Origin of the sequence: Bacillus sp. JH7 (assembly GCF_001563515.1) — a bacterium.
GTDB classification, from domain to species: domain Bacteria; phylum Bacillota; class Bacilli; order Bacillales; family Bacillaceae_G; genus Bacillus_A; species Bacillus_A cereus.
Genome location: NZ_LPUS01000001.1, coordinates 1,093,878 through 1,151,548, shown reverse-complemented (window position 1 = coordinate 1,151,548; position 57,671 = coordinate 1,093,878). Strand labels below are relative to the sequence as shown.

Here is a 57,671-nt window from a genome sequence, read left to right as displayed (position 1 = left end):
TGAAGGATTAAGCCTTGCCCAAGAACCATTTAATGTCCAATCATTTGTCGTTCCTGCAAAAGTTAATGGATCTGCCGAAGAAGGAACTCCTGCAAAACTTAAACTTGTATCTCTTGTTATTAATGCATTGTACTGATAAGCCGTCGCTGTTGTAATACCACGCATACCAACTGTATTCCCTGTGTGTGCCATAAATAAAGAGTCCGTTTTCGTATATGTTTGTACAAAAGCCAATAATTCCACTTCCCTTCCATATAAAATAAATATTTATTCGCTATTTCATTTAATGCGAACAAGGAAAAAAAGTTACATTTGTATACGTAACGCAAAGAATAATTTAGGCAAAAAAAAAGCCTTTGCCTATTCCTATCCATATAAATTTGAATAGGATGCAATGACGAATTTATTTTATACTAATATTTTCACATAGTATTGTTTCTGGATGATTAAAATAATACTGTTTGTAAATATTCTATTCCTTGACCGGATTGAAATTTATACAGAAAGGACGAATCTAATGGCAATAGCAACAATAGGAAGTCGTTTAACTTATACAATCGTTGTCCAAAATACCGGAACACTCCCTGCCCAAAACGTTACATTTACAGACCCTATACCTGCTGGCACCACTTTCGTTCCAAACAGTGTAACTGTTAATGGTACTCCAACAGCCGGCAATCCTTCAACTGGAATTCCTATTAATAATATTCCTGCTGGTGGCTCTGTTACAATTACTTTTCAAGTAGATGTAACAAGTATTCCTACCCCACCTGTCGCCAGTAACGTAGCATCATTTGGATACGAATTTCAACCTGCACCTAACGCACCCACTATCACACGTACAACAACAAGCAATATAGTTAATACAGATATTTTCACAGCTAATGTCGCATTAACAAAAGCAGTAGATAAAACAATTGCTACGATCGGTGATACGATTACGTATACAATTACTGCTACAAATGAGGCTCCATTAGCTGCTAATAATGTTATCATTACAGACACGCCTCCTGCCGGCACATCGTTCGTACCGGGTAGCGTTACAGTTAATGGTACTTCTACTACAGATAATCCTGCTACTGGAATAAATGTAGGAACGATTGCTGCAAACGGGAATGCTACAATTACGTTTCAAGTTCAAGTTAATACTCTCCCTACACCAAACCCTATTCCAAATAGTGCAACTTCAAGCTTTCAATATAATCCACCAAACCAACCACCAATTAACAGAAACTCTACAAGTAATATAGTTGAAACACAAATTAATGCTACTATTATTAATCCGACTAAAAATGCAAACCAACAAATTGTGAATATTGGTGACATCATTACGTATACGATTACTGTTCCAAATAACGGTAATATTTCAGGAACAAACGTTTCTATCACCGATCCTATCCCTACTGGCACTACTTTTATTCCAAACAGTGTTACAGTTAATGGAGCGGCACAAGCTGGCGTAACACCAACAAATATTCCGCTAGGTACGATTCCTGCTGGTCAAACTACAACTGTCACTTTTCAAGTTCAAGTCACTTCTCTTCCGGCCAATGGAACGATTACTAACGAAGCAAATATAACATTTACATCGCAACCGAATCCATCTGAACCCCCAACGACAACTACGACAACACCACCTCCAACAACTACTTCTGTACGAACTGCAATTGTAAATCCAACAAAAACTGCTAGTCCACAAATTGCTGATATTGGTGATATTATTACGTATACAATTACTGTACCGAATACAGGAAACATCGACGCGACGAACGTTATTGTAACTGATCCAATTCCAAGTGGCACTACATTTATTCCGAATAGCGTCACAATTAACGGTACTTCACAACCTGGCGTAAATCCTTCTGGTGGTATACAAATTGGAACAATCGCAGCTGGTAATACTGTCACTGTCACTTTCCAAGTTCAAGTTACCTCTCTCCCAGAGAATGGCTTAATCCGAAATATCGGAACCACAACATTTACGTATGAACCAGATCCAACAAAACCACCTATTACAACAACAAACCCTACACCACCTACTACTACTCCTGTTAATACCGCTATTACAAATCCTGTTAAAACGGCGGATAAAACTGCTGTTGATATCGGTGATGTTATTACGTATACGATTACATTTACTAATGATGGTACAATCCCTGCTACGAATGTAGTTTTTAACGATACAATTCCTGCTGGGACAACATTCATTCCGAATAGCGTAGTCTTAAATAATGCTCCCGTTCCAAATTCAAATCCAGCACTCGGAATTCCAGTTGGAACAATTAATCCTGGTGAAACGAAAACACTCTCATTCCAAGTTCTTGTTACACAAGTACCTGCTGACGGTCTTATTACAAACGAAGCTTCAACGACATATACGTATCAGCCAGATCCAACAAGGCCTCCTGTTACAACAACTGAACCGACAGCACCTACTACAGTCTCTGTTAATACCGCTACAGTTAACCCTACAAAATCTGCTAATCGTACTTTAGTTGATATTGGTGATGTTATTACGTATACAATTAGTTTACAAAATAACGGCACTGTTCCCTCAACAAATATTGTACTAACAGATCCAATTCCAAACGGTACAACATTTATTCCAAATAGCGTTACGATTGATGGTGTCTCACAACCTAACAGTAATCCTGAAAACGGTATATCAATCGGCACTTTAAATCCAAATCAAGCAAAAACAATTACATTCCAAGTCCAAGTTACAAGTGTGCCACCAAATGGGCTTATAGAAAATCAGGGTATTGTATCATTTAATCATATTGTTAATCCAAATGAACCTCCTGTTACAAAGACAACCCCAACTCCGAAAACAGAAACTCAAGTTGGGACTGTTGTTACTGCACCTACAAAATCTGCAGACAAACAAGTTGCTGATATAGGAGATACAATTACCTATACGGTCACTTTTACAAATAATGGGACAGTTCCAGCTACAAATATAGTCGTTACAGACCCTACACCTAACGGGACTATTTTCGTTCCAAATAGCGTTACGATTGATGGCGTTTCGAATCCTGGTTCCGATCCAGAACTCGGAATACAACTTGGTACTATTTCTGTGGGGGAAACAAAAACAATCACCTACCAAGTTGTCGTTACAAATTTACCACCTGACGGGATAATTAGAAACCAAGCATCCTTCACTTATCAATATCAACCGAATCCAAGTGAGCCTCCCGTTACAACAACTACTACGACACCAAGTGTGAACATCCCAATTAACAATCCAAATCCGACGACTACAAAATCTGCCAATCGACAAATTGCTGATATAGGAGATACGATTACTTTTACCGTAACATTTCAAAATAGAGGAACCGTCCCCGCTACAAATGTTATTGTGAAAGATACACTCCCATCTGGTGTTTCTTTCGTTCCAGGTAGCGTTGTTGTGAATGGAACATCACAGCTTGGAGAAAATCCCGAAATTGGTATACCAGTAGGCACTGTAAATCCTGGTCAAAGTATTACAGTTACGTTCCAAGGTGTAGTAAATAGCATCCCGCCCGGGGGAATCATTAGAAATCAAGCAAATATAACATTCACATATGAGCCAAATCCGAATGAACCTCCTGTTACGACAACTATTACAACTCCTGAAACAGAAACGGCAGTTAATACTGCAACACTAAATCCACAAAAAACAGCAGATCTTTCCTTTGTTGCATTAAATGATATCATTACCTATACGCTCTCATTTCAAAACACCGGTACTGTCCCTGCTACGAATATAACAGTAGTGGATTCTATCCCTGCTGGTACTATATTAGTTCCAGACAGTGTTACGATTAATGGTATTCCTCAACCAGGATCGAATCCAGCATCTGGAATTTTACTTGGAACTTTAGCACCATCCGAACGAGCGACCATTACTTTCCAAGTACGAGTAGTAAACATCCCTGCTAGTGGAGAAATACGCAATCAAGGAAGTGCAACATTTAATTATCAACCAGATCCAAACTTACCTCCAGTCACAAAAACAGAAACGACTCCCGAAACAACGACTCCTATTCAAACTGTAGTCATAAGCCCTACTAAAACCGCAAATCTTATGTTTGCAGAAATTGGTGATATCGTAACTTATACTGTCACTTTTACAAACCAAGGAACTATACCTGCTACAGGTGTAACAGTTACAGACTCTTTGCCACCTGGTACAACTTTTATTACTGATAGTGTTACAGTAAATACTATCCCTCAACCTGGTGTAAGCCCCCTTACAGGCGTTTCTGTCGGTACTGTTAACCCTGGGGAAACCGTCACAGTTACGTTCCAAGTACAAATAAATGCTATTCCACCTAACGGGAAAATAGAAAATACGGCAGTTGTAACCTATATTTCTCAACCTAATCCTAGTGAACCACCTATTACAACGACGGAAACAACTCCTACTGTTACTTTACCGGTTCATACCGCTAACCCGAATCCGCAAAAAACAGTAGACCGTGAGTTTGCAAGTATTGGTGATACGCTCACTTATACGATAACCCTTCAAAATACTGGAAACATCCCTGCAACCAATGTTATTATTACTGATTCTATCCCTACTGGAACTACATTTATCCTTGGTAGCGTTACGATTAATGGTATTCCACAACCTAATTTGAACCCTGAAACAGGAATCCCGATTGGCACATTAAACCCTAGACAAATAGTGACTGTTACTTTAGAAGTACAAGTAACTACTCTACCACCAAATGGAATTATCTCAAATGAAGCAAATGTCACTTACACATCTCAACCAGATCCTACTCTTCCGCCTATTACAACAACCACACCTACTCCAATTGCAGAAACAATTGTACAAAATGCAGAGTTAGAGTCAACTAAAACAGTAGATTTATCAGTTGCTAACATTGGAGATGCACTCACGTATACAATCACTCTTGAAAACATCGGAAATATTCCTATGACAAATGTATCTGTCATTGATCCACCACCAGTAGGTACACAATTTATTGTGGATTCCGTTACAGTAAATGGTATTTCACAACCAGGTATTGATCCAAGTATTGGAATATCTATCGTTACAATACAACCGAATCAAATAGTAACCATCACATTCCAAGTAACGATTACAAATATACCGCCTAACGGGGTTGTTACAAATGTTGGTTCAGTCAACTTTACATCTCAACCTAATCCAAATGAACCTCCTATTACAGAAACAGAGACAACACCACCAGTTAATACTGAAATCATTAATAGTATTATTAATCCATCGAAAACAGCTGATCGAAACAACGTTGATATAGGTGATATTATTACGTACACCGTTACCTTCCAAAACTTACAAACTGTACAACTGACAGACATCGTTTTTACAGACCCCATCCCAACAGGAACTACTTTCATTCCAAATAGCGTTACAATTAATAGTGTACCAACTAGTAATCTTGACCCAGCTCTTGGCATCCCTCTGGGCACATTAAACCCTAGTCAATCAGTTGTTTTAACATTCCAAGTTCGCGTTGTTTCCATACCACCTAACGGAATTATTGTAAATGAAGCTACTATCACCTACACATTCCAACCTAATCCTGGAGAACCACCAGTAACAGTAACTACTCCAACGCCCCCTACTACTACAAATGTCAACACAGCAACAACGAATCCTACAAAATCCGCTGATAAAGTATTTGCTTTATTAGGTGACACAATCACTTATACAATCTCCTTACAAAATACAGGAACTGTCCCTGCCACGAATGTACTTGTAACCGATCCTATTCCAGCTGGTACTACTTTCATTCCAAATAGTGTAATGATTAATGACGTGCCACAACCAGGTACCGTCCCTAGTTCTGGAATTCTTATCGGTACATTAGAACCTAACACCTCGGCCGTCGTAACTTTCCAAGTTCAAGTAACTTCGATACCGCCGACAGGTTTTATTGAAAATGAAGGGACCGTTTCATTCCAATATCAACCAGATCCTACTAGACCACCTGTATCTGTTACTACGCCTACACCTACTACAAAGACCCAAGTAAGTGAAGTTACCACTAATCCTAACAAACAAGCTAGCCCTCAAGTTATTAATCTTGGTGATACTGTCACATATACAATTACATTCCAAAATGTCGGGAATATTAATGCGACAGATGTTATTATTACAGACCCTAATCCTGCAGGTACTACTTTCATTCCGAATAGCGTTACGATTAATGGCGTCTCTTCGCCTGGAGAAAATCCAAATAATGGTGTCAATGTCGGAACTGTTACTCCAGGACAAATTATTACGTTAACTTATCAAGTTACTGTAACTGCACTCCCGCCAGACGGTATTATTAAAAACACAGCAACTGTCACTTACACATTCCAGCCAAACCCTAGCGAACCCCCTATTACCATTACAGATCCTACTCCAACTGTTGAAGTATCCGTTATTACACCTACACCTAACCCAAATAAACTAGCAGACAAACAAATTGTAGATATAAATGAAATCATAACGTATACCGTAACCTTCCAAAATCGTGGATCAGTCCCTGCAACTTCCGTTATCATTACCGATCCATTAGTAAATGGGCTAACATTTATTCCAGGTACCGTTATAATAAATGGTATTCTGGATCTTGGAGCAAATCCTGTAGCGGGTATACCTGTAGGTACAGTCAATCCGAACGATACAATTACGGTTCAATTCCAAGCAAGAGTAACAAGTGTACCACCTGGTGGTATCATTCGAAATCAAGCAACTGTTACTTTCACATATGAACCATTTCCTGGTGAACCTCCTATTACCATTACAGACCCTACTCCAATTAACACAACGAATGTAAAGACAGCTATATTAAATCCACAAAAAAGAGCTACGCCGGAAACAGTTACACTAGGTGATATTATTACGTATACGATTTCACTCCAAAATACAGGTACCATTCCTGCTAATAATATTGTTGTAACTGATACAATTCCTGTCGGTACTTCGTTCATTGAAGATAGTGTTACTATTAACAATGTGCAGCAACCAACCGCAAATCCGTCCACAGGCATCCCGATTTCAACACTTGCTCCTTCTGAATCCGCAACGATTTCTTTCCGTGTCCTAGTTACTTCAATTCCACCAAGCGGAGAAATTCAAAACCAAGGTAACGTTTCCTTCCAGTATCAACCTGATCCTACTAAGCCACCTGTATCCGTTACTACACCTACTCCTACTACAATTACCCCTGTAAACGTTGGGACTATCAATCCGATAAAAACCGCTGATAAATCCATCGTTTCAGTAGGTGATACGATTACATTTACTATCACATTCCAAAATGAAGGTACGATTCCTGTTACTGACATTTCTGTTACAGACTCACTTCCTGTCGGCACATCATTCATTCCAAATAGTGTCACAATTAATAACATTCCCGTTCCAAACACAAATCCATCCACAGGCATCCCAGTCGGAACTCTTAATCCAACAGAATCAGTAACTATTTCATTCCAAGTACAGGTTATTACACTTCCAGCTAATAGAATGATTACAAATATCGCTTCCATTACGTACACTTCTCAACCTGATCCGACTAGACCACCTATCACAACAACGACAACAACACCACCAATTACGATAGAAGTAAACCCTAATGAGCCAAACACATTTATTAAGACTGCGAATGTAAATCGTGTAGAACTCGGTGACTTCATCACATATACACTTACCTTTACTAACAATGGCGCTACTCCTGCAAATAATGTACTCATTACTGATTCACTGCCTCCCGAAGTTACTTTCTATCCGAATTCAGTAACAGTAAACGGAGTAATACGTCCTGGAACTAACCCAACTATCGGTATTATTATTGGAACTGTTAATCCAGGTGAATCCGTTGTTGTTCGGTTTATCGTTCAAGTAACAGCAGAACCACGAGACGGTCTCATTCGCAATACCGCTCGCATTCGCTATACACTACGACCTGACCCTACTAAACCACCAATTTCCGTTGACGAAACTTCAGACCCAAACATCATTACGTTTATCGGTCCATTCGTATCACCAAATTTAAATTGTTTTTTTGATGGCACACGGTTTATACGCCGAGGCTGGGACAGTGAGTGTTAGCACTATAAATAAAAAGACAGCGTCAAAAACGCTGTCTTTTTATTTGGTACATATACAGTTTTTAAGTTAGCTTCATATCTTTTTCATTATAAAAACCATCTTCTTTTTCCATTTCCTTCTGTAATTTCGTAAAGGAACGATACATTGCAATTCTCCATGACACAATCATCGCAAACGCAAGTAAGAAGAACATGCCACTAAGTTGTCCTAAATCAAGAGATTGACTTAAGTAGGTTTTAAATACAATCCGCACTACAAGTAATCCAATTAATATGAAAACAAAGGCTTTTGAACGCTTCAAATAAATCTCTTGTCCTCTAATTTCAAATTTAGATGTTTTAATAAGAAAAATAGAGAAAATCAAACCGACACCAATTGCTTCTAACATTTCTGCTGGAGTTAATCGAAATTCAGGAAAAACATACATCAATGCACCCGTACTCATAAAAAATGGTGGAAGTATAATTTTTTTCAATGTTGCAGGTTTCTTAGCTGCTTTTAAACGAATAAACATCGCACCGACAGCCATACAAACAGCAACGATACTTGATAAAAGAACTATGTTCATATTTTCTCATCCTTTTTTGTGGCTATATGCAAAATATACTTTCATTATATGCTTTTCCGTTAGTATTTCCAACATTTTCGCAGAATAATACTAAAAACCAGTAAAACCACCAAATAAACTTGAGAAATATACGATAATTTTCGTCATCCAGTTAAAGTATAGGAAGACACCCATAACAATCATAATATATCCTCCGACTTTCATGAAGGCCATACTATTTCTTTTAATCCAAGACATTTTCGTAATAAAGAATGACAGTACGAAAAACGGGATTGCAAATCCAAGTATGTAAGCAATCATATATATCATTGCTGATTCTGGATTTGTTGCTGCTAATCCAATTACAGACACTAGAATTGGTCCGGTACATGGCGTCCACCCTGCTGCAAAAGCTAATCCGATTAGTACTGATCCAAAATAGCCACTTGGACGATTTTTAAATGTAAATTTACGGTCTTGCATTAAAAATTTCGGCTTAAACACCCCGACAATAATTAAGCCGAACACGATGATAAATATACCACCCAACTGTCTGATTAAATCTTTATAGTCAGTAAAGATTCCTCCAATAAAACTTGTACCAAATCCAATTGCAATAAATATAATTGAAAATCCAAGTAAGAAAAACGCTGTATGTATCATACTTCTTTTGCGAAGCATTGCATTTTCTTCTTTCAATTCAGAAACCGACATACCTGTTATGTACGATAAAAATGCCGGATAAAGCGGTAAGCAACATGGGGAAATAAATGATAAGAACCCGGCGCCAAACGCTAAAAAAATACTAATATCTTGCATCATTCCACTCCTCTCCCTAAATATTGTAACAAAAACACATAAAAATACTATGAACAATTCGTGAAATCACTTTTACAACGTGGCAATAAGAAAAACCGCACTTCCTCACAGTTTCTAATAAAACGTTTTCATTTCCTTCTATTATATAGAAAAAACCCAAATGGATTATAAAACTCCTTTAATTGTTATTACCATAACAAAGGTAACATAGTTTCTCAAATAATTAGCACGTTACTAGTACGTCTATATACATATTGGTTTAAAAAATATTTTTTTCAAATGCTATCTCTATACAATGCAAAGTTTATTTTATAATACTTCTACTATTAAAAATTTCAAGATTATGCATAAATATCATACTTTTATTATTATTCTATAAAATGTCATACTTTTCTTTCATTTGACCCTTTATTTCTAATTTTGTATACTTCCCTCTAGTTATATATTTTCGATACGGAACAACTTCATATAGATGGGAGGAATTTTTCATGCTTCGTTATTCTCTTTTAGTTTTATTAGGAGCGTGTAGTTATGGAATTTTAGCTATTTTTGTTAAGCTTGCATATGCAGAAGGATTTTCACTTGGAGAGGTAATTGGCAGCCAATATTTGTTCGGTTGGATTATTTTGCTTGCTATTACACTTCTATTTTCTAGACATCGCGTTCCTTTAAAGCAAGCATTACTTTTATTCGTTGCAGGAACATCTGCAAGTTTTACCGGAATTTTTTATTATGCTTCATTAAAAACTGTACCAGCTTCTATTGCAATTATTCTTTTATTCCAATTCGTTTGGGTCGGAATTATCATTGAAGCAGTCGCAACAAAAACATTACCTTCAAGAGAAAAAGTTATTTCTGTTATTTTCTTACTTGTAGGGACATTTTTATCAAGTGGTTTACTTGAACAATCAGTAGGTGCTTTCGATACGACTGGGGTCATTTTAGGTTTATTATCTGCTGTTACATTCGCAACATACATTTTCGTAAGCGGAAAAGTTGCTGTTGAAGTACCTTCATTACCGCGCGGTGTTCTCTTAATGACTGGTGCTTTAACTTTAGTCATGATTGTATTCCCACCAACATTTATTTTTAATGGTGCCATTTCTCAAGGTCTTTGGAAATACGGTTTAGGATTAGGAACATTTAGTATCGTTATTCCATCTATTGCCTTTACAATCGGGATTCCAAAAATCGGTTCTGGCTTAGCGACTATTCTTGGTGCAGCGGAACTACCAGTTACAACAATTATGTCAGTATTCGTTTTAAAAGAGGCTGTACTATCTTCACAATGGTTCGGTGTATCACTTATATTAATTGGGATTGCAATCCCGCAAATTGCATACGCAATGCGTGGACGTTATCGTAAACATCATACGCATAAAAAAGTCGCAGCATAAAGTGAAACTTTAATTAGTTGAACCAATCGGGATTTTATGGGATAAACGAGAGAGGATTTTCATTTGAGAATCCTCTCTTTTATTGTTGTATACTTATGATAAATATTTTGCTGAAGAAAGAAGGCATACTACATGGTATCTATTTCAAATCAACTAAAAGAAAAACTTATTTCCATCCGTCGACATTTACATGAGTATCCAGAACTATCATATGAAGAGTTCGAAACAACAAAAGCAATAAAAAATTGGTTAGAAGAAAAAAACATTACTATCATTGATTCCAATTTAGAAACAGGAATTATCGCTGAAGTGTCTGGTAATAAAAACGGACCAATTGTAGCAGTTCGTGCTGATATTGATGCCCTTCCTATTCAAGAAGAAACACATTTGTCCTATGCATCTAAAGTACGAGGGAAAATGCATGCTTGTGGACACGATTTTCATACAGCTGCTATTTTAGGTACTGCTTTCTTATTAAAAGAAAGAGAATCTTCCCTAAATGGAACGGTTCGCTTCATATTCCAACCAGCTGAAGAAAGTAGTAATGGCGCTTGCAAAGTTATTGATGCTGGACATTTACGTAATGTGCAAGCGATTTTCGGCATGCATAATAAACCTGATTTACCAGTAGGTACAATTGGCATTAAAGATGGTCCACTGATGGCCGGAGTTGATCGATTTGAAATTGAAATTCACGGAGTTGGTACACACGCGGCTGTACCAGATGCTGGAGTAGATCCTATTGTCGCATCCTCTCAAATTGTGATGGCACTGCAAACAATTGTAAGCCGAAATATAAGTTCATCTCATAATGCAGTTGTTAGTGTTACAAATATTCATGCAGGAAATACGTGGAACGTGATTCCTGAAAAAGCTACGTTAGAAGGAACGATTCGCACATTCCAAGCTGAAACACGTGAAAAGATTCCAGCACTCATGGAGCGTATTATTAAAGGTGTATCTGATGCATTAGGTGTAAAAACGAAATTCTGTTTTTATTCAGGTCCTCCTGCTGTTCACAACGATAAAGCTCTTACAGACTTATCTACTCAAGTTGCCACAAAGATGAATCTTAATATCATCTCGCCTAGTCCGTCAATGGCTGGAGAAGATTTCTCATTTTACCAACAGGAAATACCAGGTTCATTCGTCTTTATGGGAACGAGCGGTACACATGAATGGCATCATCCTGCTTTTACAATTAATGAAGAGGCACTGCCTATAAGTGCAGAATACTTTGCTTTACTAGCCGAAAGAGCACTTAAACAATTCTCATAAAAAAAGCCGTTCAAAGTGCATCTCAGCACCCTGAACGGCTTTTCTTATTAAGTTAAATCACGTTTTAAAAACACAGTATATGAAATACATAAAAATACGAACAAATAAAGTAACAACATACATGATGCAAACGGGAATGTTACTCCATCAATAAAACTTCCATTCTTTGAAATACTATATAAATCTGTGTTTGCTGGCAATAAATATTTCGCCCAGTTATATCTAGTGGCTGCTAATAGCGCAATATTGCCTGATAAAGCAAGGAATAGTGAAATACCAATTGCACCTCCACTAGATCTTGTTAACACAGAAATCATAAATGCAAACGATGCGTACACAACCGTTGGTAACCACGATAAAACATAATATTTACTTGCTTCTACAAAAATGTTTTGTTTTATTATATTTCCATCTTGGAAAATAAACTCACTCCATGCAGGCTGTTGGAATTTATAAATAACAAGTCCACATAAAGCGGAGAAGATCATATTAAATATAAATAATAAAGCTGCAAATATAACAATTGCTAAAAATTTTGCTGTTAAAATTTTAAAGCGACTCGCTGGTCGTATCGTTAAAAATTTATATGTTCCCCAGCTATATTCATTCGCAAAAATTGTACTTGCATACACGAGGATAAATGGGAGCAAAATTGGAAATACGATAAAACCTGTATCTCTCATGAAAGAAAGTGGAGAACTGCTTGCCGGTGCTGTATCCGTATCTAAATGCTTCATCTTAAGCTGGTATTCTTTTACAAGCTCATCCCCTGATTTTTCTGCTAAAATAGCTTCTTTTTTCATGCCAAGCTTTTTCTCAATTTCTACAGTTCGTTCTGTATAATCTACTTTCCATCCTTTTGTTTCCGGTTCAAAATACTTTACCGTAACCCATCCTAATCCGATTATTAATACTGCAATAACTGCAAATGGAATAATCGTTCGCTTCCGCTTAAATATTTTATACAGTTCGTTATATACTAAATTAAACAATATCTTTTCCCCCTGTTAATTCTAAAAATTGCTCTTCTAACGTTTTTCTTTCTTCATATACACGATACACTTGAATATTTTTCTCAAGCAATGTACGAATAACATTTGGGATTTCTTCATCTTTTACATTAATAAGTAATTCATTATCTTTTACTAAAACATCATGCCCTAATATTTCTGCTGCTTTATTCGCATCATCTACACGTATACGGATCGTCTCCATCTCTTCGCTTTGGCTATGCTGAATATTTTGCGTAGCCACATATTCCCCGTGCTGAATAATGATAACTCTGTCACACATTAATTCAACTTCTGAAAGTAAGTGACTTGATACAAGTACAGCTTTTCCTTGTTCATGTGCAATTTTTTTTATGTACATTCTCATTTCATGTATTCCACTAGGGTCTAATCCATTTGTCGGTTCATCTAGTATCAACACGTCTGGATCGTGAATAAGTGCCTGAGCGATTCCTAAACGTTGTCTCATGCCGAGTGAATACGCTTTTACTTTGCGATCAATTACTTGTCCCATCCCTAACAATTTCACTACTTCATCGATGCGTTCTTCGGTCACATTACCATTCATTCGTCCGAAATATGTTAAATTTTCATAGCCGCTCAAAAAAGGATAAAATTCAGGTGTCTCAATTACCGCTCCAATTTTCGCAGCTGTTTTTTCGAATTGCTGTTTCACAGATTGACCATCAATCCATACTTCACCTTCTGTCATACGGATCATACCAACCATCATTCTCATTAAAGTCGTTTTTCCAGCACCGTTTGGTCCGAGTAAACCGACAACCTCGCCTTTTTTCACTTCAAAACTAATATTTTGTACAAGTGTCTTTGATCCGATTCGCTTCGTTAACCGATCGACTTTTACAATTGATTGTTCATTTGTCATTCTATACAACCTTTCCTTCCCATTCTTTGTCAGGTCTTTTCACTGTAACATGATTATTTTTATGTGTAAAATAGAAAAAAGCATGATTTCTCATGCCCTTTCTTTAAACCGCAACGAATTTTCATCTTTTAAATTTCGAACAAATCGATAACATTGCATCATCGATATTAAAACGACAGTCATCATAATTACACTAATAATTACAACTGCATATATTGTAATTGGCGCACTATTTATTCCTTGTATCCCTGCGATTTTCATAAAGATAACCGTGAATAATTTCAAAAATAGCATCCCATTAATTAATCCAAAAACAAACGCTGCTCCATAAATGAATAATTGCTCCTGACATAATACACATAGTACCTCTTTTCTTTTTATATTTTCTGCTACATAAGATATAAACTCCTCCCTCCTCACATGCAAAAGGGAGTACATCATTTTATATGTAGTAAAAATACATATGAAAATTAGTACAATAAAAAGTGTGTAAAAGTACATTTGAAATACAAATGCATTCCCTACTTTCAAAATAGCTCCTTCATTAAATTGTAACGATATCATAAAAAACAAAATCATAGTACTCATAGCAATCCACATAAATTGCTTCATCCTTTTGGTAGCAAATGTTATAATATTTTTTCTCGCTAACCGACATAAAGACATAAAATTCTTCCCCTACCTTATTACATACGCATTCTATACTACTAGTGTATAAAAATATGACATTTTAAACATCGCACTACAATCGGAATTTCTTCTAAGTCTTTAGTCCTAGAAAACGAAATGATAAAAAATCACATTTAGAATATAATTGTAAAAAGGAGGAGATTGCATGCGTATAAAATTACTATCAATCTTGTGTTTATTATTACTCACAAGTTGTAGCCAAATAAAAAACAATGAAGTTGCCATTGTTGAGCCATACAAATTAACAAAAGAGCAAGCTTCTATTTTACAAATGACTCCTTTTCAAGAAGGAAATAGCATGTTTTATAACGTTACTCTTAAAAATGATAAAGATGAAATAAATGCTACAATTGATTATTATAACAATGGTAAAAAAACAAAAGAAATTGCTAATATAGCTACCTCACATTTTTCAAAAAAGAAAGTAAAGCTTTCTTTTTCACCACCACATTTCCAATTCGATAAAGATATACAAGAAAAAAGGCAGTGGTATCTGAATATTGAAGGTGGTTCAACACTTGTTCCTGAAGAAGCGCCACCAAGCGTAAATAGCTCTGCAACTACTACAATCCAATCTATAAAAAATTTAAAATACAATCAAAAAACAACTTTAGCTGCTGTAATCCAAACCAGTAAAGAAACTGTAAGCGTTCCTACCATTGATGAAGAAACAGGTATTGATCTACTCTTAAAAGAAAATGAACACGTTTATCTATTTAGTATCGAGCTAAAAAAAGAACAATAAAGCGGAAATGCAACTTAAGTTGCATTTCCGCTTTATTGTTTAACAAGGTGTACTTTTATAAATCTGAATTAAATCCATTTTCTGTTACTACTATTATTCATCTTCTACTTCTATTCTTTTCTTCTCTCTTGCAATTTTTAAAAACTCTAGCAGCTCTGGATTACTATTCATTTTTTTGTAAGCCACTGACATTTCTGCAACGAAATTAGAATCATATAACTCTTTATATACAACTTCTGTTTTATATAACTTATTTGCCGACACGGGTATTACTGTAATTCCAATCCCTGCTGCTACAAGCCCCATAACTGTTTGGTACTCTGTTGCTTCTTGTACAATACGTGGACTAAATCCAACTTCTCTACAAAGAGATAAAATTGTATCATACAAAGCTGGCCATACTGGTCTCGTAATAAATACAAACGGCTCATCTCGTAAATCTTCTATATGTATTTCATCTTTCTCTGCAAGTGGATGTGCCTTTGGTAAACATAAGGTGCAAGATAACCTTTGAATTGGCTCTAATTCTAATAATTGCGTTGGAATTGGTGGACGTAAAAAGCCAATATCGATACGGTTATCATGAAGTGCATGAACTTGATCTGGTGTTGACAATTCATGTAATGCAACAGACACTCTCGGAAATTTTTTTCTATATTCCCTAACAATTGATGGTAAAATATCATATATCGCCGCACCTACAAAACCAATTGAAAGTGATCCTACTTCTCCCCTTTGCGCACTTTGTGCAACTTCTACTGCTTTTTCAATTTGTTCAAACGCCTTTTTTACTTCTTTTAAAAACATTTCTCCTGCTTCTGTTAGTTCAACCTTTCTTTTCGTTCTTGAAAATAATGTAACTCCCATTTCTTTTTCTAATTGCTGTATTTGTTGACTAAGTGGTGGTTGTGTCATTTGTAAACGAGCAGCCGCCCGTCCAAAGTGTAACTCTTCTGCCACAACAACAAAATATTGCAAATGCCGTAATTCCATTTTTGGACACCCTTTTCACTTTCGATTAATATGTCTAATATATTAATAACATATAATTTATATATTAGACAAATATTTTGAATGAACGTATAGTAGAAATTGTTAATTCTTTTTTACAATTTTTATGTAAAAAAAGAAAGAGGTGGTTACTGTATGAAATGGTGGAAGTTAAGCGGACAAATTTTATTACTATTTTGTTTCGCTTGGACAGGTGAATGGATTGCAAAACAGGCACACCTCCCAGTTCCAGGAAGTATAATCGGTATTTTTTTATTATTAATTTCATTAAAATTTAACCTAGTTAAAAAAGAATGGATACAGGACGGAGCAGATTTTTTATTAAAAGAACTTATTTTATTTTTCATCCCTTCTGCAGTCGCTGTCATACGTTACAGAGATACACTAACACAATATGGAATCGATCTCATTTTAATTATTATGATTAGCACTCTTTGCGTTACCTTAGTTACAGGACTTTTAACAGAATTGCTACTAAAGCGGAAAGGATCAACGCAATGATCGGATTTCTTTGTTTACTATTAACACTATTCACATATTGGCTATCAAAAAAAATGTATCAACGTTGGAATTGGAGTCTACTTTCTCCTCTTCTCGTCTGTCCCATTATTTTAATTGCTTTATTGCTCGGATTAGATACACCTTATGAAACATATGAATCTGGTGGTCACTGGTTAACTGAATTATTAAAGCCCGCAACAGTTGCTTTTGCATGGCCAATCTATAAATACTTTGATTTATTAAAGAAACATGGAATGGCTATCTTACTTAATGTCATTGTCGGTTCGTTTTTATCAGTCATTACTTCAGCACTACTAGCAAATTATTTTCAAATTGATTCATCACTAGAACATAGTTTAGCGCCACATATCGTAACAACACCAATCGCAATGGCTATTTCAGAAATGATTGGTGGTATGTCACAATTAACTGCTGTATTTGTCGTTTTAACTGCCTTAACAGGAGCATTGCTCGGTCCTTCTCTCATACGTATTTGCCGTATTAAAACAGCAATCGCAAAAGGTATTATGTTAGGAACGAGCGCAAATGGAACCGGTACATCAAAAGCATTCGAAATCGGTCCTGTGGAAGGAACAATTGCAAGTTTATCTATGCTTTTAACAGCAGGCGCTAGTTTAGTTATCGTTCCGCTTTTCTTGTCTTGGATACATTAAAGAAGCAAGTATTTACATACTTGCTTCTTTATCTATATATTGGCACAGCAATTCATAATCCTCTGGAAAAGCTAAACACAATTGTTCAACTTCATGTATCCCTTTCCAAGCAATTTCATGTATTAACTCATCAGGATCTTGGATTTTCATATTACCGCCTATTTGTTTAACAAAATAATAATGGACATACACTGGAACACCGTATGTAATACCCTCTTTTTCATATATTTTATTTACAACTTCCACATTGTAACCTGTTTCTTCCCAAACTTCCCTGATACAACATTCTTCTAGTGTCTCTCCCTTTTCAAGTCCTCCACTTGGGACAGACCACCTTTTTTCTTCTCCCTCTTTGCCCTGCAGTACCATTAAAACTTCATTTTTTTCATTTACACATACCGCTGCACTACCTATCCATCTCTCCATAAACATCCCTCCCCTACTAAAATTCGCCTTCTTTATTATTTTTCCCTTGAAAAAAAGAGGAAAATAATAAAACAATGACGAAAAGTTACATCAACTTCATAGACAATCCCTTCTTAGAAATTAAAACTGGAAGGATGAAAATATGATTTCTAATTATGTTGTGGAATGTGTCTTTTGTGAAGAAAATCGAAAACCTCGCCAAGCTATTGTCACAGTTCCCGCCACTACTCAGCTACTAGCCCTTGAAAAAGTGCGCGCGGAATGCAAACGTCGCTTCGGAAAAACTGTATTATTGCAAACAGAAATTAAAGAAGAAATAATTTTCGAACAAAAAGAAAGCTGACCATAAATTGGTCAGCTTTCATATCCGATCATATTTTCACATGAAGATTAGGGGCATCCTCTTTAAGGATCGGGATTTTCCCATTATGTACGTTCCATAATGGTCATCGAACAATATATTTCTATGCAATTAACTATTGAATAGAATAGGGCAAAACTTGTTCGCATTTTTAGAAAAGGGATAGGGATATAATTCAAGTAGTACTTCGAATACTCGAACTTTACACTCATAATATTAAAACAAATCCTTTTATATGGGAAATATGAATTACCTATATAATTCATTCGTAAAATATATTAATAGTTTGCTATATTAATTTTATCCCGCTATTTGTAAGCATTAACCCCCTACTGATTATAATTTCACTTTATTCCATCAATAGCATACAACCAGCTAAAACCGGTGTCATAATCATCGAAAACCTCAAAAGCATTCGCGGTGCATAATTTGTAAACTTCGCGCCAATGTATGCCCCTAACATGGTCCCAATTAATACTTGTAATAACAATATATAATCTAAATATCCTTCCGAACTATATCCTATCCCGCCTCCAATTGCAATCGGTAATATAACAAGCATTGTTGTCCCTACAGATTGCTGAATCGTAAGTCCCAATAGAACCATTAATCCAAGTTGAATAAACGGTGCAGAACCAATCCCAAATGAACCAGCCATCATTCCAGTAACTAATCCAAGGCATACACATTTCAACAAGTAGTTCACGGAAAACTCTTTATGTTTATATAAAGACGACTTTTCTTTGTTTTGGAACATAATTAATTTAATAAACATAAAAATTGCCGATAAAAATAACATCCCAGCTGTAAACCAATGAAGAAGATGTGCTGGTATAAGTGAACCAAATTTAGAACCAATATAAGAGCCAATTGCGCCAAATCCCCCAACAATCCCGCCTATAATAAGTGCAACATTGCCTTCACGGTAATGACTTACAACACCTGATAATGTCGTAAATGCCATTGCAGTTAAAGATGTTGCAAGAGCAACATGAATAGGAATATGAAATACTAAAGTGAGTATCGCGATAATAAACCCAGCTCCTCCAGCTCCAACAAATCCTAATAAAATACCCATTACTAACATTGTTATAATAATTGCCACAGACTTTCCCTCCAGTAACACAATTATCCATCATATTTATCCTTACATACAAATAAAAAGCATCCTAGACGGATGCTTTTTATTTCAAAAATATGTACTTAATCTTGATTAATCAAAATAACCGCTGGACCAGCGACCACTACTCCAGCTACTTCTATTTTTTCAAATTCCTTTACTGTAATAGATATAACTCCTTCTCTTTCCATCAATTCTTTACTCAGGACATCAGTCGGGATTGCTTTCACCGTCTTACCTCCTTTTCATTTATACAATATGATAAAGTAAAACTTTAATGAGTGGGGTTTTTGTCCGTACTTATTAATTATTACCCCTCACCAATCGGACTAATAATCACCCAATGCATCTATATATATGCATCACCTCCGCTTTCATTCCTTATTCCACTCAAAAACCTTCTCCCCCTTCCGTGACATATTGAAAAATAAAAAAGAAGCTATAACATATAGCTTCCCTCTACGTTTCTTTAATCTTTATGCACCGTATATTCCATGACTTTTCCATCTCTATCAAATTGGAAAACAAGCTGTTCGCTATCTATTGGAATAAAGCCACGTTCAGTCCCAAGATAATACAAAGTGGTAACTCCTTCTTCCCCACTTCTCGTTTCCGTTGGAGCTCCTAACAATTGTATAATTTCTTCATTTGATTTCCCTATTAATTTATATTTTTGTAATAGATCATCTACCATATATACCCGCTTATCTGCATGATTTAACCATCTATTTTGATTAAACTTTGATGTATATTCATTTACACTTAGTTGTACAGTGCACACTATTAATGGTATGAGTGCTACTATTAAAACCCCCAACATTTGCTTCTTTTCTTCATTACGATTTTTAGAAACATATAAAATAGCCCTTTGAATCATGACTAATAAAACAAATGGTATGAATACTACAAAAATGCTCCTTACACTTAAGGGTATATGGACCATATCAATGACGAATATAAATAGAATGTACATTACTATATACAAACAAAAATAGACATACAAAATGCCACGTAGCATAGCGTTCAGAAAGATCTCCCCTTTTAACTCACTATATAATTCATCCGGCTAATCATTTCTCGAATCTGTTCTAATTCTTGCACTGTATATACTACTTTCCCTGTTAAGATTTCATTTCTGAAGAACGTTACAATTTGCTCCCGATCTTTTAACCTAGGTGTTTCCTCACTAGAAAGGTCTACTATTGCTTTTCCATTTTTATTATAAAAATATACAACTGGTTTTACCTTTTCTTTTATACTATTAGCCTGTATTTCATTCAAACAATTGTATAAAATTTTAGATAGTTTCTTCGCCTTATATACTGGATTCCCTTCATTTTCCACTTGTATAGTTGAGGAATCTTTACCTACTATATATTCAAATGTCTCTTCTTTATCAACTTCTTGTTGATACTTACCCATTTCATCAATCATAAATGAATATATACCAGCATTTTCTTTCGTTAAACCATGAATTAATTTCTCGTTCCATTCTTTCGTCTCCAGTAGATAAATACCAGTTTTGCACAAGATGAGATGATGGATTCTATTATCGTTTATTTCACTATTATTTTTAATAAAAACATTCGGCATGACTTGAAATTCAGCATCTAATATGATGCCTTGCTCTATGAATCCTCGCTTCATATAATGTAATGTTTCGTACGTATTCATTTCAGCACCGTTTTTAGTATATTCTCGTAAATTTGCAATTAATTTTTGAAACATATGTATTTCTTTATTATGTTTATTTTGCATTTCACTACGTTCTTTACTATGCTGCATAGCTAATTGATTTTTCATCATACGCATATTTTCAATTTCTCTATTTGCACTTACTTGTAAATCATTGTATTTTTTCTGTTCCATATTTTTTAAATTATTTTGTTGTTCTTTATGCTCTATCACCGTAGCTGCAATTTCATTTTTATACGTTTCAATTGCTTGTTTCTTTTCAAATTCTACTTGCTGACTCTCTGATTCTAACTGTTTATTTTTATAAAACAGCACAAATGCTACAGCTAATAATATTAAAATCGCACCTATTAGCACATAATTCATATTTTTACTCCTTTATTTCATTTTCGATTATTTTTTATAAATATATCTACTATAGTATACTATGGTTTCGATATAGACTTTGTAAAAGTTGTATATTTTTAATAAAAGGCACCTCTGACGGGGCACCTTTTATTTTCACTCTATTGTACACCATACTGAATATAACTCGGATCGTAGTATATCCATTGATTTGTCCCTAAGCAAAGCCATCCATCTTGCTTACTCCATACTCGATACGCTTCACCCTGATGTAACTGTCTTATAACATTTCCATTTAATGATGGAGCATCACGCAAATTTACATTATCACCAGTAATAGTCGCCACATAATGTTTATACTGAATATAACTCGGATCATTATATACCCACTGATTTGTCCCTAAACAAAGCCATCCATCTTGTTCTCCCCAAACTTCATATGTTTCGCCACGATTCAATTGGCGAATTACACTAGACTGTAAAGATGGTCCACTTCTCAAATTCACATTATCTCCATTAATTATAGCAACCCCGTACACTGGAGTTGCATTATTAGGCGGGGAAACATTACCTCCACCACTTGCTCCATTCCCTTTTAAAGCTTCTAATGAAACTGCAGCTGATACATCACAATTTCCTACGCCTGAAATTTGTCCAGAATCTGTGTACTGCCACGCTGTCCACGCTGTCCATCCACCAGCATCAGCAGGCGGTGTACTCGAGTATTTAGCAATCCAAAGCGGTATATCACTTAATCCGCTAATTCCGAACTCATTAATATACCAAACTCCTGTATATAACATTACATCTTTTCCAGTAGCCTGTTTCACATAATTTATAAAGCTTCTTGCCCAATTTGATATAGCGTTACCAGTTAAATTACTGTTGCTCGGATCTGTTGGTGATTCTAAATCCAGAACTGGCATTAAGTCTGTCTGGTTACTTTGTAATATACTCACAAAATATTTCGCCTCTGAAATTGCATCATTTTGTTCTGGACGTGCAAAATGGTATGCACCAATTAATACATTCGCACTTCGGGCTCCTTGTACATTTTTAGTAAAAGTAGGATCAATGTAGTTTACACCTTCTGTCGCTTTTGCATACGCTGCTGGAATTCCAGATGCCTTCACTGCATTCCAATCAATATTCCCTTCCCAATGAGACACATCAATAAACGTAACATTTGAACTTGATCTGTTTTGCATATAAAATCTCCTATCAATTTTTTTACTTCGTATACATACAATATGTACAAGTTTCATAAGAGGACACGACATTTATGCTATAGAAACAAAGAGTAAACATATTTTGTATACAAAATAAAAAAGACCTTGTATTACAAGGCCTTTTGCAAACTCACTTTATTTTGTAGCAAGTACATATTATAATACAAACCTTGCTCACTTAGTAATTCTTGATGTGTTCCTCTTTCTACTATCTCTCCATCATGCATCACAAAAATTTGATCTGCATCTTGAATTGTAGATAACCTATGCGCAATGGCTATCGTCGTTCTACCTTTTCGCATTTGTTGCAACGCTGTTTGAATAGCCTCTTCTGTTTCTGTATCGATATTAGCTGTTGCTTCATCTAATACTAATACTTTCGGATTCGTTGCTATCGTTCTAGCAAAAGCAATTAATTGTCGTTGACCGCTTGAAAATGCTGCACCTCTTTCTACTACTTCTGTTTCATACTGTTTTGGTAACTTTTCAATAAACGTATTCGCTTGCACAAATCGAGCAGCTTCTTTTACTTCTTCATCCGTAATTTCTTCATTATACATACGAATATTTTGCTTTACATTTCCAGCAAATAAAAATGCATCTTGCAATACGAGTCCTATTTTCTTTCTAATTTCTCGTTCTTCAAATTTTTCTAAATCTACACCGTCTATTACAATATTTCCTGACTTAATATTATAAAATCGCATTAACAAATTCATAATCGTACTTTTTCCGCTACCAGTATGCCCAACAAAAGCAACCGTTTGCCCTTGTTTCACGTGAAATGATACATTTTTTAAAACGTCACGCTTTCCATCATATGAAAAAGTAACATTTTTAAATTCAATATCCCCATCCACGACTTGAGGATTCTCATTGCCTTTTTGAACCGGTGCTAAATCTTTCTCGTCCATTAAATGAAATACACGTGATGACGAAACAAGTGCCTGTTGGAAAAAGGACAATTTCATCATCATCTCATTTACAGGTTGGAAGAAACGATGTATATAGTTAACAAAAGCATATAAAACTCCTACTTCAACAGGGCTCTTTAAAGCATCAATCCCAAATAAACCTAGTACTAACGCAATAGCTACAATATGCACTAAATCCGTAGCTGGTCGTAAAAGTAATGCGTCTAACTTCAAAGTACGTCGCCCTGCACTATAATGTTTATTATTCACTTCTTCAAACTCTTTTCTCATACGTTTTTCTTGTCTGAACACTTGAACAATATTCATTCCTTGTATGGACTCGTTCAACTTTGCATTTAACACGCTTAGTTGATTACGTACTTCTAAATAAAAAGCTGCACTTTTCCGGCGATATAATACCATAATCGCAAACATTATCGGAATTAATACGAGAGAAAATAGCGCTAATTTTACATCTAATAAAAACATCGCTACTAAAATACCTACTAAAAAGACTACATTTTTCACAAATGTTGATAATACACTAACATAAAAATCTTTAATCGCTTCCGTATCATTTGTTATACGCGATACAAGTGTACCAATCGGCGTACGATCAAAGAAACTTAATGACAGCTTTTGAACATGTTCATATACTTCAACTCGCATATCTTGAACAATCTTAAAAGCAATGTTCTGAAAGTACAATAGATTTAAATACGTAAATAATACTTTTAATAAATGAGCAACTATGTAAATTACAAATAAAGTAACGAGCGCTGATCGTTCAAAATCCCGCGGTACTAGGTGTTCATCGAGGAATTGTTTAATTAAAAAAGGACCCATCATTTCCGTTACTGTCGCACCAACTAAAAAGATAAATGCTAAAGATAGCAACCCTTTATATGGCTTCATATAGGAAAGTAATCTACTTAAATCACTTCGCTTCTTCTCTACCATCATACGCCTCCTTTCTCGACTAAAGCTTCTAATTGCTGGCTTTCATACATTTCCTTATACCAGCCGTTTTCCTTCATTAATTCCTCATGTGTACCTCTTTGTACAATTCTACCTTCATCAACAACAAGAATAAGATTGGCATGCTGAATTGCACTTAATCGGTGTGCAGTAATAATCGTCGTTTTCCCTGCTCTTTCCCTCTTTAAGGCACTTAAAATCGTCTCTTCTGTTTTTGCATCTACTGCTGATAAACAATCATCCAAAATTAAAATTTCAGCATTTGTTAATAAAGCACGAGCAATAGAGATTCGCTGTTTTTGACCACCAGATAACGAAACACCTCTTTCCCCTACTACTGTTTCATATCCTTCTGAAAATTGGAGGATGTCATTATGAATACAAGCAATCTCTGCAGCTTCGGTAATTTCATTATATGTAGCATCCGCCTTTCCAAAGGCAATATTCTCACCAATACTTGCTGAGAATAAAAAATGATCTTGCGGCACGTATGAAATGGCAGAACGGACACCATGAAGTGTTATATCTCGAATATCTCGCTCCCCAATTTTTAATTCACCATTAAAATGATCATACTCACGGATTAAACATTTTAATAAAGTTGTTTTCCCTGCGCCTGTACGTCCTACAACTCCTAGCGTTTCGCCCTTCTTCAAATCAAAGTGAATATCGTTTAAATGTAACAATTCACTTTTCTTATACGAAAATGAATCAACGGCAAACGAAACATTACCGCTCGCTATTGTCTGTACAGCATTTTCGCTATTTACTACATCTGATTTTTGTGAAAGAATTTTTTCTACACGGTCATATGAAGCACGCCCACGCTCCATAATATTGAATAACCATCCAAACGCTAACATTGGCCAAACAAGGGTACCTAAATATGTCGTAAATGTAACGAGATCACCTACTGTTAATTCACCTCTTACAACTAATACCGATCCATAACATACTGCGATTAAAAAAGAAAATCCAACGATAAGAGAGATTGTCGGATCAAATAACGAATCAATACGTGCAACTAACACATTTTTATGTACAACATCTTCTGATTTTCTTCGAAACGCCTGCAAATCTTCTTTCTCTTGTCCAAGCGAGCGAATCACTTTCATTCCACTCATACTCTCTTGCACTTTATCATTGATTTCCGAAAACGATTGCTGTGCTTTATGAAACCTTTTATGTAATAAAGTTCCATAATAATTTGTCGAAATAGCTACAATCGGCATTGGAATTAAACTTAATAATGTTAACTTCCAGCTAATTGTAAAACCCATCGCTACGAGTACACATCCTCCGACAGCTAATGAGTCAACAAGCGTCAAAACACCTGCTCCAGCAGTTTGCTGGATCGCTTGAATATCATTGGTCGCATGTGCCATTAAATCACCTGTTCGATTTGACTGATAGAAAGATGGACTCATCTTTGTAAAATGTTCATATAAATTTTTTCGTAATTGGCGAGCTAATTTTAATGAAGACCCGAAAATCATAATACGCCATATGTAACGTAATATGTACATCGTAATGCCTACAATTACTAATAGTACAACCCATTTTAGTAACTTATCGGTCGTCAATGTTCCATCATTAATTTCATCTACAACGATTCCAATTACTTTTGGTGCTACAAGTTCTAAAAGTGCAACGCCAAACAATAAAATAATTCCAGTTATGTACGCTCGTTTTTCTTGTTTAAAAAACCACGCTAAATTCATAAACACTTTCATTTTTTTCCTCCTCCCTTAAAATGAGCGATGTTTTCAGTTTACCAAAAATACAGAATTTTTAAAAGTTTTAAAAACTATAACTAACAAAAAGAAAGACACTCTTAGCGAGTGTCTTTTAGCGCTTATTTCATTTGTTGCTTGTTCATTGCGCTCATCATTTGATTGATTTTCTTTTGGGAAGGTTTTTGTCCCATTTGCATCATCATCATTTTTAACATTTGTTCGTTAATTGGTGGATTTTTTTGTAAGTAATTCATCATATATTTGCGGGCAATGAAAAATCCTAACGCCACGCCTGCTACTAGTGCTACTACGCCCACTAGAATACCTAACCAAATTGGCATATATTTTCCTCCTTCATGTTGTCTACCTTACAGTGTACTAAAACCTTTTCAATAAGACAAGATACAATTCGACATTTTTTACACATATGTTCGTACTTGTTTTAGAGGATTCAGCCATCCGTACTTTGTATTTTCATAATCCATAGCTAAAAATGTTAATTCACACTTTCTTAACACCTCAAAGAATGTTGTTTCCATAGAGACATTTCCAGAGGTATTCATACGAATATAGTGCGGTTTCACCATTATTTCGCCGTACTCCGCTCCCGTATAAAGTGTATGTGTATGATGTGTTCTATCATATTTACCAAGAACGCGCAAAGCTTGTTCTAATTTATGATGAATTTTCATTACTTGCAATGGCATCGTTATATACATCATTTGCTTATATAACACTTTTTTCTCCGAAAGGGACCCAGATTCTGAAAATCGAGCAAATAAATCAAAAAACAAATATTCACGACCAAAATAAGCTTTCGCAATATCCTCTTGAATTAAATACAATTCATACGTTTTCATTTTTCCACTCCCAATCTGGACAACCTTTTCTCTTCATTATATATAAGAAAATTTGCAATGATTGTCTGACTGCGGAGAGATAAAAAACTTTTTCTGTCGAAAAAACTCATTTACATAGAAAAACCTCTCCATGCCGGAGAGATTTTTCTGAAATCATTAAAGCATTTCTTTTACTTTACGAACAACGTTCTCTACAGTAAATCCATACTCTTCCATAATCTTCTCACCAGGAGCAGAAGCACCGAACGTATCGATACCTAACACATCTCCTTCAAGACCTACGTAACGGTGCCATCCGAATGTAGCACCCATTTCGATTGCGAAACGTTTTGTTACTGCTTTTGGTAATACAGATTCTTTGTACTCTGCAGTTTGAGCTTCGAAGCGATCCATAGATGGCATGCTGACAACAGCTGCGTCAACGCCGTCTACTGCTAATGCTTTTTGAGCTTCAACAGCTAGGCTTACTTCAGATCCAGTTGCAAGTAAGATTACATCAGCCGTTTCTTTCTTGCTTGCAGAAACTACATATGCACCTTTTGCTACTTTTTCATACGTATCATCTTTTGCACCTTCTAATGTTGGAAGGTCTTGACGAGTTAATACTAAAGCAGTTGGTTTGTTTGTAGATTCTAAAGCAAGTCTCCAAGCTGCAACAGATTCGTTACCATCAGCAGGACGGATAACAGAAACGTTTGGCATTGCACGAAGCGCTGCTAATTGCTCGATTGGTTCATGTGTTGGACCATCTTCACCAACAGCGATACTGTCATGTGTGAATACATACGTTACTGGCAATTGCATTAATGCTGCAAGGCGAATTGCTGGACGTAAGTAATCAGAGAATACGAAGAACGTACCACCATAAGTTTTTAAACCACCATGTAGTGCAATACCGTTCATTGCTGCACCCATTGCGAACTCACGTACACCGTACCAAATGTTTTTACCGCTGTAATCATCTCTTGTAAAGTCTTTTTCGTTATTCATGTATGTTTTGTTAGAACCAGCAAGGTCAGCAGATCCACCGAAGAATGATGGTACAGACTCTGCAATTGCATTAATTACAGCACCAGAAGAATTACGAGTTGCTGCTTTTGATCCTAATTCATAAGTTGGTAGGTTTTGCTCCCAACCTTCTGGAAGTTGACCGTTCATTGCTGCTTGGAATTCGTTTGCTAATTCTGGGTATGCTTGTGCATATTCACCTAGCATCGTGTTCCACTCAGCTTGCGCAGTTTCACCAACATCTTGTACTGTTTTACGGAAGTTGTCATATACTTCTTCTGCTACGTGGAAGTCTTGCTCAGCAGTCCAAGCATATGCTTCTTTCGTTAATTTCGTTTCTTCTACACCAAGTGGAGAACCATGTGAAGCTGATTTTCCTGATTTGTTTGGAGAACCGAAACCAATTGTCGTTCTTACTTCAATTAGCGTTGGGCGTTTTTCGTCAGCTTTCGCTTCTTCAATTGCTTTCGCGATTGCTTCAATATCGTTTCCATCCTCAACACGGATTACTTGCCATCCGTATGCTTTGTAACGATCTTCTACACTTTCAGAGAATGAACGATTTAAATCGCCATCTAATGAAATATCGTTTGAATCATAAAGCACAACAAGACGACCTAATTGTAAATGAGCAGCTAATGAAGATGCTTCAGCAGAAACGCCCTCCATTAAATCTCCATCACCACAAATAGCGTATGTATAATGATCTACTACACTATACGCATCACGGTTATATTTAGCAGCTAAATGTCTTTCAGCCATTGCCATACCTACAGCAGTTGCAATACCTTGTCCAAGTGGACCAGTCGTTGCATCTACACCAGCTGTATGACCGTACTCAGGATGTCCTGGAGTTTTGCTTCCCCATTGACGGAAGTTCTTTAAGTCATCCATTGTTACATCATAACCAGATAGGTGAAGTAGGCTGTATAATAACATTGAACCATGACCTGCAGATAATACGAAACGATCACGGTTAAACCACGTTGGGTTATTTGGATTGTGTTTCATAAATTGAGTCCATAATGTATAAGCCATTGGTGCTGCACCCATTGGCATTCCTGGGTGACCAGAGTTTGCTTTTTCAATCGCATCGATGGATAATGTGCGAATCGTGTTGATAGAAAGTTGTTCGATTGAATGTGACATGCTATTCTTCCCTTCGCTTATATTAGTAAACGTTTTATACATTTATATGATAGCTTCCCACGCAAGATTATACAACATGTATCGACAAATATGTTGATATTTTTTTGATTTTTTATAAAAAAATCAATGTTTCCGTGAATGTATGGGCATTCAATATGACATACTTTTTCATTATTTTTATTTTGAAAAGAAAGGGAATTATCTGCATATTTATACAAACTTCTTCTATACTTACTTTTTTTAATACGTTTTTAAAAACACAAAAAGCATCTAACTTCGATGCTTTTCAAATAAGTTAAACAATCCGTTTCCGAATCGAACTTGAAATCCAATCAATTATAATTACCATTAAAATGATACCTAATAAAATAATACCAACACGAGACCAATTCCGTGAACTCAGCGCAAAAATTAAAGGTGTACCAATCCCTCCTGCTCCAATAACCCCTAAAATCGCAGCGGATCGTACATTAATTTCAAATCTGTATAACGTATACGATAGAAAATCCGGTAACACTTGTGGTAACACTGCATACCAAAGTATTTGAAAACGGTTTGCTCCTGTTGCTAGTAACGCTTCCGTCGGTCCTTTATCTATGTTTTCAATTCCTTCTGAATATAGTTTCCCTAACATTCCAATAGAATGTAATCCTAAGGCCAATACTCCTGCAAAAGAGCCTGGACCAACAGCTTTTATAAATAAAAGAGCCATAACTAATTCAGGAAACGTACGAACAAAACTAAGTACAAATTTCCCAGATCCTGAAGTTAATTTTCCACTACTCATATTCGTTGCCGCCCAAAAGGCAAACGGAACAGATAAAAATGCAGAAATAAATGTACCTAATATTGCAATTGCCAACGTATCAATTAATCCATGTAATAAATCTTCACCATCTGGCAAAGATACATACGACCAGTCTGGATTCAATATCCCTGTCATAATTGCTTTCGTGATTTCACCTGCTGTGTCCTTTATCCCCTCTAATGGTACTCCTGAAAAGGCCCATACATATACAACTGTAAGTGCTATTAAAATAATCCAGCGATATATACTCGGTTTCTTCGGTTTTGGCACAATCATCGTCGTTCTATTCATTATAGTTTCTCCCGTAACAATGTACTAATGTAGTCAATTAACAAAACAACAATAAGGGTATAAATAATTATAGAAGCAGTTTGTTTATATTGTAAAAATCCAAGTGTACGATCATAATATAGTCCAATACCACCTGCTCCTACTAAACCTAAAACAGCTGCTGCACGTACGTTCACCTCAAATGTATAAAGAACATAGGAGACAAAATGTGCTTTCACTTGCGGAATTACCCCATAAACAATCCATTGCACCTTATTAGCTCCTACCGCTGTCATCGCCTCTAACGGACCTGGATCAATTGATTCAATTGACTCATACAACAATTTCGCTACAAGTCCAATTGAAAAAAAAGTAAGAGCCAAAATACCTGGAAGTGGCCCAATTCCAAAAATCGCTACGAAAATTGCCGCTAATAATAAATCTGGTATCGTTCGTATCAAATTTAAAATCATTCGAGCTAGACTGTATAAAAATGTGTTAGTAAACACATTACTTGCTGCAAACAGTGCAAGTGGAATAGCTAAAATCGCTCCTAAGGTCGTCCCAATAATCGCCATACGTATTGTATCTAACATCGCTGTTGTAATAACTTGAAAATAACTCCAATCTGGCGGCACCATTTCTTTTAACAAATCCATCATATTAGGAAAACCAACTACTAGCTTTGAAAATGATGCGTCGACCTGTATACTACTTCCCCACAACAGTAAAATGACTAGAATAAACGTTAACATATGTTTTAACTTACTCGGCGGCTTCGGTATCGATTTCGAATATATCGTTACGTCACTCATTTAACTGCCACCTCTAACAATTCATTTTTCTGTGCTACATCTCCATAAATTTCAGCAAATTTTTCATCTGTCGCCTCTTCTACTGAACCATCAAAAACAATTTCTCCTGCATGTAATCCAATAATACGTGTCGCATATTGCCTAGCTAAATCAATAGAATGCAAATTCACAATTGTTGTAATTCCAAAATCTTCATTGATTTTTTTCAAATCATTTAATACTTGCTTTGTCGTAAGTGGATCTAACGATGCAACAGGCTCATCTGCCAATATGATTTTTGCTTCTTGTGCCAATGCTCTAGCTATTGATACACGTTGCTGTTGTCCTCCTGATAATTCATCAGCACGTGCATATGCTTTTTCTAAAATATTCACTCTTTTTAACGCTTGAAATGCGAGCTCCACATCTTCTTTCGGAAACAAACCTAACGTTGTACGTAATGTGGAATGATATCCAATACGACCAGCTAATACATTTTTTAATACTGTTGATCGCTTTACAAGATTAAAACTTTGGAAGATCATACCGATATCCCGGCGCATACGCCTTAATTCTTTTCCTTTCGCAGCAGTAATAGACTCACCTTCAATAATGATTTCTCCTTCGGTAATCTCATGAAGACGATTTACGGATCTGAGAAGTGTAGATTTTCCAGCTCCAGACAGCCCTACCATTACAACAAACTCACCTTTTTGAATTTTCAAGTTTATATTATTCAATCCTTTTGTACCATTTGGATACACTTTGGAGACATTTCGAAACTCTATCACACATCTTACCTACCTTCTATGTATTCAAAACGGCAAACTAACTGAAAACATCCCCTTTCAGCTAGCTGCCATTTCCATATGTATTATTGCGTTTTTACTTTCTTCCCATATTCACGAACGATATCAAATTTACTATCATCAGATTTAACATATCCTTCATGTGAATATACTTCTTTAATGATTTTGTGACCTTCCTCATTCTTTCCAATTTCAATGAAAGCATCTTGTAATTTCTTGCTCCACTCTGCTTCTAAATCAGATCGTACAGAAATTGTATCGTTCGGAATTTTCTCAGTAAATTTCACTATTTTCGTTTGATCAAATATATTCGGATAATCTTTTTTTACAATATTACGAGCATCTTGGAATACAACAGCCGCATCTACGTCACCATTTAAAAGAGCAATAAGCGACTGATCGTGACCTTTTAATGTAACAGGTTTCACATCTTTTAACGGATCAATTCCCTCTTTTAATAGAACAGCTGCAGGCCATACATACCCTGCTGATGATGTTACATCTTGATAACCAATCTTTTTACCTTTTAAATCTTTTACACTATTTATATTAGAGTCTTTTTTAACAACAAACTCAGATTTATAAAAATCTACTAAATCCTTTGTAGGGGCTCCCGTTTCATCATCTACTCCAAAACGTTGTGCTTGTAAAATTACATTTGCAGCCTTCTTTTCATGTGCTAATACGTACGCTGTTGGCGGTAAAAATCCTACATCTACTTGTTTAGATGCCATCGCTTCTACAATTGTATTGTAGTTCGTTGAAATACTAACTTTTACTGGAATATTTAACTTATCACTTAATAGCTTCTCAAGCGGTTTTGCCTTCGCCTCTAACGTATCCGCATTTTGAGAAGGAACAAATTGAACATTTAAAGTCTTCGGTACATACCCTTTTTTCGTATCTTCATTTTTACTTGCACTTGACTCTTTCGTCCCGCAGCCACTTAATAATCCCGCTGCTAGTACAACTGTTGTGCTCATTGCAAAAACTTTTTTCAACATATTAATGCCTCCATTTTTCATTGTTATAAAATAACCTTTCATAAACATGAAGAAATATATCACATATTTTTACAAATAATTGATTATTTACATAATCTTTACACATTCTATACACTCACATTAAAATTCTCTTCACATATTTGATATGATGAATTGGAAGATAACAATAGAAAAGGTGAGTCATATTGGAACAAAATCAAACTGTAACTTTAAACATCTTATTAACAAGCGATATACATGGCACTGTTTATCCTATTCACTACCAAGATAACTCCCCAGCAGAACTTGGTTTAGCTAAAATTTCTACTCTTATAAAAAAAGAACGTTCCAAAAATAGAAACGTTCTTTTAATTGATAATGGCGACTTTATTCAAGGCACACCATTTACTTATCATTATGTTACATACGAAAAAAACAAAAAAAACCCAATGTCCTTATTAGCGAATTACTTACAGTATGACGCTGCAATTATCGGCAATCATGAATTTAATTACGGGATGGATATATTAAATAATGCTGTGACTACTGCGAACTTCCCGTACCTATCAGCAAACATTTTAGATAAAAACAGTAAAAAACCTTATTTCGGGAAACCATATGTAATAAAACATATTGAATCAAATATAAAAATTGCTATTTTAGGGGTGACAACGCATTACATTCCCAATTGGGAACAACCCCATCACATTAAAGATTTACTATTTGAAGATGCATTAAAGACTACAAAAGAATGGGTTTCTTATATTCGCGAACATGAGAAACCAGATTTACTAGTCGTAGCGTATCACGGGGGAGTTGAACGAGATTTACAAACCGGGGTACCGACTGAAGTGTTAACAGGAGAAAACCAAGGATATGCAATGTGCCATGAAATTGAAGGCATAGATATCTTATTAACAGGCCACCAACACCGGGAAATTTCTCACACAATGGCTAACGGTGTAACAATTTTACAGACCGGATGCAATGGACACTCATTTGGAAAAGTAAAAGTAACATTCGAAAAAACGAAACATAAATGGGTGAAAAAAGAGAGTTCTTCTGAATTATTATCTGTACAAGGATTTGAGGCGGACCAAGATGTACTTTCATTGGTAGCCGATTACGAAGAGAAAACACAAAAGTGGCTTGATCAACCTATTGGAATCATTCAAGGGGGCATGCAAATTTCAGATGCTATGCAAACTCGTTTGCATGATCATCCTTTTATCGAATTCATAAATAAAATACAGATGGATATAGCTAATGTATCAATTTCTTGTACAAGTTTGTTCCATAATACATCTCCAGGTTTCCCGGAACATGTAACAATGCGTGACATCGTTTCTAATTATATTTATCCAAACACATTAAAAGTAATTAAAATAACTGGAACAGATATAAAAAATGCTCTTGAACTCTCTGCTTCTTATTTCACATTAAAAACAGATAGATCAATCACCGTAAGTCCTACCTACATAGAACCAAAGCCACAACATTATAATTATGATATGTGGGAAGGGATTTCATACGTATTAAACATTTCAAAACCAATTGGTGAAAGAGTAGAATCTTTACAGCATAACAGTGCTCCTCTTAATATGATTGAAGAATATGACGTTGTAATGAATAATTATCGTGCAAGTGGCGGGGGGAATTTCTTTATGTTTCAAAATAAACCAGTAGTAAAAGATATACCCACAGATATGTCTGAACTTATCGCTAATTATATATTGGAACATAAAACGATAGAAGCAACAGTTAATAACAACTGGAAAGTTATTAAATAACGATTTTTACAAATAAAAAAGATGGGCTTCGCCCATCTTTTAATTTAATTTTGCATTATCTTGCTTTTTTAAAGCTTTTAATTTCGTCGGTGTAACATCTGTACCTTCTTCGTTAACAACTTTAATACCTTTAAGTTCGTTTAACATATTTTGACGAAATCCTTTTAAATATTGTTCACGTAGCGATTGACGCTCACGTTGCTCTTCTTCAGTTAAACCTTCAGCTTTTGCTTTTTTCGCTAAGAAGTTAATGCGTTCAACGAGTTCGTGATTAATCATCTCGAATCCCCCTTCTAATCAAAACTGATTATTATCATACAATAGTTACTCTTCTTTATCAAGCAATTGCTTCGTATACTCTACATATCTACGATGTACAGTCGCCTTTGAAACATTATGACCAAATCCACGTAATGTTGCTGCAATTTCTTCAAACGTGAGTTCACTTTTTCGCAAACGTACAATTTCCTCAATTGGCACTTCTTTTTTCTCTCTTCCTACACTTAAATGACGATTTTTTAAATTTTTTTCTGGACGATAACCTTTTTCTACTGCACGTTGCATACCTCGTTTAATTTTCATATTATGAATCTTTCTTTGATATTCTTCAACAATACCAATAATATCTAATACCATCGAATCAGAATCCGACAATTGTAATTCACCATTATGTGTATGCGTATATACTTTTATGCCTTCTTTATGTAAACAATGCATTAACGCGATCTTCGCATTTCCTCTACCAAGACGCGTTTCATCTTGTATAAGTAACACATCAATTTGTTCGTCTCGAATTGTATCCAACACCTCTAATATACCGTCACGTTCAATTGTATATCCACTAGCCTGCTCTTCAATCACCTTAGTAACATTCATTTGATAGCGCTCAGCTAAATGCAATAATTCATCTTTTTGACGTAATAATGATGTTTCTTGCGCTTCTTTCGTTGTACTCACACGTGCATAAATAATTGCATTCATTTTGAACCCCTCTTTCTCCCTATTATTTCCCTATAGTGTAACATAAATCCGCCATTTGTTCGAACTTATGTTTGTAGAATGTTTTTTCACATGTTATACTTATTAATAAGAAAAATGAAAGAAAACGAGGTGTTAGAAAACATGGAAAAGTTAACGAAACGCCAGCAAGACATTCTCGACTTTATTAAGCTAAAAGTACAAGAAAAAGGATATCCACCTTCCGTACGTGAAATTGGTCAAGCAGTCGGCCTCGCTTCTAGTTCTACAGTGCACGGACATTTATCACGATTAGAAGAAAAAGGATACATTCGACGCGATCCAACAAAACCACGTGCCATTGAAATTTTAGGTGAAGACCGAATGGATACGGAAACACAATCTGTTATTCAAGTTCCAATTGTCGGAAAAGTTACTGCTGGTTTACCAATTACAGCAGTCGAAAGCGTAGAGGAACATTTCCCACTTCCAGCTAGTATTGTTGCTGGAGCAGACCAAGTGTTCATGTTACGTATTTCTGGAGATAGTATGATTGAAGCTGGTATTTTCGATGGAGATTTAGTTGTTGTTCGCCAACAACAGTCTGCATATAATGGTGAAATTGTAGTCGCTTTAACAGAAGATAATGAAGCAACTGTTAAACGTTTCTATAAAGAAAAAGACCATTTCCGTTTACAACCAGAAAATTCTTCATTAGAACCTATCATTTTAAAACAAGTGTCAGTTATCGGGAAAGTAATTGGCGTATATCGTGATTTACATTAAAAAATAATAAAAAGAAGATAATTACCTTATTTATATACGGTAATTATCTTCTTTTTTGTATTTTGATAGATTTCCATGCATTCTATTTCTTATTAACGAGTTTTAATCGTCACATCTCCAGCAGCCGTTTTACCACTAATCTTTTTACTACCATTTCCAATTGTTACGTTTTTATTTTCTTCATTAAAAATTGTTACATCTCCGGCAGCACTTTGCCCAGTAATTACCGCATCTTGTGGTTTTTCCGATAAAGTAATATCTATATCTCCCGCAGTTGAACTTGCTTCTAGATTATACTTAGAATCATGATCTTGAATATTTATTTCCCCACTTGTTGTTTTTGCGGTCACCTTCCCTAATACCTTCTTAAAATTCACCTCACCAGCTTTTGTCGATCCCTCCACATTCTTAGCCGTTATTTGTTTCAACTCTACTTCTCCAGCAAGTGTTCTAACACTTACGCTATCACTTTTCACATCACTCATTTCGATTTGTCCAGCAGATGAATTTACTTTTACATCTTGGTAAGAGCGTTCGGGCACAAGGAGAGTCAATTTAGACGTTTGAAACCTAAAATCGTAAAAAGAAAAATCAAATGAAGCACCTTTTTCTCTTTCCCCAATAACTTTTAATGTGTCACCATCTTCTGCGATACGAATCTCTTGTTTACGTACATCTCCTGATTGCTTGATATAAAAAGAAGAGTCAGGAGATTTTTGGACAATAATATCCCCGGCATCTAACTTAACTTCTATATTTTTTAATGTTTCGTTTTTAATTACATTTTCTTTATCGCCTTTTTTAGCAGTTTGTACTGCTTTTTCATATGTTTGGGAAATTCCTATTACTCCAATAATGATACAAGCAATAGCGATTAAAAATAGTTTTTTCATCATTTACTCTCCTTTTATCATTTTGAAGTTCCATATTACATATCGTACACACAATCTCTTAAACCACTTTGTACTATAAAAAGCGATAATACATAACAATAAACCTACTCCAACAAACGTTATACTAACGAAAAGATCCAACCATATAAAAGTACCCATAAATACTTTTCCAATAACGAAAAATGGTGTTACTACACTAGCAATACCACCGATCCAAAAAGAAAATATAAAAGCAATAATTGCGACTAACGGTCCTAACACAATAATAAAATTAAACAAACTAAGTCCAATCGCTGCCATAACAGCTCTTGTCACATTTGAAGTCGATGGATTTTTTTTCATTTCATCGAAGCGATACATCGCAAGTAATTCTTTCGCTATTACTTTCGGAGAACCAAGGCCTTGTATTATTTCTGATTCAGTTTTCCCCTCTTCTAGTCCAAACTGAAAGTGCTCTTCATAATCCAATAAAATATCTTGCCTCTCTTCCTCTGGTAACTTTCTAAGATAACTTGATAATTCTTTAAGAAACCCTTCTTTACTCATCCCATTCCACCCCTTCAATAATTTCTTGTACCCCTTTCGCAAAATCACACCATTCTGTTACTAACAAATGAAATTGCGTCTCCCCTTGCTCTGTTAATTGATAATATTTACGAGGTGGCCCTTCCGTAGATTCCTTTAAATACGTTTGAAAATACCCTTCTTTCGTCAAACGACGTAATAAAGGGTATACTGACCCTTCCGATATTAAAAATTTATTAGAAATTTGCTGAACAAGTTCATAACCGTAACTATCTTTACGTTTTACAAGTGCTAATACACAAAGTTCAAGCACACCTTTTTTAAACTGAACGTTCAAGTGCCATCCTCCTTTCCTATCTTAGTACTGTTCAATGCACAGTACCTATCTTATCCATAATATACCACTTAGTATTGTTTATTGCAAGGTACTCAACTATATGTATTCCTTAAATTTAGAAAATGAATAAACGAACTCCTGAATAAGAACGTATTATCACTAAACATCATTCAAGGTTTCATTTCATTTACATTAATATTGGAATTCATTCACTCTTTCCTCTTGAAGAATCAAACATAACCGTATTCACTATAGATTAATGAGAAAAAGCCCCAATACTTAGCGGTATTAGGGCTTTTTCTCATTAGTATATATTAGTCGAATTTTTACTGGGAAACCTGCATACGCGACAAATAATTTAATATTATATTTTTATTTCTCATCCCCGTTTCCCAAGATTTTTTGTTTAACATCCGATAAATCTCTCGACAACGAACTAAATGCTTTTGCTTGTTCTTCAATGACCTGTTGATTTTTTTCAATAACTTTTTGATATTGTTCTTCACGCTGTTCATTCTTTTTTTGCGTAGTAAACAGCATCCACACAAATAAAGCTGCGAATGCTCCTTGTTGAATCATTGAATTTAAGATCTGCTCTTCTATTATTCTCACTCCTTTTCTAATCTAAATAATTACTCATTCGAGTGACTCTAATCTTTTATCATCTTTTAACACCAATATGTCCTTATCGCTATCTCTCTGTCTTATAATTCTTACTAAAGCTATCTTTTATGTCATAACTTTATAGAATACAAAAACAGTTACTACTGGAGTTTTTATCGCATATCTACAATGTCAAAGTGTTTCTCTGGTGCCCAACGATTCCCACCAATATCAATCCAGCCTTCTTTACGGAAGAATACTGTAAGTGGTTCTTTTGAGTTAATACTGCCTTTGTATGCGCCATTAATTCCATCACAATAGCTTACTTCATATCCTTCTGGGAATTTTGATATTGCTTTGAAAGTTCTCCAATAATAATGCTCTGCTTTTACCCAACGGCTTCTACCTAAATCTAACCATACATCATTATCTTCTCCCCAGTACGCATCCCAATATAATACTTCTGCTGCTGTCGTAAAGTCCCCCAGATAATTACCGTGTGGTCCATCGTAATAGTTAATGCCATATCCTTCCCAGTATATTGATTTTGCGAACCCAATCCCTTCTGGTTGCGGTGCACCAACAACGCCACCCTTACCTGTAAACCATTCAAGAGATTTTTTACTGTTTAAATAATTTAAATCTACATTACCAGTTACGCCTGCAAGACTACCTGTTTCTGTATACTGCCATAAATCACAACTATAAGCTGGTTTATTTCCATAACGTGGAATCCAAAGGAAATCCGCATTCACAGTATTAAGTCCATAGCTTGTATACATGTGGTGTGATACATATAGACCCACTTTCCAACCTGCTGCACGGCACGTATCAATAAATGCCTGCGAAGCTTTTGCTAAGTTAGCCGCTCCACAACTTGCTAAGGTATCATCTTCTACATCTAATACTAAAAATTTTGCTTCTTTATCAGCGCGCGCCATAAAATCATTTGCTTCTACAATAGCATCCTGAACACTTACATAACATCCATAAGCATAGTGCCCAAATGGGACACCATATTCTTTACAACCTTGTACATACTCTTTATAACGTGTATCAATTGTCCTTGATCCATATTGTACACGTATAATAGCAAGTTCAAGCTCTTTACTAGCTGCCGCCCAATTTATTGAACCATTGTGATGAGATAAATCTGCAATTTTCTTCATTTCCATTCGCCTTCTTTCTCCTATAAAAATTTTAGACTAAAAAAACAACTCTTAGCAGAGCTGTTTTTTTATCGAATATCTACAATGTCAAAGTGTTTCTCTGGTGTCCAACGATTCCCACCAATATCAATCCAGCCTTCTTTACGGAAGAATACTGTAAGTGGTTCTTTTGAGTTAATACTGCCTTTGTATGCGCCGTCAATTCCATCACAATAGCTTACTTCATATCCTTCTGGGAATTTTGATATTGCTTTGAAGGGTCTCCAATAATAATGCTCTGCTTTTACCCAACGGCTTCTACCTAAATCTAACCATACATCATTATCTTCTCCCCAGTACGCATCCCAATATAATACTTCTGCTGCTGTTGTAAAGTCCCCAAGATAGTTACCGTGTGGTCCATCGTAATAGTTAATGCCATATCCTTCCCAGTATATTGATTTTGCGAACCCAATCCCCTCTGGTTGCGGCGTACCACCAATGCCACCTTTTCCCAAGTAGTCTAACGGATTCACAGCATTACTCTTATTCATATTCCAGCTGCCTTTATGCATTTCAAAATGTAAATGCTGACCATAGGCTTGTCCTGTTTCTCCCATAACCCCGATTGTTTGTCCTTGTGTAACATAATCACCTTGTTTAACTGTACGAGAACCACTTCGCATATGAGCATATACGGTTTCCCATGTAACTCCATTAATATTATGGACAATCATAATACACTCACCGTAACTAGTTGAAAAATACGAACGACTAACTTGCCCTCCTGCTGCTGCATAAATTGGATGATAGCCTGCTTCGGCAAGGTCTATCCCATGATGATCTGGTCTGTCACCCCTAAAACCACTCGTTACTCTCGTTGTATCTGTTGGATAAATAAATGTTGCCATATAAATCTTCCTTTCTATTTCTATATTTATTATTTTTAAATATATTGTAGGTTTTCCAACCTTAAAATGAACAAGACAGAACATTTCCCTATTGTTATCTACTATTAAAATATCTATCTTGTAACCATAAGTTAAATGTCACTGAAATTAGTCAAAAATATCGAAAGCTATTATTCTATATAACTAACTTTTCTTGCCTAAAACACCGTTTAAAGATAAAAAAACAACTCTTAACAGAGCTGTTTTTTTATCGAATATCTACAATGTCAAAGTGTTTCTCTGGTGCCCAACTATTCCCACCAATATCGATCCAGCCTTCTTTACGGAAGAATACTGTAAGAGGTTTTTTTGAGTTAATACTGCCTTTGTATGCGCCGTCAATTCCATCACAATAGCTTACTTCATATCCTTCTGGGAATTTTGATATTGCTTTGAAGGGTCTCCAATAATAATGCTCTGCCTTTACCCAACGACTTCTACCTAAATCTAACCAAACATCATTATCTTCTCCCCAGTACGCATCCCAGTATAATACTTCTGCTGCTGTCGTAAAGTCCCCCAGATAGTTACCGTGTGGTCCATCGTAATAGTTAATACCATATCCTTCCCAGTATATTGATTTTGCGAACCCAATTCCTTCTGGTTGCGGAACACCGCCTGCGGTAAAATCTACATATTGTTTTACAATTTCAGCGTAGAAAAAATTCCCGCCATTTTTATATCGATAACCGCCATTGTACGCCACTGCGATAGGATGACTATATCGAACCATTGTACCATTTGTATTACCAAGAGATGGTGCAACGACGGTTTTAGAATACAAGTCCGCCACAGATAATGAATGCTGTTTATTATTATTTGCTAACCATCGAATGTACGCACGTCCAAAATTATACGATTGCACAATAGCACTTAAATCAGTAATGCCGTAATTCTTTGCATCTGCAAACGCTCCTTTTAGATGCATTACTCCGTAGTGAATGGATTCCTTCGGATTGTTAATTGAATTCGCAGGTCTCCCTTGGGATTCACTTGACTGCATAATATCGGGAGTCGTTTCAGAATCCCCACCACTCTCCACCATAATAATTCCAAGAACATAAGGCACTAACTCTGATACACCTTGTGCATTACATTCTTCTTCTACCATTGTCTTCCATCTCAAAACCTTTTGCGGCAGATTCACTGTTGTAGCTAAAGCGACTAATTGATCCATTACTAAACATCTCCTTATTTTTCTATTATTTTCATCTAAAAAAGTACTACTTTACGAAATATGACTATCAGCCAAATACCAATTAATCTATAAAATCACTACATGTTGCTCACCTTCTTTCACAACAAAAAGAGCAACCATAAAAATAGTTGCCCTTTCGTCGAAATCTTATATTACTACTATAAATCACTTTTTCAATACTTTCTGTACACTGCATGTATCCTACAAAAAGGTAACACTAAAATCCATCTAAAAACTTGACAATCTTCCTTATTTCAGCATGTTTTCGGCGTATATAGCCTGTACTATAATGTAATTCAAACGCAATTTGCTCTAAAGTCATTCCATCAACATATTTCATTTTAAGTATTTGATGATCCAGTCCTGTAAACTTATTAATTAAAAGCTTTAAATCACACTCTTCATTCATTTTATGAGCTAATTCATATTCAATTGCTTCAATACGCCCTTCTACCTTAGCCCCTTCCGATTCAGCGGTTAATCTTACATTTTGCAAATCACCGCTAATCCAACGCTTCAATTCGGCTTTTGATTTATCTAAGTTGTATTCTAAATAAGCAATTTCTTCTTCTAACTTCTTATAATCTTTGAGCCATTCGAACACTTACTGATTCACCCACTTCCATTCTTTTTACAAAGTCTCTTAATACTAATTTAATAGAATGAATATGCTTATTAGCCTTTTCAATCTTTATTACCTGTAAATTATCTTTCATTTTATAAACACAACCCTTTCCTAACATTTTTGACCCTCTATTGATAAGTTCATTACATCTTTAGAATTCCGATATCGTAATTAATTCCTGAATCCTTTTGAAAAAACTTCTAACAGTCCCCATAGAACCTTAAGAAAGAAAATGAAATTACAAATGGTTCATACTTGATCCAAACATTCACTACTACCTTTATAATACTGTTCACTATGCATTGGGAATCTTTAAAGAATATAATTGTATTATTATTTTATTAACATAATATATTTTAAAATAACAAAATCACCTAACATTTTTTCTTATGACTTATATTTATTTAACACTTCTTGTAATCTCTCACGCTCTTCATCAATAGACTGCACGGTTTTTCTTTCCCCTTCTGGATTTGTTGATTCATCATCTTTATATAACCAATCGGGTACAATCTCTTTTCTATTTGAATACTTCCTACCTGTCCCGTTATATTTCTTTTTCTTGCTCATTTCGAAACGTCTATCTAGTGTAGCCACATCAACTAATGTTTTAACTTCTTGCTCCTTCCAATTCCTCAATATAGCCTTAATGTAGTTCCATCTTGGTGCATTCTCATCAACGGCTTTATTAATTGCATGCTGAATTAACTCATCACTAAACAAATTACAAAAATCCCCCAACTCTGCAATTGCAATTTCACTTAACGGAATGCCCATCCCCTTAATAAAGTTACAACTTACTTTAACCCTCTCATTGATGAATACACGAGATTCTAATTTATCCATATCATCATAATGATTAGTATTTTGTATATTAGTATTTCGTTTATTAGTAGTTAGTCTATTAGTATTTAGTAGTTTCTGATTTTCCTCATATGGCTTTACCACATCTTGGTTTTCCACTTGTGGCATGTTCCTTTGTGGCGTTTCGTAAATTTCCGTATCCCACCTTGTAATTTTTTTCGTATTCCCATCACGAACAGGATAACGTTTTACATAACCTAATTCTTTTAATTCCTTAAAACCTGTACGGAGTGAATCTTCTCCATCCTTAGCATGTCGAGCTAACTCGCTAATATGAAAAGTCCAATCGTCTGGTAATGTAAGCGCATAGGCTAAGATCCCTTTCGCTTTCCATGACAACCTTTCATCTTTTAAACCAGTATTATTTATAACGGAATAATTACTATCTTTTTTCACTCGAATAATCCCCATACTAGCCACCTCATAAATTCTCAAAAACGGTATTCAATGTTATACTTATCTAGAGATATTTTTTCTTATAGAATCCGCTGCAACGGATTCTTTTCTTATGCATTCATTCAAAACAATCATGCTATCCATATCTATTTTCTTCTAAACCTCTCTTATTCCTCAAATTCAACATCCACTTGAATTTCGATATTCATTGGAATTTCTTGTGTTATACGAATCACATTTTGACTCATTCCTTTTTGAATAAGCTTTCTAACCTGCTCTTTTGCATCTTCTTTTGTTTTAAATTCACTGACAGTTGGTAACCCTGCTAAACTGCTAGTAATCACTAAAATCTTTCTTTGCATGTTCTTTCCTCCTACTGAATGTCTGCCATATTTATTTGTGAGTTTTTAACTGTAATTTCTTCATTTAAAACAGTTGGAATTGAATATTCTTCATTAATAATTTGTATTGCTCTATCCAAATGATGACGCTTAATAGCTTTATAACTATTCACACCAAATTCCCGATGTAACTGACTGTAAATGTCTCTATATAACTTCCTTCTAAGGCCGATATCCTGATAAGAATTTGAATTTTTACCTCCCAATAATATAACGCCTAACCTTTTTACAGCCCTTGTTATTTCTTCACACTCGATAGCATAAAGCGGCATATTTTCTCGCAATCCCTTCACCTCAGACTTAATCTCTTGTATCTCCTGAGTATGTCCTTCTAACGCAGCAAATGTTAACTTTAAAACCCCCATTGGATCCTTTGGCACATTTTGTTGATTTTGTATATACTGCTTCATTCGTTTGAACTCTTTCATAAATTTAATTTTCATTCCAACCGCTTCTCTACTGGTATATCCCATAACAAGTAACGTGAATGCTTCTTCTGTTAAATCATATTTAGAGATTCGCCTGTTCTTTGAATTAACATAAGTGGACTCGTGAAAATTTTCTCCTCCAAACTCTTCACCTACATATACAATTTGTTTTCGAACTTCCTTCAAAACGTCCAAGTGATTTTTTTTGAATATCTTCGCAATTACCAAACTATCCGTTACTACTTTGCCATTAACTTCAAATACTAATGAACTATGTACTGATGAGTCAGTTAATTGCCTCATCCTCATCTCCTCCTCACTACTAATTTTGGGCTATCTTTATTGCATTGAGATAATTTCGCACTACCCATAATTCGTTACTTTCTTTTTACAAATTAACTAGTTATCGGAATTTAAATTAAATACTTTGATATGAACCCTCTTATTAAATCATCATTTAATAATTCGATTATAGCGTTACATTTTAAGTAAATCTCCTCCGATTTCAATTCGCTTCATTTTCTTCAAATTCAAAAAGATATTCCAAACTATGTTCTGGAAAAAAAGTTTTCTTAATTTCAAAAGCTTCATCATAATAAAAACGAAATTTACCATTTATTTTGTCGCTCACTGTTGCGTGGCGAAGTTTCAGATGCGAAGAAATTTGTGTAATCATAATTCTTTTTCTCGCCATCTCTGCACGCAAATTCGGATACATTGACTCACCACCTGTTTTCCTTGTACGATATTGCGTTCATTTCCATTTAAATATAAACTCAATTTCGTATTTAGTCAACAAAAAAACGTATTTAAATACTCAATTTCGTATATACTTCTATTTACTAACAATTTTAGTTAGGTTATGATATATACAGAAATACGCAATATCGTATACATTTTAATAAGAAAGATGGTGAAAGTAATGAAAAAAGCAGAGGTTGTAACACGCTTAATAAAAGAAGCTGGCTATAGCAAAAGAGCCTTCGCCGAAAAAATAGGTCTCCCCCCCACAACACTGCAATCCATGTTATCAAGAGGGATTGGTAAAGCGTCTGTTGATAATGTCATAAAAGTTTGTAAGGGATTAGGAATCACTACTGATGATTTAGAAAGACTCGCAACTCAAGAGGACAATACTGTTAAAGAAGAAGTTTCTATTTATGAAACCATCCAAAATGATCAATCAAACATTATTCATATTCCTATCATTGGTTCTGTAGCAGCTGGTACACCTATATTCGCCGAAGAAAATATTGAAGGCTATTTACCCATGCTGAGTACATTTTTAAACAAGCGTAAAAAGTATTTTTATCTTACTGTAAAAGGCACTAGCATGAATCTCGAATTCCCTGATGGTTCTTATGTTTTAGTAGAGGAAACTCCTTATGTTGAAAACGGACAAATTGCTGTTGTAAAAGTCAATGGTTATGATGCTACCGTGAAAAAGATTTCAAAATCCGGAAGCATCATTACTTTAATACCATTGAGTAATGACCCTATCCACGAACCAAAAACTTACGACCTTTCAGCTGAAGATGTAAAAATAATTGGTCGCGTTGTACAGGCAGTAAAGAATTATTAAGTTATAGCACAAGTGATTTAAAAAAAGATAAAATCCCTTCTTTTGAAAAGATTTTCTTAGTAACATGATTCAAAATAACCAAAAATAATCCATTACCTAGTAGTTAATATATCCAATAACTTCACTAAAAAAGCCCTGATACCGTAGTATCAAGGCTTTTTCATTTCACAAATTATATAAAACTTACGTTTATCTGATAATGTTTTTCTATGATATCACTACTTGTTATTAATTCGTGGCTTTTATGTGGCTTTTTTCATTTTGCAACCACATAAAAGTGTAATAATTGGGAATTAAAAAATCCTTGATACGAGTTGTATCAAGGGTTCAAGCCTCTTAGTATAGAGACATATATTGATCGCGTTCCCATTGGTGAACTTGTGTTCTAAATATATCCCACTCAATCTCTTTCGCTTCGATGAAGTGCTCAAGTAAGTGTTCTCCTAGTGCACCGCATACTACTTCATTAGATTGTAATGTAACTAATGCTTGCGCTAATGTTGCTGGTAAGTCAACGATACCTGCTTCTTCGCGCTCTTCTTTTGTCATTACATAGATGTTACGATCTACTGCTGCTGGTGGAGTTAATTTGTTTTTAATTCCATCAAGACCTGCAGCTAATAATGTAGCCATTACTAAATATGGGTTTGCAGCTGGGTCAACACTACGTACTTCTACGCGTGTACTAATACCACGAGATGCAGGGATACGTACTAACGGACTACGGTTTTGTGCAGACCATGCTACGTAACAAGGCGCTTCATATCCAGGCACTAGACGTTTGTATGAGTTTACAGTTGGGTTTGCTATCGCTGTAAATGCTGGTGCATGTTTTAAAATACCTGCGATGAAGTGACGAGCATCATCACTTAATTGTAAGTCACCGTTTGCATCAAAGAATACGTTCTCACCATTTTTAAATAATGATAAGTTACAGTGCATACCTGAACCGTTCACACCGTATAGTGGTTTTGGCATAAACGTTGCGTGTAAACCATGTTTACGAGCAATTGTTTTTACAACAAGTTTGAATGTTTGAATGTCATCACATGAGCGAATTGCATTTGCATATTTAAAGTCAATTTCGTGCTGCCCTGGAGCAACCTCATGGTGAGATGCTTCAATTTCAAATCCCATTTCTTCAAGTTCAAGAACGATATCACGACGACAGTTTTCCCCTAGATCCATCGGCGCAAGGTCGAAGTATCCACCGTTATCGTTTAGTTCTAATGTTGGATTTCCTTTTTCATCAACCTTAAATAGGAAGAATTCTGGCTCTGGTCCAAGATTGAAGTCTGAAAATCCTAAAGCTTCCATTTCTTTTAACACACGTTTTAAGTTGTTACGTGGGTCTCCATCAAATGGAGTGCCATCTGCATTGTAAATATCACAGATTAGTCGAGCTACTTTACCTTTTTCAGCTGTCCAAGGGAAAATTACCCAAGTGTCTAAATCAGGATATAAATACATATCAGATTCTTCAATACGTACGAAACCTTCAATCGAAGATCCATCAAACATCATTTTGTTATCAAGAGCTTTCGTTAATTGTCTCACTGGAATCTCTACGTTTTTAATTACCCCTAAAAGGTCCGTAAATTGTAAACGGATATACTTTACATTCTCTTCTTTCGCCAAACGGAAAATATCTTCTTTTGTGTATCTAGACATTATAAATTCCTCCTTAGTCCCTCTAATCGCCTTCAGAATCAGTTATCTTTAGTGAAAAAATCTTGAAATGTCACCTTGTCGCAATGAAGTTCGATTGAATCTACCTGTATGTTGTAGTTCATCTCGAAGTATTTTGCGAAGCTCAGTTTTTGAAATTTCTTTCGTTTCTTCTTTTACTTTCACTGCTTCTGTTTGATTTTCTTTCATTAGTAACACTTGTTTAATACCAGCCATATTCAAGCCTTGATCTAACAAATCTTTAATTTCTAACAACTTATCTACATCGTTAAATGAAAATAATCTACGATTCCCCTTTGTACGGGTTGGAGAAACAAGATTATGCTCTTCATAGTAGCGAATTTGACGTGCAGACAATTGTGTTAAATCCATAACAATACCAATAGGAAACAGCGGGGCAGAACGTCTATCTTCTTTCATTTTTCAGTTCCTCCTTCGCCTTAACTGCTTCTCATTTTATACTATGTTATGTTTAGTGTCAATAGATGTTAGCTTTTCTTACATGATTTTTTATAATTTTTTTTATGAATTTTTTCATTCTTTTTTCTAATCGCATAAATCATTACTTTTATACGAAAAAAGCTGCCGAAATCGACAGCTTCCCCTTAAGAAATTGTTAATAATTCTTTTTCAATTAATGCATCAATTGCAGAACAAATCGCAATCTTCACATGTGAATAAGTTAACCCACCTTGGACGTAAGCAACATAAGGCGGACGAATTGGACCATCAGCAGACAATTCAATACTTGCACCTTGAATAAATGTTCCCGCAGCCATAATTACATCATCTTCATAGCCTGGCATATAGTTTGCATACGGAGTAAAATGCGAATTAATTGGAGATGCATATTGAATCGCTTGGCAGAAGGCAATCATACGGTCTTTATCATCAAATTGAACAGATTGAATTAAGTCTGTTCTTGGTGCATTCCACGCTGGTGACGTGTTCATTCCTAACTTTTCTAAAAACGCAGCTGTAAAAATTGCACCTTTCAGCGCTTGTCCTGCAACATGTGGCGCTAAGAAGAACCCTTGATACATTTCTTGCAGACTGTATAAAGACGCTCCAGCTTCCGCGCCAATTCCCGGAGATGTTAAACGATATGCACACGCTTCAACATACTGTTCTTTCCCGACAATATAACCACCAGTTTTAACAATTCCGCCGCCCGGGTTTTTAATAAGCGAACCCGCCATTAAATCTGCACCAACATGACATGGCTCTTGCTCTTCAATAAACTCGCCATAACAGTTATCTACAAACACAACAACATCAGGTTTAATTTCTTTAACAAACGCGATCATCTCTTTAATTTGAGAAATAGTAAACGATGGACGAGTAGCATAACCTTTCGAGCGCTGAATACCGATCATTTTCGTATTATTATGAATCGCTGCTGCAACAGCCTCAAAATCAACAAGCCCAGCTTCAGTTAGCGGAACTGCATTGTAACCGATATTATATTCTTTAAATGAACCTACACCTTTCCCACGCACACCAACAATTTCCTCTAACGTATCATACGGTTTCCCAGTGATATACAATAACTCATCTCCCGGGCGTAAAATACCAAATAACGCTGTAGAGATAGCGTGAGTACCTGAAATAATTTGCGGACGAACAAGTCCAGCTTCCGCCCCAAATACATCAGCATACACTTTTTCTAACGTATCACGGCCAATATCATCATAACCATAACCTGTTGTCGGGATAAAATGCGAGTCACTAATTTTATGTTTACGAAAACTTTCTAATACACGAAACTGATTGCTTTCAATTACTTCATCCGCACGTTTATGTACTTCTGTAATCTGACTCTCTACTTCTTTTACGATTGGAGCAATTTTTTCTCCATTTTTCAAACGATCAAACATTTTTATTTTCTCCTTCTTCCACTAAAAATCTCTTTAATTGCACATTAAGCGATGAATGAGTAAAAATATACCCTGCACAATCATATACAAATTTATCTTCTAGAAACTCCATCTTTGCTAATAGAGTTTCCGTCTTTAAAAGCGTTAACAACTTACCTTCACTCGGAGGGATTTCCACTCGATAACGATCCATTTCTTTCTTCATCTTCGTTTCTATCGCTTCTTTTATACGCAATAAATCACTTTCTTCAAAAGCACTAGTCATTAAGAAATCACTTTTCGGAAACGGAATAAAGTTTTGATGTAATTCATCTTTTTTATTATATAACGTAATAACAGGAATATGGTTAATTTCAAGTTCTGATAATAATCTTTTTACTGTTTTTTCATGCCCTATGTAGTTAGGATCCGCGGAATCAACTACATGTAAAATGACATCTGCTTCCCCCGCTTCTTCCAGTGTTGAACGAAAAGCAGCGATTAATGAAGTAGGTAAATCTTGTATAAAACCAACAGTATCAGTTAGTAATACTGTATAACCAGAAGGTAACGGCATCTTCCTTGTCGTTGGGTCTAATGTTGCAAACAGAAGGTTTTCTTCAAACGTATCAGCTTCCGTTAATCTATTAAACAGTGTCGATTTCCCTGCATTTGTATACCCTATTAATGACACTTGAAATACTTTATTATCTTTTCTTCTCTCACGATATCTTTTTCGATGTTCCACAACAACTGCAAGTTGTTTCTTTATTTCATCAATACGCGATCGAATATGACGACGATCCGTCTCTAATTTCGTCTCACCCGGTCCCCTTGTTCCAATACCACCACCAAGACGCGATAAGGACAATCCTTGCCCCATAAGACGCGGCATTGTATATTGCAACTGAGCTAATTCTACTTGAAGCTTACCTTCCCTCGACTTCGCACGTTGCGCAAAAATATCCAGTATTAGTTGCGTTCGATCAATTACTCTCGCATCTAATACTGAGGATAAATTCCGAATTTGACTCGGCGTTAATTCATTATTAAATACAATAACATCCGGCTCTAACTCTTCAGTTAACATTGTAAGCTCTTCTAATTTCCCTTTACCTATGTAAGTTGCCGGATGAAACTTTGGTCGTTTTTGCGTTGTTGACACTAACAATTCTGCTCGTGCAGTCTTCGCTAGTGATGCAAGCTCTTTCATGGAATGCATAAATTTTTCATCATCATCTTGTGGCAATTGACAGCCTACTAATATGACTTTTTCTTTTTCTTCCATCAAATATGTTCACTCATCCTTTTCGAAATTTAAACCTTCTAATATAATAGCAGAGGAAGCACATTTCATCTAGTTAGCGGGGGAGAAAATTCATGGCATGGGAGATTTTTAGCATCATAGGCACAATCGCTTTCGCACTAAGCGGAGCCATTGTTGCAATGGAAGAGGATTATGATATTTTCGGGGTGTATATTTTAGGAATGGCAACCGCATTTGGGGGAGGTGCCCTTCGTAATTTATTAATCGGTTATCCGATTGTCGCGTTTTGGCAACAAGACATGTTATTCCAAATCGCACTTTTATCAATGACTATTATTTTTCTTTTTCCAAATAAGTTAATTAGACATTGGAAAAAGTGGGAAAATATCACTGACGCTATCGGCTTATCGGCATTTGCTGTACAAGGAGCATTATATGCCCAAAAATTAAATTTACCAATTAGCGCCACAATTGTAGCAGCTGTTTTAACTGGTATCGGCGGCGGTATCATTCGCGATCTTTTAGCCCGCAGAAAACCTCTCGTTCTTCGAGCTGAAGTATATGCCTTTTGGACAATTTTAGCAGGTTTCTTAATTGGAGCTCAAATTATTGTTAGCGATTGGGCTCTTTACATTCTATTCATTTTAATTGTTTGCTTCCGCATGGTTTCTATTCATTACAAATGGCATTTACCGCACAGACGTATCGAAACGAAAGAACGTTCAATGCATAAATAGCAATCTAACCTCTTTACATATCGTAAAGAGGTTTTTCTTTTCTAACGATTTTTTCTTTATATAATGTTTATACTAATTTTTAAAGTGAGGTGAATACAAATGACAAACCACGTTAATAAAGGAGCTCAAAAAAGCTCAGTAAATCAATTTGGACACGATCCTAATTCAGCACACGAAAAGAGCGCTAAAATGGAACACTTCCATAAAACACACCAAGAAAAAGCAAAAAAAGAGTAAACGAACTTATACACAAAAATTGACGCACAGTTTATGTACTGTGCGTCTCCTCTTCGAGCATCAAATCCACACTCGATATTCCAATTAAATCATTTTTATCATACGCATCTTCTTGCAACAACCGCATCGCCTGTGTACGAATTGATTTTTCAACAATATTCCGTACATATCGCCCATTACTAAACGATGTAATTTGCGACGAATACTTCACCGCATGTAAATGATCCCTAAATTTCCATTCAGCTTCTTTTGATAACTGATATTCACGATCTTCATACATTCTCTTCCCAATTTCCAATAGCTGATTTACCGAGTAATCCGCAAACTCAATAATAAATGGAAAACGAGATTGAAGCCCTGGATTTAATGAAAGAAAGTGATTCATCTCTCTTGAATATCCAGCTAAAATCAATACAAAACCATGTTGTTTATCTTCCATATGTTTTACAAGCGTATCAATTGCTTCTTTTCCAAAGTCCTTCTCTCCTCCTCGAGCTAAAGAATACGCCTCATCAATAAACAAAATACCTCCCATTGCTTTTTTTATTAAATCTCTTGTTTTTTGGGCTGTATGGCCGATGTACTCTCCTACAAGATCAGCACGTTCAGCTTCAACCAAGTGGCCTTTCGATAGAATATTCATCTCAAACAGCAATTTTCCTATCATTCTAGCAACAGTTGTCTTCCCTGTACCTGGATTCCCTTTAAACAGCATATGAAGTACTTGCTTCTCTGACTTCAATCCCTTTTCTTGTCTTTTTTTATTCACATAAATCCAAGCATATATTTCTTTTATTATCTTTTTTATATCCTCCATCCCAACAAGCTTCCCCATCTCTTCTTCAATTCTCTGCAGCATTTCATGTTTAATTGCAGTTTCATTTGAAATTACCGTTTTATTTTCTGCGGCTGGCAAAGAAATTTTCTTTCGATGGTTTAACACAATATTAATTTGATTGTTGTTTTTCTTTCGCATCGATTGTTCCATACAATCACCTCATTTTATCCACTCACCAAATATTATTATTCCTGTCCCCCTTGTAAATGCCTATTTTCAGAAAAGTTTGCTATAATATAAGAAATAATTAAGGTGGTGGGACTATGGAGACAACGGAATTCCATGATACAATACAAGCCTTTTCTATTTTTTTATTGAATAAAGGCCGAAAACCCTCAACTATTAAACGTTATGTTTATGACATTGAAGACTTCGGACATTGGTTAGAAAAAAACAAAAAGCTCCCTTCCAGTAATATATGGGCTACACTTTGTACAAAAGACTACGAAGATTACTTTTCCGATTTAAAAACGAATCGACATTACTCAGAAAAAACGATGCATCGTGTATTTATTGTACTAAATAGAATGCATCATTTTCTAAACATTCCTAATCCATTGAAGAATATGGAAATATCTATTCAACCAGACCGTACACTTCGTAACGAAGATTTCATTTCACCTGATGAAGAAAAAAGGTTAAAGTATATAGTCACTTCATTAGAAGGACTTTCAGAAAAACAACTTCCTGTGCGCCCCTTATTAATGGATCGCAATATTGCTATTTTAAATCTATTGATTGACTACGGTTTATCCTTACAGGAACTTACAGCATTAACAATGCATCACGTTCACTTTGAAACTAATACATTATCAATCCCAGCAACCGCAGGTGTAGAAAGAACAATTACATTAGCAAAAGAAGACAAAAAACAACTATATAATTATTACAAAAGCATCCCAGAACCAGTTCGTCCTAAATACCATAGTGATGATCCATTATTTGTCGCATTCGATTTTAACCGTGGAACATACAGGTGGGTATATGAAAATGATGCACCAAAGGCATTAACGGAAATTGCTATACAAAAAATGATTCGCCTCGAAGTGGCTAGAGCCAATTTACGTAAAGGAATTTCAGGACAACATTTTCGTAACACCTATATTTTAAACTTAATAAAAAAAGAAACTCCTGAATCAGAAATTATAAAACTCGCTGGATTCAAATCAAAAATTTCCTTAAAGCGATATTATCAATACGCAGAAAATAGAAAAAACGCCTTATTGTAAGGCGTTTTTTCTATTTTTTCTTTAAACAAACGATTTTACTATGACCATTTAACTAATTTCTGCATCTACTATGATGAGTTTCGTTCACATTTTCGTGAGAAAGGAGAGATTTAATGTCTCGTTATAACGACAATCAAAACAAATTCTCCAAACCATGCTTTCCAAGTAGCGCCGGACGAATCCCGAATACTCCATCAATCCCAATTACTAAAGCTCAACTTAGAACATTTCGTGCGATTATTATTGATTTAACAAAAATAATCCCAAAACTTTTCGCAAATCCATCTCCCCAAAATATTGAAGACCTAATCGATACATTGAACCTACTGAGTAAATTTATTTGTTCACTAGACGCTACTTCCTCCCTGAAAGCACAAGGGTTAGCTATTATTAAAAACTTAATAACTATATTAAGAAATCCAACCTTTGTAGCAAGCGCTGTATTTATTGAGCTTCAAAATCTCATTAACTATTTACTATACATTACAAAATTATTCCGAATTGACCCTTGCACACTTCAAGAGCTCCTTAAATTAATAGCAGCATTACAAACTGCTCTAGTTAATTCTGCTTCGTTCATTCAAGGACCTACCGGACCTACTGGACCAGCAGGCGCTACTGGTGCCACTGGGCCTCGAGGTAACACGGGCGCTACTGGCGCCACTGGACCTCAAGGTAACACGGGCGCTACTGGCGCTACCGGTGCCACTGGGCCTCGAGGTAACACGGGCGCTACCGGCGCTACTGGGCCTCGAGGTAACACGGGCGCTACTGGCGCTACCGGTGCCACTGGGCCTCGAGGTAACACAGGCGCTACTGGTGCCACTGGACCTCAAGGTAACACGGGCGCTACTGGCGCTACCGGTGCCACTGGGCCTCGAGGTAACACAGGCGCTACCGGTGCCACTGGGCCTCGAGGTAATACGGGCGCTACTGGCGCTACTGGGCCTCAAGGTAACACGGGCGCTACTGGCGCCACTGGACCTCGAGGTAATACGGGCGCTACCGGTGCCACTGGGCCTCAAGGTAACACGGGCGCTACTGGCGCTACTGGCGCCACTGGACCTCGAGGTAATACGGGCGCTACCGGTGCCACTGGGCCTCGAGGTAATACGGGCGCTACGGGCGCTACCGGTGCCACTGGGCCTCAAGGTAACACGGGCGCTACTGGCGCTACCGGTGCCACTGGGCCTCAAGGTAACACGGGTGCTACTGGTATAGGAGTTACCGGACCTACTGGACCTTCTGGCGGGCCTCCTGGACCTACTGGACCTCAGGGACCTCAAGGTAACACAGGTGCTACTGGTGCCACTGGACCTCAAGGTGTTCAAGGTAACACAGGCGCTACTGGACCTCAAGGTGTTCAAGGTAACACGGGTGCTACTGGTGCCACTGGACCTCAAGGTGCTCAAGGTAACACGGGTGCTACTGGTGCCACTGGACCTCAAGGTGTTCAAGGTAACACAGGTGCTACTGGCGCTACTGGACCTCAAGGTGTTCAAGGTAACACAGGCGCTACCGGGCCTCAAGGCATTCAAGGACCAACGGGTGCTACCGGCGCTACTGGCATAGGAGTTACTGGACCTACTGGACCTTCTGGTGGACCTACCGGACCTACTGGGCCTACTGGACCTAGCTTCCCTATAGCAACAATTGTTGTAACAAACAATATTCAGCAAACAGTACTGCAATTTAATAATTTTATTTTTAGTACTGCAATTAACGTAAACAATATTATCTTCAACGGCACAGATACAGTTACTGTTATTAACGGTGGTATTTATGTAATTAGCGTATCCATTTCTACAACTGCGCCAGGATGCGCTCCACTCGGAGTAGGAATTTCAATTAATGGAGCAGTCGCAACTGATAATTTCTCTTCAAATTTAATAGGCGACTCACTTTCATTTACTACAATAGAAACATTAGCAGCTGGTGCAAGAATCTCTGTCCAATCTACACTTAATGAGATTACGATCCCTGCAACAGGAAATACTAACATCCGCCTTACTGTATTTAGAATCGCTTAAATTTCACTATATATTGTTTATGACAAATAAAAAAAGAGCGAGGAAACTCGCTCTTTTTTGTTATGTACAATAATTCATTACTATTCTAATTCAATTGAAACATTTTTTTGTGGTACAAATGTAGAAATTGCATGTTTATAAATAAGCTGTTGCTTACCTTCTGTTTCCAGCAGGACTGTAAAATTATCAAATCCTTTAATTAGTCCACGAAGCTGGAAACCATTTAATAAGTACAGCGTAACAAACGTATTTTCTTTACGGAGTTGATTTAAAAACTGATCTTGAATATTGATTGATTGCTTCATGTCGAATCCTCCTCTTTTTCTCTACTTACTATTATTCGACTTTACTTGTAACTTTCCTTCTATGTATCGTAAAATTTCTGACGTTTTTTCACCGTTTGTAACATCAAACCACGTGACATCCATTTTATTACGGAACCACGTTAATTGACGCTTTGCATAACGACGCGAATTCGTCTTTAATTGTGATACCGCATCTTCTAAAGAAACTCGATTCTCAAAATAATCATAGATTTCTTTATATCCAATCGCTTGAATAGATTGACAATCTCGTATCCCTCTATTATACAGCCCTTCTACTTCCTCTAATAGGCCTTGTTCCATCATCAAATCCACTCGTAAGTTAATGCGATCGTATAGCATTTCTCGATCCATTGTCAAGCCAATTAATGAAACATCATAGAGTAACTCTTTTTCTTGTTTCTCAATTTGTTCACTCATTTTTTCACCCGTTGTGCGAAAAATTTCTAAAGCCCGAATGACACGTCGTACATTATTTGCATGAATACGCTCCGCACTTTCTGGATCTACTTCTTGCAATTTTTTATGTACATATTCCACACCGCGTTCTAAAGCTAACTTTTCCATTTGCTCTCGGTATATCACATCACCAGCATCATCTGTAAACTGATAATCGAATAAAACAGATTGTATATAAAGACCGGTCCCACCAACTATAATTGGTAATTTACCACGTTCTGTAATTTCTCGAATATGCTTGCGAACACGTTCTTGAAATTCCGCGACAGAAAATGAATCTTCCGGATTTTTTATATCGATCATATAATGTGGAATTCCGTCCATCTCTGCTTTTGTTACCTTTGCAGTTCCAATATCCATCGTTCGATAGATCTGCATGGAATCACCACTAATAATTTCA

The 57,671-nt window shown here is 35.9% G+C and carries 58 protein-coding genes (2 of these 58 cut by a window edge); 14 read left to right on the top strand and 44 right to left on the bottom strand.

Features of this window, described 5'->3' with window-relative positions:
- A protein-coding gene (locus AU379_RS06045) for a hypothetical protein (RefSeq protein ID WP_000896239.1) crosses the window boundary here: on the bottom strand, nt 1-234 show its 5' end (the start). Its footprint begins 837 nt before the window's first position; only the first 234 of its 1,071 coding nucleotides appear in the window; its start codon is at nt 232-234; its stop codon lies off the left edge, out of view.
- Nucleotides 235-517: 283 nt separating this feature from the next.
- Here AU379_RS06045 and AU379_RS06040 point away from each other — a divergent pair, with 283 nt between their 5' ends.
- Nucleotides 518-8,080 carry a DUF11 domain-containing protein gene (locus tag AU379_RS06040; protein WP_061139007.1) on the top strand — a complete coding sequence of 2,521 codons (7,563 nt, stop codon included), beginning with the start codon at nt 518-520 and terminating at the stop codon, nt 8,078-8,080.
- A gap of 61 nt (nt 8,081-8,141) precedes the next feature.
- Here the strand turns inward: AU379_RS06040 and AU379_RS06035 are convergent, their stop codons facing one another.
- On the bottom strand, nt 8,142-8,648 hold the full coding sequence (locus AU379_RS06035; RefSeq protein WP_001028440.1) for a cytochrome c biogenesis protein CcdC: 507 nt from the start codon (nt 8,646-8,648) through the stop codon (nt 8,142-8,144).
- Between the two features lie 90 nt (nt 8,649-8,738).
- A complete protein-coding gene (gene ccdA, locus AU379_RS06030; RefSeq protein WP_001152676.1) occupies nt 8,739-9,446 on the bottom strand; it encodes a cytochrome c-type biogenesis protein CcdA in 708 nt (235 codons plus the stop codon).
- A 488-nt stretch (nt 9,447-9,934) separates the two neighbouring features.
- On the opposite strand from ccdA, the gene AU379_RS06025 reads away from it, so the two are divergent.
- On the top strand, nt 9,935-10,843 hold the full coding sequence (locus AU379_RS06025; protein WP_000947046.1) for a DMT family transporter: 909 nt from the start codon (nt 9,935-9,937) through the stop codon (nt 10,841-10,843).
- Nucleotides 10,844-10,975: 132 nt separating this feature from the next.
- On the top strand, nt 10,976-12,121 hold the full coding sequence (locus AU379_RS06020) for a M20 peptidase aminoacylase family protein (RefSeq protein ID WP_000253673.1): 1,146 nt from the start codon (nt 10,976-10,978) through the stop codon (nt 12,119-12,121).
- 47 nt (nt 12,122-12,168) lie between these two features.
- Here AU379_RS06020 and AU379_RS06015 read toward each other — a convergent pair whose 3' ends face one another.
- The 3 genes from AU379_RS06015 to AU379_RS06005 all read right to left on the bottom strand — a co-directional run bounded on the left by AU379_RS06015 (nt 12,169) and on the right by AU379_RS06005 (nt 14,683).
- A complete protein-coding gene (locus AU379_RS06015; RefSeq protein ID WP_000482759.1) occupies nt 12,169-13,113 on the bottom strand; it encodes an ABC transporter permease subunit in 945 nt (314 codons plus the stop codon).
- On the bottom strand, nt 13,106-14,017 hold the full coding sequence (locus AU379_RS06010) for an ABC transporter ATP-binding protein (protein WP_000180622.1): 912 nt from the start codon (nt 14,015-14,017) through the stop codon (nt 13,106-13,108). Before AU379_RS06010 ends, AU379_RS06015 begins: the two co-directional genes overlap by 8 nt.
- A gap of 90 nt (nt 14,018-14,107) precedes the next feature.
- A complete protein-coding gene (locus AU379_RS06005; RefSeq protein WP_061139006.1) occupies nt 14,108-14,683 on the bottom strand; it encodes a hypothetical protein in 576 nt (191 codons plus the stop codon).
- 169 nt (nt 14,684-14,852) lie between these two features.
- Here AU379_RS06005 and AU379_RS06000 point away from each other — a divergent pair, with 169 nt between their 5' ends.
- Nucleotides 14,853-15,452, top strand: coding sequence for a hypothetical protein (locus tag AU379_RS06000; protein WP_044584771.1), 600 nt, complete (start codon nt 14,853-14,855; stop codon nt 15,450-15,452).
- A gap of 93 nt (nt 15,453-15,545) precedes the next feature.
- Here AU379_RS06000 and alsR read toward each other — a convergent pair whose 3' ends face one another.
- Nucleotides 15,546-16,445, bottom strand: a complete 900-nt coding sequence (alsR, locus tag AU379_RS05995) for an acetoin biosynthesis transcriptional regulator AlsR (RefSeq protein WP_000423234.1) — start codon at nt 16,443-16,445, stop codon at nt 15,546-15,548.
- 153 nt (nt 16,446-16,598) lie between these two features.
- Here alsR and AU379_RS05990 point away from each other — a divergent pair, with 153 nt between their 5' ends.
- Both AU379_RS05990 and AU379_RS05985 read left to right on the top strand, forming a co-directional pair.
- On the top strand, nt 16,599-16,964 hold the full coding sequence (locus AU379_RS05990; protein WP_000872365.1) for a CidA/LrgA family holin-like protein: 366 nt from the start codon (nt 16,599-16,601) through the stop codon (nt 16,962-16,964).
- Nucleotides 16,961-17,638 carry an LrgB family protein gene (locus AU379_RS05985; protein ID WP_000578965.1) on the top strand — a complete coding sequence of 226 codons (678 nt, stop codon included), beginning with the start codon at nt 16,961-16,963 and terminating at the stop codon, nt 17,636-17,638. The genes AU379_RS05990 and AU379_RS05985 overlap by 4 nt, the downstream gene beginning before the upstream one ends.
- 12 nt (nt 17,639-17,650) lie before the next feature.
- Here AU379_RS05985 and AU379_RS05980 read toward each other — a convergent pair whose 3' ends face one another.
- Entirely contained in the window at nt 17,651-18,064 is a 414-nt protein-coding gene (locus tag AU379_RS05980) for an NUDIX hydrolase (protein ID WP_000442975.1), read from the bottom strand.
- A 142-nt stretch (nt 18,065-18,206) separates the two neighbouring features.
- Between AU379_RS05980 and AU379_RS05975 the strand changes: the two genes are divergently transcribed.
- The gene (locus AU379_RS05975) at nt 18,207-18,407 is read left to right on the top strand and encodes a DUF3903 domain-containing protein (RefSeq protein ID WP_000625226.1); all 201 of its coding nucleotides are present in this window, start codon (nt 18,207-18,209) and stop codon (nt 18,405-18,407) included.
- A gap of 367 nt (nt 18,408-18,774) precedes the next feature.
- Here the strand turns inward: AU379_RS05975 and AU379_RS05970 are convergent, their stop codons facing one another.
- The 14 genes from AU379_RS05970 to AU379_RS05905 all read right to left on the bottom strand — a co-directional run bounded on the left by AU379_RS05970 (nt 18,775) and on the right by AU379_RS05905 (nt 33,144).
- On the bottom strand, nt 18,775-19,530 hold the full coding sequence (locus AU379_RS05970; RefSeq protein WP_000974656.1) for a TSUP family transporter: 756 nt from the start codon (nt 19,528-19,530) through the stop codon (nt 18,775-18,777).
- A gap of 98 nt (nt 19,531-19,628) precedes the next feature.
- On the bottom strand, nt 19,629-19,775 hold the full coding sequence (locus AU379_RS05965) for a BC1881 family protein (RefSeq protein WP_000644411.1): 147 nt from the start codon (nt 19,773-19,775) through the stop codon (nt 19,629-19,631).
- 239 nt (nt 19,776-20,014) lie between these two features.
- Entirely contained in the window at nt 20,015-20,563 is a 549-nt protein-coding gene (locus AU379_RS05960) for a hypothetical protein (protein WP_000943751.1), read from the bottom strand.
- A gap of 23 nt (nt 20,564-20,586) precedes the next feature.
- Nucleotides 20,587-21,606: an NERD domain-containing protein gene (locus AU379_RS05955; protein WP_061139005.1), complete on the bottom strand. Its 1,020-nt coding sequence runs from the start codon at nt 21,604-21,606 to the stop codon at nt 20,587-20,589.
- Between the two features lie 140 nt (nt 21,607-21,746).
- A complete protein-coding gene (locus AU379_RS05950) occupies nt 21,747-22,793 on the bottom strand; it encodes a GH25 family lysozyme (protein WP_044584774.1) in 1,047 nt (348 codons plus the stop codon).
- A 131-nt stretch (nt 22,794-22,924) separates the two neighbouring features.
- A complete protein-coding gene (locus AU379_RS05945) occupies nt 22,925-24,688 on the bottom strand; it encodes an ABC transporter ATP-binding protein (protein WP_000229522.1) in 1,764 nt (587 codons plus the stop codon).
- Nucleotides 24,688-26,439 (bottom strand): ABC transporter transmembrane domain-containing protein, encoded by a 1,752-nt coding sequence (locus AU379_RS05940; protein ID WP_061139004.1) that lies wholly within the window; start codon nt 26,437-26,439, stop codon nt 24,688-24,690. The genes AU379_RS05945 and AU379_RS05940 overlap by 1 nt, the downstream gene beginning before the upstream one ends.
- A gap of 122 nt (nt 26,440-26,561) precedes the next feature.
- Nucleotides 26,562-26,783 carry a YneF family protein gene (locus AU379_RS05935; protein WP_001123317.1) on the bottom strand — a complete coding sequence of 74 codons (222 nt, stop codon included), beginning with the start codon at nt 26,781-26,783 and terminating at the stop codon, nt 26,562-26,564.
- Between the two features lie 78 nt (nt 26,784-26,861).
- Complete coding sequence (gene sirA, locus AU379_RS05930; RefSeq protein ID WP_000860645.1) at nt 26,862-27,302, bottom strand: sporulation inhibitor of replication protein SirA; 441 nt, start codon at nt 27,300-27,302, stop codon at nt 26,862-26,864.
- A 156-nt stretch (nt 27,303-27,458) separates the two neighbouring features.
- Nucleotides 27,459-29,459 (bottom strand): transketolase, encoded by a 2,001-nt coding sequence (gene tkt / locus AU379_RS05925; RefSeq protein WP_000019782.1) that lies wholly within the window; start codon nt 29,457-29,459, stop codon nt 27,459-27,461.
- A gap of 295 nt (nt 29,460-29,754) precedes the next feature.
- Nucleotides 29,755-30,558: a phosphonate ABC transporter, permease protein PhnE gene (gene phnE / locus AU379_RS05920; RefSeq protein ID WP_001082389.1), complete on the bottom strand. Its 804-nt coding sequence runs from the start codon at nt 30,556-30,558 to the stop codon at nt 29,755-29,757.
- Nucleotides 30,558-31,352, bottom strand: coding sequence for a phosphonate ABC transporter, permease protein PhnE (gene phnE, locus AU379_RS05915; protein ID WP_001286373.1), 795 nt, complete (start codon nt 31,350-31,352; stop codon nt 30,558-30,560). The genes phnE (AU379_RS05920) and phnE (AU379_RS05915) overlap by 1 nt, the downstream gene beginning before the upstream one ends.
- Complete coding sequence (gene phnC, locus AU379_RS05910; RefSeq protein ID WP_000569246.1) at nt 31,349-32,122, bottom strand: phosphonate ABC transporter ATP-binding protein; 774 nt, start codon at nt 32,120-32,122, stop codon at nt 31,349-31,351. The genes phnE (AU379_RS05915) and phnC overlap by 4 nt, the downstream gene beginning before the upstream one ends.
- 83 nt (nt 32,123-32,205) lie before the next feature.
- On the bottom strand, nt 32,206-33,144 hold the full coding sequence (locus AU379_RS05905; protein ID WP_000915051.1) for a phosphate/phosphite/phosphonate ABC transporter substrate-binding protein: 939 nt from the start codon (nt 33,142-33,144) through the stop codon (nt 32,206-32,208).
- A 185-nt stretch (nt 33,145-33,329) separates the two neighbouring features.
- Between AU379_RS05905 and AU379_RS05900 the strand changes: the two genes are divergently transcribed.
- Nucleotides 33,330-34,913, top strand: a complete 1,584-nt coding sequence (locus AU379_RS05900) for a bifunctional metallophosphatase/5'-nucleotidase (RefSeq protein WP_061139003.1) — start codon at nt 33,330-33,332, stop codon at nt 34,911-34,913.
- A 39-nt stretch (nt 34,914-34,952) separates the two neighbouring features.
- Here the strand turns inward: AU379_RS05900 and AU379_RS05895 are convergent, their stop codons facing one another.
- Complete coding sequence (locus tag AU379_RS05895; protein WP_000607015.1) at nt 34,953-35,192, bottom strand: DUF896 domain-containing protein; 240 nt, start codon at nt 35,190-35,192, stop codon at nt 34,953-34,955.
- A gap of 45 nt (nt 35,193-35,237) precedes the next feature.
- Complete coding sequence (locus tag AU379_RS05890; RefSeq protein WP_000991472.1) at nt 35,238-35,894, bottom strand: recombinase family protein; 657 nt, start codon at nt 35,892-35,894, stop codon at nt 35,238-35,240.
- Between the two features lie 141 nt (nt 35,895-36,035).
- Between AU379_RS05890 and lexA the strand changes: the two genes are divergently transcribed.
- Nucleotides 36,036-36,656, top strand: coding sequence for a transcriptional repressor LexA (lexA, locus tag AU379_RS05885; protein WP_000413738.1), 621 nt, complete (start codon nt 36,036-36,038; stop codon nt 36,654-36,656).
- A 92-nt stretch (nt 36,657-36,748) separates the two neighbouring features.
- On the opposite strand, the gene AU379_RS05880 is transcribed toward lexA, so the two are convergent.
- The 13 genes from AU379_RS05880 to AU379_RS05825 form a co-directional block, all read right to left on the bottom strand.
- Complete coding sequence (locus AU379_RS05880) at nt 36,749-37,552, bottom strand: DUF4097 family beta strand repeat-containing protein (protein WP_000976240.1); 804 nt, start codon at nt 37,550-37,552, stop codon at nt 36,749-36,751.
- Nucleotides 37,553-38,095 carry a DUF1700 domain-containing protein gene (locus tag AU379_RS05875; protein WP_000031383.1) on the bottom strand — a complete coding sequence of 181 codons (543 nt, stop codon included), beginning with the start codon at nt 38,093-38,095 and terminating at the stop codon, nt 37,553-37,555. It lies immediately after the preceding gene.
- Complete coding sequence (locus AU379_RS05870) at nt 38,088-38,411, bottom strand: PadR family transcriptional regulator (RefSeq protein WP_001102627.1); 324 nt, start codon at nt 38,409-38,411, stop codon at nt 38,088-38,090. Before AU379_RS05870 ends, AU379_RS05875 begins: the two co-directional genes overlap by 8 nt.
- 372 nt (nt 38,412-38,783) lie before the next feature.
- Nucleotides 38,784-39,014, bottom strand: a complete 231-nt coding sequence (locus tag AU379_RS05865; protein WP_030027264.1) for a BhlA/UviB family holin-like peptide — start codon at nt 39,012-39,014, stop codon at nt 38,784-38,786.
- Between the two features lie 173 nt (nt 39,015-39,187).
- Nucleotides 39,188-40,183 carry a GH25 family lysozyme gene (locus tag AU379_RS05860; RefSeq protein WP_030027266.1) on the bottom strand — a complete coding sequence of 332 codons (996 nt, stop codon included), beginning with the start codon at nt 40,181-40,183 and terminating at the stop codon, nt 39,188-39,190.
- A 68-nt stretch (nt 40,184-40,251) separates the two neighbouring features.
- Nucleotides 40,252-41,073, bottom strand: coding sequence for a M23 family metallopeptidase (locus tag AU379_RS05855; protein WP_030027267.1), 822 nt, complete (start codon nt 41,071-41,073; stop codon nt 40,252-40,254).
- 247 nt (nt 41,074-41,320) lie between these two features.
- A complete protein-coding gene (locus tag AU379_RS05850) occupies nt 41,321-42,289 on the bottom strand; it encodes a lysozyme family protein (protein WP_030027273.1) in 969 nt (322 codons plus the stop codon).
- A 238-nt stretch (nt 42,290-42,527) separates the two neighbouring features.
- On the bottom strand, nt 42,528-42,914 hold the full coding sequence (locus AU379_RS05845) for a DUF1492 domain-containing protein (RefSeq protein WP_000464424.1): 387 nt from the start codon (nt 42,912-42,914) through the stop codon (nt 42,528-42,530).
- Nucleotides 42,889-43,053 (bottom strand): hypothetical protein, encoded by a 165-nt coding sequence (locus AU379_RS30475; protein WP_000900735.1) that lies wholly within the window; start codon nt 43,051-43,053, stop codon nt 42,889-42,891. The genes AU379_RS05845 and AU379_RS30475 overlap by 26 nt, the downstream gene beginning before the upstream one ends.
- A 269-nt stretch (nt 43,054-43,322) precedes the next feature.
- On the bottom strand, nt 43,323-44,210 hold the full coding sequence (locus AU379_RS05840; RefSeq protein WP_048567460.1) for a DnaD domain protein: 888 nt from the start codon (nt 44,208-44,210) through the stop codon (nt 43,323-43,325).
- A 152-nt stretch (nt 44,211-44,362) separates the two neighbouring features.
- A complete protein-coding gene (locus tag AU379_RS05835; RefSeq protein WP_001189064.1) occupies nt 44,363-44,557 on the bottom strand; it encodes a hypothetical protein in 195 nt (64 codons plus the stop codon).
- A gap of 11 nt (nt 44,558-44,568) precedes the next feature.
- Complete coding sequence (locus AU379_RS05830; protein WP_048567458.1) at nt 44,569-45,327, bottom strand: ORF6C domain-containing protein; 759 nt, start codon at nt 45,325-45,327, stop codon at nt 44,569-44,571.
- Nucleotides 45,328-45,529: 202 nt separating this feature from the next.
- The gene (locus tag AU379_RS05825) at nt 45,530-45,742 is read right to left on the bottom strand and encodes a hypothetical protein (RefSeq protein WP_000283431.1); all 213 of its coding nucleotides are present in this window, start codon (nt 45,740-45,742) and stop codon (nt 45,530-45,532) included.
- Nucleotides 45,743-45,946: 204 nt separating this feature from the next.
- Between AU379_RS05825 and AU379_RS05820 the strand changes: the two genes are divergently transcribed.
- Entirely contained in the window at nt 45,947-46,606 is a 660-nt protein-coding gene (locus AU379_RS05820) for an XRE family transcriptional regulator (protein ID WP_033683142.1), read from the top strand.
- Between the two features lie 336 nt (nt 46,607-46,942).
- Here AU379_RS05820 and glnA read toward each other — a convergent pair whose 3' ends face one another.
- The 4 genes from glnA to hflX form a co-directional block, all read right to left on the bottom strand.
- Complete coding sequence (gene glnA / locus AU379_RS05815) at nt 46,943-48,277, bottom strand: type I glutamate--ammonia ligase (protein ID WP_000092763.1); 1,335 nt, start codon at nt 48,275-48,277, stop codon at nt 46,943-46,945.
- Between the two features lie 48 nt (nt 48,278-48,325).
- A complete protein-coding gene (glnR, locus tag AU379_RS05810) occupies nt 48,326-48,715 on the bottom strand; it encodes a transcriptional repressor GlnR (RefSeq protein WP_000656783.1) in 390 nt (129 codons plus the stop codon).
- A gap of 185 nt (nt 48,716-48,900) precedes the next feature.
- Nucleotides 48,901-50,172, bottom strand: coding sequence for a methionine gamma-lyase family protein (locus tag AU379_RS05805; protein ID WP_000460289.1), 1,272 nt, complete (start codon nt 50,170-50,172; stop codon nt 48,901-48,903).
- A complete protein-coding gene (hflX, locus tag AU379_RS05800) occupies nt 50,165-51,439 on the bottom strand; it encodes a GTPase HflX (RefSeq protein ID WP_000391395.1) in 1,275 nt (424 codons plus the stop codon). Before hflX ends, AU379_RS05805 begins: the two co-directional genes overlap by 8 nt.
- A 92-nt stretch (nt 51,440-51,531) precedes the next feature.
- Between hflX and AU379_RS05795 the strand changes: the two genes are divergently transcribed.
- Together AU379_RS05795 and AU379_RS30470 are read left to right on the top strand one after the other, a co-directional pair.
- Nucleotides 51,532-52,155, top strand: coding sequence for a trimeric intracellular cation channel family protein (locus AU379_RS05795; RefSeq protein WP_000312267.1), 624 nt, complete (start codon nt 51,532-51,534; stop codon nt 52,153-52,155).
- A 99-nt stretch (nt 52,156-52,254) separates the two neighbouring features.
- Entirely contained in the window at nt 52,255-52,392 is a 138-nt protein-coding gene (locus AU379_RS30470; RefSeq protein ID WP_000181501.1) for a hypothetical protein, read from the top strand.
- Nucleotides 52,393-52,423: 31 nt separating this feature from the next.
- Here the strand turns inward: AU379_RS30470 and spoVK are convergent, their stop codons facing one another.
- Entirely contained in the window at nt 52,424-53,380 is a 957-nt protein-coding gene (spoVK, locus tag AU379_RS05785) for a stage V sporulation protein K (protein WP_000438176.1), read from the bottom strand.
- 113 nt (nt 53,381-53,493) lie between these two features.
- Between spoVK and AU379_RS05780 the strand changes: the two genes are divergently transcribed.
- Nucleotides 53,494-54,459, top strand: coding sequence for a site-specific integrase (locus tag AU379_RS05780; protein WP_000450319.1), 966 nt, complete (start codon nt 53,494-53,496; stop codon nt 54,457-54,459).
- Between the two features lie 113 nt (nt 54,460-54,572).
- Nucleotides 54,573-56,489 carry a Gly-Xaa-Xaa repeat protein gene (locus AU379_RS05775; RefSeq protein WP_061139002.1) on the top strand — a complete coding sequence of 639 codons (1,917 nt, stop codon included), beginning with the start codon at nt 54,573-54,575 and terminating at the stop codon, nt 56,487-56,489.
- A gap of 80 nt (nt 56,490-56,569) precedes the next feature.
- On the opposite strand, the gene hfq is transcribed toward AU379_RS05775, so the two are convergent.
- Together hfq and miaA are read right to left on the bottom strand one after the other, a co-directional pair.
- Nucleotides 56,570-56,794, bottom strand: a complete 225-nt coding sequence (gene hfq, locus AU379_RS05770; protein WP_000813896.1) for an RNA chaperone Hfq — start codon at nt 56,792-56,794, stop codon at nt 56,570-56,572.
- A 21-nt stretch (nt 56,795-56,815) separates the two neighbouring features.
- Nucleotides 56,816-57,671, bottom strand: partial view of a tRNA (adenosine(37)-N6)-dimethylallyltransferase MiaA gene (gene miaA / locus AU379_RS05765; RefSeq protein WP_000504958.1) — the 3' portion only. 98 nt of this gene lie beyond the right edge of the window; the window shows 856 of its 954 coding nt (coding positions 99-954); its start codon lies beyond the right edge, outside the window; the stop codon is at nt 56,816-56,818.

Excerpts from the sequence above, each read along its gene's own strand:
- AU379_RS06040 (WP_061139007.1), top strand. The coding sequence starts at position 518 with ATGGCAATAGCAACAATAGGAAGTCGTTTAACTTATACAATCGTTGTC.
- AU379_RS06035 (WP_001028440.1), bottom strand. The coding sequence starts at position 8,648 with ATGAACATAGTTCTTTTATCAAGTATCGTTGCTGTTTGTATGGCTGTC.
- ccdA (WP_001152676.1), bottom strand. The coding sequence starts at position 9,446 with ATGCAAGATATTAGTATTTTTTTAGCGTTTGGCGCCGGGTTCTTATCA.
- AU379_RS06025 (WP_000947046.1), top strand. The coding sequence starts at position 9,935 with ATGCTTCGTTATTCTCTTTTAGTTTTATTAGGAGCGTGTAGTTATGGA.
- AU379_RS06020 (WP_000253673.1), top strand. The coding sequence starts at position 10,976 with ATGGTATCTATTTCAAATCAACTAAAAGAAAAACTTATTTCCATCCGT.
- AU379_RS06010 (WP_000180622.1), bottom strand. The coding sequence starts at position 14,017 with ATGACAAATGAACAATCAATTGTAAAAGTCGATCGGTTAACGAAGCGA.
- AU379_RS06005 (WP_061139006.1), bottom strand. The coding sequence starts at position 14,683 with ATGTCTTTATGTCGGTTAGCGAGAAAAAATATTATAACATTTGCTACC.
- AU379_RS06000 (WP_044584771.1), top strand. The coding sequence starts at position 14,853 with ATGCGTATAAAATTACTATCAATCTTGTGTTTATTATTACTCACAAGT.
- alsR (WP_000423234.1), bottom strand. The coding sequence starts at position 16,445 with ATGGAATTACGGCATTTGCAATATTTTGTTGTTGTGGCAGAAGAGTTA.
- AU379_RS05990 (WP_000872365.1), top strand. The coding sequence starts at position 16,599 with ATGAAATGGTGGAAGTTAAGCGGACAAATTTTATTACTATTTTGTTTC.
- AU379_RS05985 (WP_000578965.1), top strand. The coding sequence starts at position 16,961 with ATGATCGGATTTCTTTGTTTACTATTAACACTATTCACATATTGGCTA.
- AU379_RS05980 (WP_000442975.1), bottom strand. The coding sequence starts at position 18,064 with ATGGAGAGATGGATAGGTAGTGCAGCGGTATGTGTAAATGAAAAAAAT.
- AU379_RS05975 (WP_000625226.1), top strand. The coding sequence starts at position 18,207 with ATGATTTCTAATTATGTTGTGGAATGTGTCTTTTGTGAAGAAAATCGA.
- AU379_RS05960 (WP_000943751.1), bottom strand. The coding sequence starts at position 20,563 with ATGCTACGTGGCATTTTGTATGTCTATTTTTGTTTGTATATAGTAATG.
- AU379_RS05955 (WP_061139005.1), bottom strand. The coding sequence starts at position 21,606 with ATGAATTATGTGCTAATAGGTGCGATTTTAATATTATTAGCTGTAGCA.
- AU379_RS05950 (WP_044584774.1), bottom strand. The coding sequence starts at position 22,793 with ATGCAAAACAGATCAAGTTCAAATGTTACGTTTATTGATGTGTCTCAT.
- AU379_RS05945 (WP_000229522.1), bottom strand. The coding sequence starts at position 24,688 with ATGGTAGAGAAGAAGCGAAGTGATTTAAGTAGATTACTTTCCTATATG.
- AU379_RS05940 (WP_061139004.1), bottom strand. The coding sequence starts at position 26,439 with ATGAAAGTGTTTATGAATTTAGCGTGGTTTTTTAAACAAGAAAAACGA.
- AU379_RS05935 (WP_001123317.1), bottom strand. The coding sequence starts at position 26,783 with ATGCCAATTTGGTTAGGTATTCTAGTGGGCGTAGTAGCACTAGTAGCA.
- sirA (WP_000860645.1), bottom strand. The coding sequence starts at position 27,302 with ATGAAAACGTATGAATTGTATTTAATTCAAGAGGATATTGCGAAAGCT.
- tkt (WP_000019782.1), bottom strand. The coding sequence starts at position 29,459 with ATGTCACATTCAATCGAACAACTTTCTATCAACACGATTCGCACATTA.
- phnE (WP_001082389.1), bottom strand. The coding sequence starts at position 30,558 with ATGAATAGAACGACGATGATTGTGCCAAAACCGAAGAAACCGAGTATA.
- phnE (WP_001286373.1), bottom strand. The coding sequence starts at position 31,352 with ATGAGTGACGTAACGATATATTCGAAATCGATACCGAAGCCGCCGAGT.
- AU379_RS05905 (WP_000915051.1), bottom strand. The coding sequence starts at position 33,144 with ATGTTGAAAAAAGTTTTTGCAATGAGCACAACAGTTGTACTAGCAGCG.
- AU379_RS05895 (WP_000607015.1), bottom strand. The coding sequence starts at position 35,192 with ATGATTAATCACGAACTCGTTGAACGCATTAACTTCTTAGCGAAAAAA.
- AU379_RS05890 (WP_000991472.1), bottom strand. The coding sequence starts at position 35,894 with ATGAATGCAATTATTTATGCACGTGTGAGTACAACGAAAGAAGCGCAA.
- lexA (WP_000413738.1), top strand. The coding sequence starts at position 36,036 with ATGGAAAAGTTAACGAAACGCCAGCAAGACATTCTCGACTTTATTAAG.
- AU379_RS05880 (WP_000976240.1), bottom strand. The coding sequence starts at position 37,552 with ATGATGAAAAAACTATTTTTAATCGCTATTGCTTGTATCATTATTGGA.
- AU379_RS05875 (WP_000031383.1), bottom strand. The coding sequence starts at position 38,095 with ATGAGTAAAGAAGGGTTTCTTAAAGAATTATCAAGTTATCTTAGAAAG.
- AU379_RS05860 (WP_030027266.1), bottom strand. The coding sequence starts at position 40,183 with ATGAAGAAAATTGCAGATTTATCTCATCACAATGGTTCAATAAATTGG.
- AU379_RS05855 (WP_030027267.1), bottom strand. The coding sequence starts at position 41,073 with ATGGCAACATTTATTTATCCAACAGATACAACGAGAGTAACGAGTGGT.
- AU379_RS05850 (WP_030027273.1), bottom strand. The coding sequence starts at position 42,289 with ATGGATCAATTAGTCGCTTTAGCTACAACAGTGAATCTGCCGCAAAAG.
- AU379_RS30475 (WP_000900735.1), bottom strand. The coding sequence starts at position 43,053 with ATGTTAGGAAAGGGTTGTGTTTATAAAATGAAAGATAATTTACAGGTA.
- AU379_RS05840 (WP_048567460.1), bottom strand. The coding sequence starts at position 44,210 with ATGGGGATTATTCGAGTGAAAAAAGATAGTAATTATTCCGTTATAAAT.
- AU379_RS05835 (WP_001189064.1), bottom strand. The coding sequence starts at position 44,557 with ATGCAAAGAAAGATTTTAGTGATTACTAGCAGTTTAGCAGGGTTACCA.
- AU379_RS05830 (WP_048567458.1), bottom strand. The coding sequence starts at position 45,327 with ATGAGGCAATTAACTGACTCATCAGTACATAGTTCATTAGTATTTGAA.
- AU379_RS05825 (WP_000283431.1), bottom strand. The coding sequence starts at position 45,742 with ATGTATCCGAATTTGCGTGCAGAGATGGCGAGAAAAAGAATTATGATT.
- AU379_RS05820 (WP_033683142.1), top strand. The coding sequence starts at position 45,947 with ATGAAAAAAGCAGAGGTTGTAACACGCTTAATAAAAGAAGCTGGCTAT.
- glnA (WP_000092763.1), bottom strand. The coding sequence starts at position 48,277 with ATGTCTAGATACACAAAAGAAGATATTTTCCGTTTGGCGAAAGAAGAG.
- glnR (WP_000656783.1), bottom strand. The coding sequence starts at position 48,715 with ATGAAAGAAGATAGACGTTCTGCCCCGCTGTTTCCTATTGGTATTGTT.
- AU379_RS05805 (WP_000460289.1), bottom strand. The coding sequence starts at position 50,172 with ATGTTTGATCGTTTGAAAAATGGAGAAAAAATTGCTCCAATCGTAAAA.
- hflX (WP_000391395.1), bottom strand. The coding sequence starts at position 51,439 with ATGGAAGAAAAAGAAAAAGTCATATTAGTAGGCTGTCAATTGCCACAA.
- AU379_RS05795 (WP_000312267.1), top strand. The coding sequence starts at position 51,532 with ATGGCATGGGAGATTTTTAGCATCATAGGCACAATCGCTTTCGCACTA.
- AU379_RS30470 (WP_000181501.1), top strand. The coding sequence starts at position 52,255 with ATGACAAACCACGTTAATAAAGGAGCTCAAAAAAGCTCAGTAAATCAA.
- spoVK (WP_000438176.1), bottom strand. The coding sequence starts at position 53,380 with ATGGAACAATCGATGCGAAAGAAAAACAACAATCAAATTAATATTGTG.
- AU379_RS05780 (WP_000450319.1), top strand. The coding sequence starts at position 53,494 with ATGGAGACAACGGAATTCCATGATACAATACAAGCCTTTTCTATTTTT.
- AU379_RS05775 (WP_061139002.1), top strand. The coding sequence starts at position 54,573 with ATGTCTCGTTATAACGACAATCAAAACAAATTCTCCAAACCATGCTTT.
- hfq (WP_000813896.1), bottom strand. The coding sequence starts at position 56,794 with ATGAAGCAATCAATCAATATTCAAGATCAGTTTTTAAATCAACTCCGT.